55 protein-coding genes (1 of these 55 running past the window's edge) are annotated in these 57,671 nt (G+C 45.8%); 14 read left to right on the top strand and 41 right to left on the bottom strand.

Translation table 11 applies throughout. From position 1 onward, the window contains the following. Nucleotides 1–663 precede the first annotated feature (663 nt). On the top strand, nt 664–1,233 hold the full coding sequence (locus OU793_RS12885; protein ID WP_031841443.1) for a competence protein CoiA family protein: 570 nt from the start codon (nt 664–666) through the stop codon (nt 1,231–1,233). Between the two features lie 1,201 nt (nt 1,234–2,434). Here OU793_RS12885 and OU793_RS12890 read toward each other — a convergent pair. Next, nucleotides 2,435–2,662, bottom strand: coding sequence for a pyocin activator PrtN family protein (locus tag OU793_RS12890; protein ID WP_170826434.1), 228 nt, complete (start codon nt 2,660–2,662; stop codon nt 2,435–2,437). 678 nt (nt 2,663–3,340) lie between these two features. Continuing rightward, complete coding sequence (repA, locus tag OU793_RS12895; protein ID WP_243197063.1) at nt 3,341–4,309, bottom strand: plasmid replication initiator RepA; 969 nt, start codon at nt 4,307–4,309, stop codon at nt 3,341–3,343. 610 nt (nt 4,310–4,919) lie between these two features. On the opposite strand from repA, the gene zur reads away from it, so the two are divergent. Both zur and OU793_RS12905 read left to right on the top strand, forming a co-directional pair. Further along, nucleotides 4,920–5,384, top strand: a complete 465-nt coding sequence (gene zur / locus OU793_RS12900) for a zinc uptake transcriptional repressor Zur (RefSeq protein ID WP_005381268.1) — start codon at nt 4,920–4,922, stop codon at nt 5,382–5,384. A gap of 9 nt (nt 5,385–5,393) precedes the next feature. Further along, nucleotides 5,394–5,855: a chemotaxis protein CheX gene (locus OU793_RS12905; RefSeq protein WP_005381269.1), complete on the top strand. Its 462-nt coding sequence runs from the start codon at nt 5,394–5,396 to the stop codon at nt 5,853–5,855. A gap of 103 nt (nt 5,856–5,958) precedes the next feature. On the opposite strand, the gene pgi is transcribed toward OU793_RS12905, so the two are convergent. Beyond that, the gene (pgi, locus tag OU793_RS12910) at nt 5,959–7,611 is read right to left on the bottom strand and encodes a glucose-6-phosphate isomerase (RefSeq protein ID WP_005455828.1); all 1,653 of its coding nucleotides are present in this window, start codon (nt 7,609–7,611) and stop codon (nt 5,959–5,961) included. Nucleotides 7,612–7,917: 306 nt separating this feature from the next. Here pgi and OU793_RS12915 point away from each other — a divergent pair, with 306 nt between their 5' ends. Beyond that, entirely contained in the window at nt 7,918–8,337 is a 420-nt protein-coding gene (locus OU793_RS12915) for a secondary thiamine-phosphate synthase enzyme YjbQ (protein ID WP_005496585.1), read from the top strand. A 53-nt stretch (nt 8,338–8,390) separates the two neighbouring features. On the opposite strand, the gene OU793_RS12920 is transcribed toward OU793_RS12915, so the two are convergent. Genes OU793_RS12920 through OU793_RS12930 form a run of 3 tightly spaced genes read right to left on the bottom strand, consistent with a single transcriptional unit; the run spans nt 8,391 to nt 12,081 of the window. After that, a complete protein-coding gene (locus OU793_RS12920; protein ID WP_024702331.1) occupies nt 8,391–9,587 on the bottom strand; it encodes a BamA/TamA family outer membrane protein in 1,197 nt (398 codons plus the stop codon). A 3-nt stretch (nt 9,588–9,590) separates the two neighbouring features. Then, entirely contained in the window at nt 9,591–10,667 is a 1,077-nt protein-coding gene (gene alr / locus OU793_RS12925) for an alanine racemase (RefSeq protein WP_005496583.1), read from the bottom strand. A 13-nt stretch (nt 10,668–10,680) separates the two neighbouring features. Continuing rightward, nucleotides 10,681–12,081, bottom strand: coding sequence for a replicative DNA helicase (locus tag OU793_RS12930; protein WP_005455859.1), 1,401 nt, complete (start codon nt 12,079–12,081; stop codon nt 10,681–10,683). A 311-nt stretch (nt 12,082–12,392) separates the two neighbouring features. Between OU793_RS12930 and OU793_RS12935 the strand changes: the two genes are divergently transcribed. Next, on the top strand, nt 12,393–13,157 hold the full coding sequence (locus OU793_RS12935) for a DUF481 domain-containing protein (RefSeq protein WP_005455861.1): 765 nt from the start codon (nt 12,393–12,395) through the stop codon (nt 13,155–13,157). Between the two features lie 81 nt (nt 13,158–13,238). Here the strand turns inward: OU793_RS12935 and rplI are convergent, their stop codons facing one another. From rplI to pilM, 14 genes are all read right to left on the bottom strand, one after another. After that, on the bottom strand, nt 13,239–13,691 hold the full coding sequence (gene rplI / locus OU793_RS12940; protein WP_005480442.1) for a 50S ribosomal protein L9: 453 nt from the start codon (nt 13,689–13,691) through the stop codon (nt 13,239–13,241). 33 nt (nt 13,692–13,724) lie between these two features. Then, complete coding sequence (gene rpsR / locus OU793_RS12945) at nt 13,725–13,952, bottom strand: 30S ribosomal protein S18 (RefSeq protein ID WP_000090472.1); 228 nt, start codon at nt 13,950–13,952, stop codon at nt 13,725–13,727. A gap of 16 nt (nt 13,953–13,968) precedes the next feature. Then, nucleotides 13,969–14,271 (bottom strand): primosomal replication protein N, encoded by a 303-nt coding sequence (priB, locus tag OU793_RS12950; RefSeq protein WP_159404024.1) that lies wholly within the window; start codon nt 14,269–14,271, stop codon nt 13,969–13,971. Between the two features lie 8 nt (nt 14,272–14,279). Then, nucleotides 14,280–14,669, bottom strand: coding sequence for a 30S ribosomal protein S6 (rpsF, locus tag OU793_RS12955; RefSeq protein ID WP_005381299.1), 390 nt, complete (start codon nt 14,667–14,669; stop codon nt 14,280–14,282). A gap of 243 nt (nt 14,670–14,912) precedes the next feature. Then, on the bottom strand, nt 14,913–15,584 hold the full coding sequence (gene rpe, locus OU793_RS12960; RefSeq protein ID WP_005496581.1) for a ribulose-phosphate 3-epimerase: 672 nt from the start codon (nt 15,582–15,584) through the stop codon (nt 14,913–14,915). Nucleotides 15,585–15,685: 101 nt separating this feature from the next. Then, complete coding sequence (locus tag OU793_RS12965; RefSeq protein ID WP_005486862.1) at nt 15,686–16,525, bottom strand: Dam family site-specific DNA-(adenine-N6)-methyltransferase; 840 nt, start codon at nt 16,523–16,525, stop codon at nt 15,686–15,688. Nucleotides 16,526–16,594: 69 nt separating this feature from the next. After that, a complete protein-coding gene (locus tag OU793_RS12970) occupies nt 16,595–18,112 on the bottom strand; it encodes an SPOR domain-containing protein (protein ID WP_140103405.1) in 1,518 nt (505 codons plus the stop codon). A 52-nt stretch (nt 18,113–18,164) separates the two neighbouring features. Further along, nucleotides 18,165–19,265, bottom strand: a complete 1,101-nt coding sequence (gene aroB, locus OU793_RS12975; protein ID WP_005480443.1) for a 3-dehydroquinate synthase — start codon at nt 19,263–19,265, stop codon at nt 18,165–18,167. A gap of 31 nt (nt 19,266–19,296) precedes the next feature. Next, entirely contained in the window at nt 19,297–19,815 is a 519-nt protein-coding gene (gene aroK, locus OU793_RS12980) for a shikimate kinase AroK (RefSeq protein ID WP_005381319.1), read from the bottom strand. 188 nt (nt 19,816–20,003) lie between these two features. Beyond that, nucleotides 20,004–21,752: a type IV pilus secretin PilQ gene (locus OU793_RS12985; RefSeq protein WP_005488227.1), complete on the bottom strand. Its 1,749-nt coding sequence runs from the start codon at nt 21,750–21,752 to the stop codon at nt 20,004–20,006. 31 nt (nt 21,753–21,783) lie between these two features. Then, nucleotides 21,784–22,299, bottom strand: a complete 516-nt coding sequence (locus OU793_RS12990; protein ID WP_159404023.1) for a pilus assembly protein PilP — start codon at nt 22,297–22,299, stop codon at nt 21,784–21,786. Then, nucleotides 22,289–22,882 (bottom strand): type 4a pilus biogenesis protein PilO, encoded by a 594-nt coding sequence (locus tag OU793_RS12995; RefSeq protein WP_005480482.1) that lies wholly within the window; start codon nt 22,880–22,882, stop codon nt 22,289–22,291. Before OU793_RS12995 ends, OU793_RS12990 begins: the two co-directional genes overlap by 11 nt. Then, the gene (locus OU793_RS13000) at nt 22,875–23,453 is read right to left on the bottom strand and encodes a PilN domain-containing protein (RefSeq protein WP_005480484.1); all 579 of its coding nucleotides are present in this window, start codon (nt 23,451–23,453) and stop codon (nt 22,875–22,877) included. The genes OU793_RS12995 and OU793_RS13000 overlap by 8 nt, the downstream gene beginning before the upstream one ends. Next, on the bottom strand, nt 23,437–24,453 hold the full coding sequence (pilM, locus tag OU793_RS13005) for a type IV pilus biogenesis protein PilM (RefSeq protein ID WP_017449463.1): 1,017 nt from the start codon (nt 24,451–24,453) through the stop codon (nt 23,437–23,439). Before pilM ends, OU793_RS13000 begins: the two co-directional genes overlap by 17 nt. A 142-nt stretch (nt 24,454–24,595) precedes the next feature. On the opposite strand from pilM, the gene OU793_RS13010 reads away from it, so the two are divergent. Continuing rightward, nucleotides 24,596–27,166 (top strand): penicillin-binding protein 1A, encoded by a 2,571-nt coding sequence (locus tag OU793_RS13010; RefSeq protein WP_005480476.1) that lies wholly within the window; start codon nt 24,596–24,598, stop codon nt 27,164–27,166. Between the two features lie 55 nt (nt 27,167–27,221). Here the strand turns inward: OU793_RS13010 and oxyR are convergent, their stop codons facing one another. Beyond that, nucleotides 27,222–28,130 (bottom strand): DNA-binding transcriptional regulator OxyR, encoded by a 909-nt coding sequence (gene oxyR / locus OU793_RS13015; protein WP_159404022.1) that lies wholly within the window; start codon nt 28,128–28,130, stop codon nt 27,222–27,224. Nucleotides 28,131–28,300: 170 nt separating this feature from the next. Here oxyR and OU793_RS13020 point away from each other — a divergent pair, with 170 nt between their 5' ends. Both OU793_RS13020 and OU793_RS13025 read left to right on the top strand, forming a co-directional pair. After that, nucleotides 28,301–29,029, top strand: coding sequence for a redoxin family protein (locus OU793_RS13020; RefSeq protein WP_015297397.1), 729 nt, complete (start codon nt 28,301–28,303; stop codon nt 29,027–29,029). Between the two features lie 493 nt (nt 29,030–29,522). Further along, nucleotides 29,523–29,795 (top strand): DUF3624 domain-containing protein, encoded by a 273-nt coding sequence (locus OU793_RS13025; RefSeq protein WP_017449461.1) that lies wholly within the window; start codon nt 29,523–29,525, stop codon nt 29,793–29,795. 192 nt (nt 29,796–29,987) lie between these two features. Here OU793_RS13025 and argH read toward each other — a convergent pair whose 3' ends face one another. The 4 genes from argH to argC all read right to left on the bottom strand — a co-directional run bounded on the left by argH (nt 29,988) and on the right by argC (nt 35,223). After that, nucleotides 29,988–31,862 (bottom strand): argininosuccinate lyase, encoded by a 1,875-nt coding sequence (gene argH / locus OU793_RS13030; protein WP_140103408.1) that lies wholly within the window; start codon nt 31,860–31,862, stop codon nt 29,988–29,990. A gap of 239 nt (nt 31,863–32,101) precedes the next feature. Further along, nucleotides 32,102–33,316, bottom strand: coding sequence for an argininosuccinate synthase (locus OU793_RS13035; protein WP_159404021.1), 1,215 nt, complete (start codon nt 33,314–33,316; stop codon nt 32,102–32,104). Nucleotides 33,317–33,405: 89 nt separating this feature from the next. Further along, a complete protein-coding gene (argB, locus tag OU793_RS13040) occupies nt 33,406–34,197 on the bottom strand; it encodes an acetylglutamate kinase (RefSeq protein WP_005496562.1) in 792 nt (263 codons plus the stop codon). 21 nt (nt 34,198–34,218) lie between these two features. Next, entirely contained in the window at nt 34,219–35,223 is a 1,005-nt protein-coding gene (gene argC / locus OU793_RS13045) for an N-acetyl-gamma-glutamyl-phosphate reductase (RefSeq protein ID WP_159404020.1), read from the bottom strand. 144 nt (nt 35,224–35,367) lie between these two features. Between argC and argE the strand changes: the two genes are divergently transcribed. The 3 genes from argE to OU793_RS13060 all read left to right on the top strand — a co-directional run bounded on the left by argE (nt 35,368) and on the right by OU793_RS13060 (nt 40,392). Next, on the top strand, nt 35,368–36,504 hold the full coding sequence (gene argE / locus OU793_RS13050; RefSeq protein ID WP_140103411.1) for an acetylornithine deacetylase: 1,137 nt from the start codon (nt 35,368–35,370) through the stop codon (nt 36,502–36,504). 277 nt (nt 36,505–36,781) lie between these two features. Continuing rightward, nucleotides 36,782–39,415 (top strand): phosphoenolpyruvate carboxylase, encoded by a 2,634-nt coding sequence (ppc, locus tag OU793_RS13055; RefSeq protein WP_005465143.1) that lies wholly within the window; start codon nt 36,782–36,784, stop codon nt 39,413–39,415. A 437-nt stretch (nt 39,416–39,852) separates the two neighbouring features. Then, nucleotides 39,853–40,392 (top strand): PadR family transcriptional regulator, encoded by a 540-nt coding sequence (locus OU793_RS13060; RefSeq protein ID WP_005395734.1) that lies wholly within the window; start codon nt 39,853–39,855, stop codon nt 40,390–40,392. A 70-nt stretch (nt 40,393–40,462) separates the two neighbouring features. Here OU793_RS13060 and metF read toward each other — a convergent pair whose 3' ends face one another. From metF to OU793_RS13075, 3 genes are all read right to left on the bottom strand, one after another. Further along, complete coding sequence (metF, locus tag OU793_RS13065) at nt 40,463–41,365, bottom strand: methylenetetrahydrofolate reductase (protein ID WP_005465139.1); 903 nt, start codon at nt 41,363–41,365, stop codon at nt 40,463–40,465. A 275-nt stretch (nt 41,366–41,640) separates the two neighbouring features. Then, nucleotides 41,641–44,049 (bottom strand): bifunctional aspartate kinase/homoserine dehydrogenase II, encoded by a 2,409-nt coding sequence (locus OU793_RS13070; protein ID WP_025506749.1) that lies wholly within the window; start codon nt 44,047–44,049, stop codon nt 41,641–41,643. Nucleotides 44,050–44,064: 15 nt separating this feature from the next. After that, entirely contained in the window at nt 44,065–45,225 is a 1,161-nt protein-coding gene (locus tag OU793_RS13075) for an O-succinylhomoserine (thiol)-lyase (RefSeq protein ID WP_025506751.1), read from the bottom strand. Nucleotides 45,226–45,452: 227 nt separating this feature from the next. Here OU793_RS13075 and metJ point away from each other — a divergent pair, with 227 nt between their 5' ends. After that, nucleotides 45,453–45,773 (top strand): met regulon transcriptional regulator MetJ, encoded by a 321-nt coding sequence (gene metJ, locus OU793_RS13080; RefSeq protein ID WP_005432736.1) that lies wholly within the window; start codon nt 45,453–45,455, stop codon nt 45,771–45,773. A 109-nt stretch (nt 45,774–45,882) separates the two neighbouring features. Here the strand turns inward: metJ and OU793_RS13085 are convergent, their stop codons facing one another. The 12 genes from OU793_RS13085 to fkpA all read right to left on the bottom strand — a co-directional run bounded on the left by OU793_RS13085 (nt 45,883) and on the right by fkpA (nt 55,834). Continuing rightward, on the bottom strand, nt 45,883–47,160 hold the full coding sequence (locus OU793_RS13085; RefSeq protein ID WP_005465132.1) for a malic enzyme-like NAD(P)-binding protein: 1,278 nt from the start codon (nt 47,158–47,160) through the stop codon (nt 45,883–45,885). A 208-nt stretch (nt 47,161–47,368) separates the two neighbouring features. Further along, the gene (gene bfr, locus OU793_RS13090) at nt 47,369–47,845 is read right to left on the bottom strand and encodes a bacterioferritin (protein WP_140103412.1); all 477 of its coding nucleotides are present in this window, start codon (nt 47,843–47,845) and stop codon (nt 47,369–47,371) included. A gap of 92 nt (nt 47,846–47,937) precedes the next feature. Next, on the bottom strand, nt 47,938–48,126 hold the full coding sequence (locus OU793_RS13095; protein ID WP_005496545.1) for a (2Fe-2S)-binding protein: 189 nt from the start codon (nt 48,124–48,126) through the stop codon (nt 47,938–47,940). Between the two features lie 330 nt (nt 48,127–48,456). Beyond that, the gene (gene tuf, locus OU793_RS13100; protein ID WP_005480487.1) at nt 48,457–49,641 is read right to left on the bottom strand and encodes an elongation factor Tu; all 1,185 of its coding nucleotides are present in this window, start codon (nt 49,639–49,641) and stop codon (nt 48,457–48,459) included. A gap of 153 nt (nt 49,642–49,794) precedes the next feature. Continuing rightward, nucleotides 49,795–51,894, bottom strand: a complete 2,100-nt coding sequence (gene fusA, locus OU793_RS13105; RefSeq protein WP_005496543.1) for an elongation factor G — start codon at nt 51,892–51,894, stop codon at nt 49,795–49,797. Between the two features lie 138 nt (nt 51,895–52,032). Further along, a complete protein-coding gene (gene rpsG / locus OU793_RS13110) occupies nt 52,033–52,503 on the bottom strand; it encodes a 30S ribosomal protein S7 (RefSeq protein ID WP_005488949.1) in 471 nt (156 codons plus the stop codon). Between the two features lie 101 nt (nt 52,504–52,604). Then, complete coding sequence (gene rpsL / locus OU793_RS13115) at nt 52,605–52,979, bottom strand: 30S ribosomal protein S12 (RefSeq protein WP_004399892.1); 375 nt, start codon at nt 52,977–52,979, stop codon at nt 52,605–52,607. A 178-nt stretch (nt 52,980–53,157) separates the two neighbouring features. Further along, nucleotides 53,158–53,433 (bottom strand): sulfurtransferase complex subunit TusB, encoded by a 276-nt coding sequence (tusB, locus tag OU793_RS13120; RefSeq protein ID WP_005481146.1) that lies wholly within the window; start codon nt 53,431–53,433, stop codon nt 53,158–53,160. Between the two features lie 7 nt (nt 53,434–53,440). Beyond that, nucleotides 53,441–53,797, bottom strand: coding sequence for a sulfurtransferase complex subunit TusC (gene tusC, locus OU793_RS13125; protein WP_140103420.1), 357 nt, complete (start codon nt 53,795–53,797; stop codon nt 53,441–53,443). Next, nucleotides 53,794–54,189: a sulfurtransferase complex subunit TusD gene (gene tusD / locus OU793_RS13130; RefSeq protein ID WP_140103419.1), complete on the bottom strand. Its 396-nt coding sequence runs from the start codon at nt 54,187–54,189 to the stop codon at nt 53,794–53,796. The genes tusC and tusD overlap by 4 nt, the downstream gene beginning before the upstream one ends. A gap of 2 nt (nt 54,190–54,191) precedes the next feature. Beyond that, nucleotides 54,192–54,908 (bottom strand): transcriptional regulator, encoded by a 717-nt coding sequence (locus OU793_RS13135; RefSeq protein ID WP_005438378.1) that lies wholly within the window; start codon nt 54,906–54,908, stop codon nt 54,192–54,194. A gap of 143 nt (nt 54,909–55,051) precedes the next feature. Next, entirely contained in the window at nt 55,052–55,834 is a 783-nt protein-coding gene (gene fkpA / locus OU793_RS13140; RefSeq protein WP_005458290.1) for an FKBP-type peptidyl-prolyl cis-trans isomerase, read from the bottom strand. 128 nt (nt 55,835–55,962) lie between these two features. Between fkpA and OU793_RS13145 the strand changes: the two genes are divergently transcribed. Both OU793_RS13145 and OU793_RS13150 read left to right on the top strand, forming a co-directional pair. After that, nucleotides 55,963–56,949, top strand: a complete 987-nt coding sequence (locus OU793_RS13145) for a WD40 repeat domain-containing protein (RefSeq protein ID WP_017449506.1) — start codon at nt 55,963–55,965, stop codon at nt 56,947–56,949. Next, the gene (locus OU793_RS13150) at nt 56,946–57,173 is read left to right on the top strand and encodes a SlyX family protein (RefSeq protein WP_005458294.1); all 228 of its coding nucleotides are present in this window, start codon (nt 56,946–56,948) and stop codon (nt 57,171–57,173) included. Before OU793_RS13145 ends, OU793_RS13150 begins: the two co-directional genes overlap by 4 nt. A gap of 87 nt (nt 57,174–57,260) precedes the next feature. Here the strand turns inward: OU793_RS13150 and OU793_RS13155 are convergent, their stop codons facing one another. Beyond that, nucleotides 57,261–57,671, bottom strand: the end of a protein-coding gene (locus tag OU793_RS13155) for an isoaspartyl peptidase/L-asparaginase family protein (RefSeq protein WP_029784730.1). The gene runs 531 nt beyond the window's last position; the window shows 411 of its 942 coding nt (coding positions 532–942); its start codon lies off the right edge, out of view; it ends in the stop codon at nt 57,261–57,263.

Consider the following 57,671-nt stretch of genomic DNA (forward strand, 5'->3'; position numbering starts at 1 on the left):
GGCTTTCGTCGGGTGGCTCGCCCCCCGTCTCTGTTCCCTGACGGTAGACAGAGACGGGGGCGAAGCATCAGCTCCACAGCAATAGCAACATCAGTTACAGGTTGTTGCTCAGGAGGAGATCGAGCATTTTTGACTGACTCAGGAGGGAGCCTAGAAGCTGAGACCTTTGGCTGCTCACAGGTAAGAAGCATTGTGCAGCGCAAAACGCATACAGCAATGCAGCAGCACAACGCTGCAAACAATAAGAATAGAAACATGATGTTTCCTCCGTTCTGTTAGATTTCAGGCGGAGGAGTGCCCTATCAGGGGTCACATCCCCCAGATGGGTTAACTATGTAGAGCCATTCGGCTGTAAGTATTTTGAAGTGGTTTATGCTATTTCTTGGTAACGATGACTAGCTATCAACGACCGACTTTGAGCGGTATTCCATCTTTTATGATAGTTTCGTTAGTCTGTGTGTCAACTGCTATCAAAAGAGGCTTTTTAGGTTGCTTTTCGACGTAATTTTCAGTCCTATCGTCACAACTGTTAATCCAAAAGCAACTTTTCGAGGGCTCTCAAACATACACATACAAACATACCTGTTGCCGTAATCAAAATACTATCTTGAGATAGTATTTTGACATGAGAAACATGAAGCTACGCTGCGAAGGAAAATACATATGCCGTTTATTGGACATGACACGGTTAATGACAAACGTGTCAACATCCTTAACTACGAAGACCCGAGAGCAATATTTAAACGAGGTCAAATAGTATGTCGATACTGTAAAGAGGAATTGGTGATCAGAGGAAACTCTAGAATAAGCGTACCCAAAATACACTTCATGCACCTATCAAATGAGTGCAAAGGAGAATACAAACATCATCCAGAAAGTCCCGAACACTTATTCTTTAAAGAGCTCCTTTCAAGAGACTTAGCCAAAGATCTTGATGAGTATAGCAATGCACGTGTAGAGCTCGAATGTCCTGTTGAATCCATAAAGCGAATCATTGATGTTGCTTTTATCTTCCCTAATGGATGGGTTGTTGCCCATGAAGTTCAGTTAAGTGCGATCACACCCAATGAGTTAGAGGAGAGAACGAATGATTACAGAAAAGCAGGAATTGACGTTACTTGGTGGCTTGGGAAGCAGGCAAATACCCAAAAAAATCGCCAATGGTGCTACGAAAAACTGGGTGAGTGCCACACCATTGATTACGAAAAGCTGGTCGAACATTCAGCCAAGTGAAAAAGCTGTGAGATATGGAAGCTCTGAACCTAAATTTTTCACCTCCTTTTGGTGGTCGCTATCGATTGAAAATTCTAGCGAATTTAATTACCCAATGCTCCCTGCGGATAGACAAAGAATGCCGAATCAAACAATGCTCTCTTATACACTCATTCACCGCTTACTATTTGCTACACTTCAATGCTGGGCTACAACATCGTCAATAGAAAAATCGCGATTAATGAATGGGATAGGAACCCCTAAAAGCCAAGCGCAAGTAGCAGCCCTATTAGGAGCTTGGGAAGGTGTTGGATTTTTAACGAAAGAAGGAAAAGGAAAAACAGCATCGTACAAGATAGTTGATGGCTATAAGGCAGGAAATTGGCCAGGAGCCACAAATGAGCAACGAAAACAGTGCTACCAAAGAATACTAAGAAACATACCATTGGGCATAAATCTGAATGCAGTCAAAATAAGGGCTGTATGCTTAAAGAAAATAACTTATGAAGCCGCAGACTTTACTCTTTAACGGTAAAGCTTGGGCTAGAGAGCAAATCAAGTAGCTCAATTATGAGCTATATTATAAAAATTTAGGTCATTGAAACCTTGAAGCCATTTGTTATTTATTACACAGGCTATGATTGATAGAGGTGATAGCTTGAAATACAACGCAACTCGACAGTCTTTTCCCCCTAATCTTGATATGTGGCCCGTAGGTTCGGCAGAACGCTTAATACATGGATGCTGGCTGTTGAGCATTATGAGGCTCCATACGTTCACCAATGAGTGTGGCGAAACGCTCCAGGAAACGTACAATGAAATTAATCATAGAATAGGTGTAAATACGGTTTACATTGACCTTCTTACCTTAGGGGTGAATTATAGAAATTCGTCACAAATCTTAAATATCATCAGGAACAATGAACAACCGACTTGGGTTTGGTTTACCAACTGCGACGCTCTATTAGATACTTCGCTTGCTGGTTGGCTACGATCGATTCTAACTACCTGTGATGTGGAGCATCTAAGAGTGGCTTTTCTTCTCGATAACAAAATGCAATACAGGAGCATCTTTCAACATTATTCAGCACCACTTTACAAAAGTACTACATATCTAGTTCTTAAAGTGAACTAAAGCTTGTTGAAAAATACTGTTTATTTGGAGTCTCTGTAATAGCCTCATCCCTCGTAATCAAAGAAAATTTCAATCTAGTTTTCGTATTCACATGTTTACCTCTTTCCGTTTTTCATCGATGTAATTAGCTAAGTCAATTAAGCTAACTAAATACTCCGCCTTTTGCGACTCACGCCAAGCTGGGATAGGTAATCGATTTGCCGTGGCGCGATCTTTCGCAGTACGTGGCGCTAAGCCAAAATATTTCTCACATATTTGTCCTAAAGGTACAACTGGTGTATTAAATTCCGCCATCAGTAAAAAAAGTGTATTCATAGAAAGACCAATATCCATTCCTCAACTAAACGCCATCATTTTCGTTTATTTCAACATGCGAGACATACCGCGGATCTGCCCTTTCTAGGCACTTAGAGACGTTTTTTAAGTGGAAAGCCTGTCAAGGGTTCCAGTGGCCGTTCTCCGGGCTTTAAAGCGCCAGCCTTGCCCTGCTATGGAAAAATGAACTAAACGCGCTCTATGAGCTAAAGCGGCCACCCCTTGACTGGATTGGAACGTAATAGCCTTGACTTAGGAGGTTGGCTTTAGGCCGAAGGCCGCGCCATCCTCCTGAGTCCCCGGCGGCGAGGGGTTCCCCCTTGGGGGCGGAGGGGGTATTACTGGCCCCTAGCTTTAGCTAGGAAATGGCCAGGCATTATTTTCTTTTCCTCATAACTCACAGAAAGTGAGATATAGAAATATATATGTATTTATTAGAAAGATATGAAAGAGCGGGTTTTGCGCATAACTTCGTTATGGTCGCAGATAAACTAATCTACCCGCTTGCAGATAAGAGTGGATAACAAAAATAATCCACAAGGAAGGCCGCAGAATGCCCCTGAACGCATCAATAATAATAGGGGGTAAAGTTAAAAGGTGGGGAGATCTTGCCGGATCTTCGCTTACAGGAACGACAAACACCGGGCATGTGCCCGGTTAGGTTTAATCCGATTGAATTTATTGAATGGTATCAGGTGGCCGGTGACTAATGCCTATATCCATGCTGTTCAGGCGTTCCCAAACTAGCTTATTGAACTGCTCACTGCTTAGCTGGGCAAGCTCATGGGCAGGCATAGACTTGGTAAGTGCCGTAGCCACTTCATGCTTGCGTTCGTCCAAGCTCTTGGATGCCAGCTTGTTGCGGCGGCGTTGAGCGCCAGCGTTCTGTTTGCGGGCATCCCATGCACGTTTGAAAATTTGTTTACGCTTACGGTTACGCGCTTCTCTTAGGGTGATAACCTCGCCCGCCTCAGTGTGTCCACTATTACGCAAAGCCAGTTGCTCATCAGCCTGAGTGTAAAGTTTATCTAAATCAGCCCCCGCAAGGCGGTAAAACTCGCTAGTAAGCACCAGAACTTTAGGGAACCAAAAGCCATTAGCCTGATCCCATACCATGCCGCTTTTCGGGTTGGCTTCATCACCATCAGCGTGAACGTAACAGAGGCCAAACGGGATCATGACTTCATCAATGAAGCGGCTGATCCGACTTACGGTTACTTTGCTTTCAGTGATGTATTGCTCACCTGTTTCCGGGTCTGTTACCCACATTTTGGATAGTTCGGCGGCCATATCTTCCAGATCGAGTTCCACGATACCTGTAGCCAGATCATGGCGTGAAAGCAGCATTTGAAACATCGGGTTGATGAGATTGCGACGCACGTCTTTGAAGTCTCGCTGACGGCCTGCGGCCTGACGCAAGTGGACAAAGTGAGGATCACGGGAAATGTCGCGCTTACGACAGAAGTTGAACGTTTTACCCAGCTCACCCGGTAAATTCTTCCAAGATGCAGGACGGACGTAAACGGGCTTTGGGTTTAAGCAACAGGTGCTGTGAGTTCCTCTCTTGCGTTTGGTACTTTTACAACACAAGCCATTGGAGTGAGAGCTCGCTCCCCTTCCTGCTAATTTTACGTTATTAGAATACACCTTGGCACTTCTCCGCTCTGGAGAAGTAGTGCAATCTCAACAAATTTGACTTGTTAAAAATCCACATTTTGCTACACTAATCCTCGAATGAAAGACTAAACCCGCGAGGAGCGCCAACTCCGTTATCAGCGGGTTTTGTTTTATCTGTCATCAAGTCTTTGATTAGCGTAGCTATCTGTCCCACTTTCACATGTGAAAGTGAACGTGCCCCCTTACGTGTCCCTCAAAAAGAAAAAACACAATTATTTCAGAGCCTTAAGCAAACAATCACTCCCATCGAGCATTGGTGCTACGGAGAGCCTGCAAGAATGAGTCATGATTTAAACACCCGTTTTTATGTTGCTAAGGTCGAGCGCAGCAGTACGCTCAAAAAATAAGTCGGGTATTGTATACCCAGTGTCCAGCGGATGCGAGCCTTGTCCATCAATCAAAGAAAAGTGAACAAGGGACGATTCCGGCACGGTTATCTCGTTCTGTGATGGCTATTCCGGCTTCAGACCCTGTGCGACTTGCTTTAATTCATGATTTTCGTTCTGATAGTGGGTAAAATGAAGCATTTCTAAACGAACTTCGTATAGAAATGATTTATCATAGAGCACGTCCGATAGTTATGGTGAAAGGTTTGAACCCAACAATCATTGAACAAATTGAAAGTATCTGCGCAGAGCGTGGAGTAAGATTGACTCCGCAACGCCGACGCGTGTTTGAACTCATTTGTTCTAATCGCCGCGCCTCAAGTGCGTATGAGCTATTGGAGCAACTAAAAGAGAGTGAGCCTCAGGCCAAGCCTCCAACTGTTTATCGAGCGTTAGATTTTCTCTTAGAGCAAGGTTTTATCCACCGAGTGGAATCGACAAATAGCTTTATTACTTGTTGTTCTTTCAATACTCAACAGCACTTTTTCCAATTACTAATTTGCGATAAATGTGGTGATGTCGTTGAACTCGAAGATGAGACACTGATATCCTTGTTAGCTGAAAACGCCGAGAAGCATGGATTCAAACTGACCAACCAAGTTATTGAAACTCATGGTGAATGCCAGGCCTGTTCCTCCGAGACGAAAGAAAAAGTATAGAAGAACGTTATGCGCGCTGAATTTGTAAACCCGTTTTTAGCTTCTTTAATGAACGTGCTAAAAACCATGGCTTCTCTTGAGCTGAAGCCACAAAAACCGCGAATCAAGAAGGATGAGATCGCACGAGGTGACGTTTCTGGTTTGATTGGCATGGTTGGCCCACAAACACGTGGTTCAATGTCAATTACCTTTGATGAAGCGTTAGCGCTAGAAATCATGCAGAACATGCTTGGTGAGCGTCCAAACGGACTCAACGAAGAAGTGACCGATATGGTAGGTGAGATCACCAACATGGTTACTGGTGGTGCGAAGCGCATTTTGGCTGAAAGCGGTTTTGATTTTGATATGGCGACACCCGTTGTGGTATCTGGCCGAGGCCATACGATTCGCCACAAGTGTGAAGGCTCAATCATCATCATGCCTTTCTCTTCCCAGTGGGGAAATGCCTTTATCGAAATCTGCTTCGAATAAAAGAGAAAAAATAGGTTGGCCAGTGCCAACCTATTTTGTTTCTGCCTCAGGCAATAAAAAGGTCAGCATTTGCTGACCTTTTCTTTTTCTATTCAAACATTCACTAAGCTTTGAACGCTTTAAATGCGTTGATTAGACCGTTTGTTGAGCTGTCGTGCGAGTTGATTTGAGACGCATCTGCAAGCTCAGGTAGGATTTGGTTAGCCAGTTGTTTGCCTAGCTCTACGCCCCATTGGTCAAAGCTGAAGATGTTCCAGATAACACCTTGTACGAAGATTTTGTGTTCGTACATCGCAATCAAGTTGCCTAGCGTACGAGGCGTGATTTGCTTCACTAGGATAGAGTTTGTTGGACGGTTACCTTCAAACACTTTGAATGGTGCGATCGCTGCCACTTCTTCAGCGTTCTTACCTGCTTTCACCAACTCTTCTTTCACCGTTTCTTCACTCTTACCAAACGCTAGTGCTTCAGTTTGCGCAAAGAAATTCGACATCAGTTTTTGGTGGTGGTCACCCGCAGGGTTGTGGCTGATTGCAGGTGCAATGAAGTCACATGGGATCAGCTTCGTGCCTTGGTGAATAAGCTGGTAGAATGCGTGCTGACCGTTGGTACCTGGTTCACCCCAAATGATTGGGCCTGTTTGGTAAGTCACAGCATTGCCTTCACGGTCAACGTATTTACCGTTTGACTCCATGTTACCTTGCTGGAAGTACGCCGCGAAACGGTGCATGTACTGATCGTAAGGCAGAATAGCTTCTGATTCCGCACCGTGGAAGTTGTTGTACCAAATACCGATAAGCGCAAGGATCACTGGGATGTTGCTTTCTAGATCTGTTGATACAAAGTGCTTGTCCATCTCGTGAGCGCCATCAAGCAGCTCAACGAAGTTGTCGTAGCCTACCGCCAATGCGATAGACAGACCGATCGCAGACCATAGTGAGTAACGACCACCAACCCAGTCCCAGAATTCGAACATGTTCGCTGTATCGATACCAAATTCAGACACGGCTGTCGCATTCGTTGAAAGCGCAGCAAAGTGCTTAGCCACGTGAGCTTGATCGCCTGCTGACTCTAAGAACCAATCACGTGCTGTGTGCGCGTTAGTCATGGTTTCTTGCGTTGTGAACGTCTTAGACGCGATCAAGAATAACGTCGTTTCTGGGTTAACTTTCTTCAACGTTTCAACGATGTGAGTACCATCAACGTTAGATACGAAGTGAAGATTTAGATGATTTTTGTACGGTGCTAGTGCTTCCGTCACCATGTAAGGGCCAAGGTCAGAACCACCGATACCGATGTTCACGATATCTGTAATTGCTTTACCAGTGTAACCTTTCCACTCACCGCCGATAACGCGGTCAGTGAATGATTTCATTTTTTCTAGAACCGCGTTCACTGCTGGCATTACGTCTTCGCCGTCTACCATTACTGGAGTGTTCGTGCGGTTACGTAGTGCAGTGTGAAGAACAGCGCGACCTTCTGTTTGGTTGATCGCTTCGCCACTGAACATCGCTTCAATTGCAGATTTCAGCTCAGTCTCGTTCGCAAGAGCGAACAGGTGCTTCAGAGTTTCCTCATTGATGAGGTTCTTTGAGTAATCGACTAGGATGTCTGAGCCGAAACGTGCAGAGTATTTGTCGAAACGCGCGGCGTCTTGAGCAAATAACTCTTTAAGATCCATATCTTGTGCAGATTCGAAATGCGCCGTTAGCGCTTTCCAAGCTTGTGTTTGCGTTGGATTGATATTTTTCAACATGGTCTTTATCCCGATGTTACAGTAGGTTCCATTCCTTACAGTCTAGCGAAAACTGTGGAATCCCCGATTTAGCAAATAGAATATTAATTAGATGTTTGGGCGAATTGCCACAAAACAAGTCTTTGTAATTTTTTTTCAGGCGCCAATTATGACCGAGTGCTTTTACACTCACATTGAGTTAGGTCACGTTCCCTGCCCTGAATTTGAACAATTCATTTATGGTGGCAAGAATCATATCATTTACTTATGACGGGCTCTAATTGGAATAGGATAGACGCCAATTTATAAATTTCCAAAGGAACACGTATGTGGGCACAAAAAACACTGCAATTAAAAGCGAGAAGTCGCGGTTTTCATCTAATTACTGATGAAATTGAACAACAATTACCGCAAATACACGAGCTTTCAGTAGGTTTGTTACATCTATTTATTCAGCATACCTCCGCCAGTCTGACCTTAAATGAGAATGCAGACCCAACTGTGCGCATGGACATGGAAGCGCATTTCAACAAGTTCGTGCCGGAGAGAGCTCCTTATTATCAGCACACCTATGAAGGTGATGACGACATGCCAGCACACATTAAAGCATCGCTGCTTGGCAGTAGTGTGACGATACCAATCCAAAATGGTCGATTAGCATTAGGAACATGGCAAGGTATTTACTTGGGAGAGCACCGAGACTTTGGCGGCAGCCGACGCATCATTGCAACCATCAATGGCGAGTAAGAGAGGTAAAAAAAGGCTAACCGTAAGATTAGCCTTTGTTTTTGTCATCTTGCTTAGAATGGTTGATTAATCATCACTCGGAACGTCCCTTCGTCTGCGCCCTTGGCAACTTCAGCGCGAACCACAACACCTTCAACTTGGAAACGAACCGCGCCACCGACGCTCCATTTCATGTCTTCATGGAGTGTTTTTAAATCGTATTCGTCGGCAACTCGCCCCACCTCAACAAACGCTACCCATTGCCACCAAGGCATATCGTAGTAATTGATAATGGGAATATCGTCCAGAGGCTGCCAGTCTGGTAATACTCGATATTCGGCAGAATAGTGAATTGCAGAGCGTCCATGGTAACGACCTGCGGTATAGCCTCTCAAACGGTACAACCCACCCAAGCGAACTTGTTCTTGTTCTGTCGGACGACTACAAACAACACCATCACATTGATTCCAAGTTGGTGTGTCGGCTGTATAAAAATCCAAGGCCAGCACTTGTTGATCAAACCAATCACCAAGAGGCCCCAGCGAGTAATATTGGCTATTTTGGAATTCCCACTTGAGCCACAGATCCTCTGATTGCCAACTTTCTGCGCCCGTCGTCAAATTCAAAGAGGTATGCGAGCCTCGGGTCGTGTTACGTGCGCTATCGCGGTTGTCCCAATCAAAACCCAATGTAAAACCGTAAGCTTGCTCTTTCTTATCATTGTATACATCCAACGCTCGTGAAGAATAAAAAGGCGTCAGCAGGATAGAGCTAACGCCCGACGCCAAAGGCGATGCATTGCGAACGTCGCGGCTGGGTAGAAACGCGCCTTTCAAACCATGATCTTTCACCGCGCCCCACGGCAACAGGTATTTGAATTCGAACTTATACTTTTGCTCATCACTGTTTGTGATCGTCTGAGATTCAAACGACGAGTTGTTATCGCCTTGCTCACCTAAGTAATAGGGACTGTCATTAAAACGAGCTTGGTACATCTGAGTACTGAACAGCACATTGGGAGAGAGCGCATAATTAAATGCAGAGAGGAAACCAATATAGCTGTCTTTCTCCGAATACAGCCCCATACCAAATAGTGCAGCTTGAGGCTGACCAACCCCTTTAGCAACCCCCGCAACTCCAACGGTACTGCCCAACGTATCGGTACTGAAATAGAACGGGACAAAGGCTGAGTCTTTCTCTGAACTTAGCGCCGGAGAAGACAAAAAAATGCTGGCAGAAAGTGCCAGCATTGAGGTGATTCGTTTATTCATGGATTACTTGGTATATTCCATTTCGACGCGAGGCGTCAATTTGGTCACCAACTCATAAGCTATCGTACCAATGTGATTCGCAACCTCTTCGACAGGTAATTCTTTACCCCAAAGAATCGCTTCGTCACTGACCTTATCTGTGGCATCAGGACCTAAATCTACCGTCAGCATATCCATTGATACTCGACCCGCAATCGGTACTGTACGCCCATTCACCCACACCGGTGTACCATTGGGTGCACTTCTTGGGTAGCCGTCGCCATAGCCCACTGCAATAACGCCGACTTTTGTGTCGCGTTCACTTGTCCAGATACCACCGTACCCCACGCTTTCACCTTTCTTGACTTCACGAACCGCAATAAGATGAGACTTCAACGTCATCACTGGTTGGTAACCCAAATCTTGAGCCGTTTTGTCGCTAAATGGTGATACGCCGTACATAATAATGCCCGGACGAACCCACTCTAATTGGCTTTGAGGCCATGCTAATAAACCCGCAGATGCCGCTAGCGAGCGCTCGCCCTGACAGCCCGAGGTTAATGACATAAACAGCTCAATTTGTTGCGGCGTGATACTACTATCAAGCTCATCCGCACAACCAAAATGACTCATGTATCGCAATGGCTTCGCCACATTCGGGCACGTTTTTAAGCGAGAAATGAACTCATCATACTGCTCCGGGCGAACGCCCAAACGATGCATACCACTGTCGATCTTCAACCAAACGACCACTGGCGTTTCTAAATCCGCCTGTTCCAACGCGATAAGTTGCTCTTCACAGTGCACCACGGTTTGGATGTTGTTCGTCACTAACACAGGCAGATCGCCCGGCGAATAAAAACCTTCGAGTAAGAGAATTGGCTTTACCACGCCACAAGCGCGCAGTTGCAACGCTTCTTCAATGCGAGCCACACCAAAGGCGTCGGCATGGTTAGCATGTTTCGCCACATGACGTAGACCATGGCCATAACCGTTGGCTTTCACTACCGCCATCACTTTACTTTCTGGTGCTTGCGCTTTCACACGCTGCAAGTTGTGCTGCAACGCAGACAAGTCAATGCATGCTTTTGCGGCTTTCATGTAGCTCATAGCATTACTCATCATCAATATCGAATGCTGGACCCGCGTAATTATCAAAGCGCGAGTGTTGTCCTTGGAATGTTAAACGCACCGAGCCAATAGGACCGTTACGTTGTTTACCGATAATTATTTCCGCCGTGCCTTTGTATGGGCTATCTGGGTGATAGACCTCATCACGGTAGATGAACATGATCAAGTCGGCATCCTGCTCGATGGAACCCGATTCACGCAAGTCCGAGTTAACAGGTCGTTTATCCGCACGTTGCTCTAGGGAACGGTTTAGCTGCGATAGTGCAACGACAGGCACGTTCAACTCTTTCGCCAGTGCTTTAAGCGAGCGAGAAATCTCGGCAATCTCAAGAGTACGGTTATCGGTTAGCGAAGGTACGCGCATCAACTGAAGGTAGTCGACCATGATCATTGACAGACCTCCGTGCTCACGAGCAACACGACGGGCACGTGAACGCACTTCGGTTGGCGTTAAGCCTGAACTGTCATCGATATACATATTTTTCTTCTGCATCAGGATACCCATGGTAGAAGAAATACGTGCCCAGTCTTCATCATCCAACTGACCCGTACGGATCTTGGTTTGGTCCACGCGAGACAAGGATGCCAACATACGCATCATCAATTGTTCCGCCGGCATCTCTAACGAGAAAATCAAGACTGGCTTGTCTTGCTGCATTGCCGCGTTTTCACACAAGTTCATCGCAAAGGTGGTTTTACCCATCGATGGACGCGCTGCCACGATAACTAAGTCAGAACCTTGGAGACCCGCGGTCTTTTTGTTGAGGTCAGTAAAACCAGTATCGACACCGGTCACACCATCTTGCGGCGTTTTGTACAGCAGTTCGATACGTTCTAGCGTCTTTTCTAGGATGTTGTCGACGTTTTGTGGACCTTCGTTTTCACTGGTGCGAGACTCGGCGATAGCAAAAACTTTACTCTCCGCCATGTCTATCAAATCTTCAGAACTGCGACCTTGAGGATCGTAACCCGCGTCCGCAATTTCGTTCGCAACACCAATCAAACCACGGACGATCGCACGTTCAGCCACAATATCTGCGTAGGCATTAATGTTGGCAGCACTGGGCGTATTTTTCGCTAAGTCAGCAAGGTAAGCAAAACCACCCACATCTTCTAGTTGCTCGTGTCGCTCTAGGTGCTCAGACAGAGTGATAAGGTCAAGCGGTTTGCCCGACTCAAGAATGGTTTTCACACCTTCAAAAATAAGACGGTGCGGACGGCTATAGAAATCACTGGCGACAACTCGCTCAGCAACGGTATCCCAACGTTCATTGTCCAGTAAGAGACCACCAATCACTGATTGCTCTGCTTCTAGTGAGTGAGGTGGCACTTTGATTGCGTCGACCTGACTATCTGAAGGTTTGCGATTTCTGTTTTCCGCCATGACTTTGCTCGATAACTACTAATGACCCACGATTATAACCTTAAAGTTAACTAAGATGCTTCCCCGAAGCGACAATTACTTGTTAAGAAATCAACATGCCGATAGCTAGCCTAAACGTTTTAAATTCACCCCTCTCATCAAAACATATAACCCTTAGATAAAACGATTGAAGCGGAAGATTTGATGCAGGTGTCGCCTTAGCAATAAGTGGGAATTCCATTCAGCTCTAATAAAATTTAACCTACCATTGACCCAACAAAATATCTGTATCAGTATCATGCCCCTCCTTTTTAATTACGTTCGAGGTTGATGTGTCCCGATACTGGTTACTTGGCTTGAGCTTACTGTGCACGACTGCATCGTACGCTGAAGAATCAGTACAGCCAGAGCAAAATATTGATGTGCCCAACCCTCTACAAACTGAGGTAGAGTTTGGCTATCAAGCTCACACAGGTAACACGGACTCTCGTTCCCTGAATGCTCGTTTGAGTGCTGAATATACGTCTGGCAGGCACCGTTCAAACGGTGAATGGAAGTACTACAACCTGTACAAAGACGGCGAAGAAGACAAACGTTCATCGACATATTCTGTTCAAAGTGACTACAAGTTAGGACCAAAAACCTACTTGTATGGTAGCTTTAAAGGCGTTGATTCGCGCTATAGCGCCTATTTCAAAGATTACACCTTATCAGGCGGTCTGGGTTATCAGTTTTCCTACACCGAAAACTTTATCTTAGAAGCTGAGATTGGCCCTGGTTTTCGTTATCAGGAACCGAATTTGGATGAGATTGATGATGACGATATCGTCTTTCCTAACATCGTTCGTGAAGGCATTTTCCGTGGCAACCTCAATACCACGTGGCATGCTCTGGATAACTTGAGCTTTGCCGCTGATATCACGCTTGTTACGGGTAAAAGTAATACGCGAGTGGATAGCGAACTCAGTGTCACTAATGACATTACCGAAGACATTGCCCTGAAACTGGCTCACTCGCGTCAATACCACGATAAAGTGCCAGAGGGATTAAGCAAAGCCGACAGTGTGTTCTCCGTCAATCTGCTTTTCGCGTTTTAATCTCCAATTTTTATCACTCAATTTCAGATAAAAAAAGCACCTCCGAAGAGGTGCTTTTTAGTATTTCGTCTTGATACTGAATTACTCAGCAGCAACAACCTGTACTTTCGCAGTAGCGAAAACTTCAGAATGAAGTTGAACGCTGATCTCGAACTCACCAGTTGTACGTAGAGCACCTTCAGGAAGGCGAACTTCGCTCTTAGCAACTTCAACGCCTGCAGCTGTGATAGCTTCAGCGATGTCACGAGTACCGATTGAACCGAATAGTTTGCCTTCGTCACCAGCTTTAGAAGCGATAACAACTGCTTCTAGAGCGTTAACTTTCTCAGCGCGAGCTTCTGCAGCAGCTAGTTGCTCAGCAACTTTAGCTTCTAGTTCAGCACGACGTGCTTCGAACATTTCAACGTTGCCTTTAGTAGCCATAACTGCTTTACCCTGAGGGATAAGGAAGTTACGAGCGTAGCCAGATTTAACGTTTACTGTATCGCCAAGACCACCTAGGTTACCGATTTTATCAAGTAGAATAACTTGCATTGCTTAATCCTCTTTCTTAATAAACGGAACCGATTACTGATGCTTGTCAGTGTACGGTAGTAGAGCTAGGTAGCGTGAACGCTTGATAGCACGTGCTAGTTGACGCTGGTACTTAGCGCTTGTACCAGTGATACGGCTAGGTACGATTTTACCAGCTTCAGTGATGTAGTTTTTAAGAGTTGCTACGTCTTTGTAATCAATCTCTTGTACGCCTTCTGCAGTGAAACGGCAGAATTTACGACGACGGAAGAAACGAGCCATGGGCTATCTCCTGATCTTAAATTTGAGTAATATTGTCGGCATGTAACACTAATTTCCCAACGCCATTTCGGCCGGTCTGATAAGCGACAAAACCACTTACCTTAATGTTAATGCCTTGTACTAAATTCTGAGTAATTGCTTGTGACCTAAGCCCGCTGACGACTACCGGCATACGACAATAAACTTGTCTCGGTAAATCAGCTTCGATAACAGTAGAGCGATGCTCTAACCAAAACCGACAGTGTTCAATGCCACCAGGGCTTTTACTACGAATGGGCGGTTTGGCAATGGTGCCGCTCAGCTCCATTCGGTTGGTCATAACAAAACTTACTCAGCAGCTTCTGATTTAGCTTCAGGCTTAGCTTCAGAACGCTCTTCACGACGTGGAGCACGCTCTTCTTTTTGCTTAAGCATGATAGATTGCTCAGTGATCGCTGCTTTAGTACGCATGATCATGTTACGTAGAACTGCATCGTTGAAACGGAAAGCAGTTTCTAGCTCATCGATTACAGCTTGGTCAGCTTCAACGTTCATTAGAACGTAGTGAGCTTTGTGAAGCTTGTTGATTGGGTAAGCCAGTTGACGGCGGCCCCAGTCTTCTAGACGGTGGATTTTACCGCCAGCTTCAGTGATAGAACCAGTGTAACGCTCGATCATGCCAGCAACTTGCTCGCTTTGATCTGGGTGCACCATGAATACGATTTCGTAATGACGCATGGGTTGCTCCTTACGGATTATTCAGCTTCCACAAATGGCTCAGTCGTCCAGAGGAAGCAAGGAACTAAAGAAAATTGACTGAGTTTAAGGAGCACGAATAGTACAGAAAGGCCGCAAAATAGGCAAGTGATTATTTGCGCAGCGCGCGGGATATTTTTGTTTGGCTCGTGCCAGAAACGACAAAGGCTGCCAGCAAAGTGGCAGCCTTTAAAATCAGAGCGTTATAACGCTTATTTTTAGCACTTATTCTACTTGAGCAAGCTCAGTGCGCATTTGGTCGATCACTTGTTTGTAATCTGGCTGACTAAAAATCGCAGAACCCGCCACAAACATGTCCGCACCTGCTTCAGCAATTTCACGAATGTTGTCGACTTTCACACCACCATCAATTTCCAGACGGATATCGCGACCAGACTCATCGATCATCTTACGAACAGCGCGAAGTTTATCTAGCGTGTGAGGAATGAATGACTGGCCACCAAAGCCTGGGTTTACCGACATCAGTAGAATCAGGTCAACTTTGTCCATGATGAACTCAAGATGCGCAAGCGGTGTTGCTGGGTTTAATACCACACCCGCTTTACAGCCGTGTTCTTTGATAAGCTGAAGAGTACGGTCTACGTGATCAGAGGCCTCAACGTGGAAAGTGATCATTGATGCGCCAGCTTTCGCAAAATCAGGGATGATGCGATCTACCGGTTTCACCATTAGATGAACGTCGATTGGCGCAGTGATGCCGTAATCGCGTAGCGCTTTACACACAGGAGCACCAAAAGTCAGGTTTGGTACATAGTGGTTATCCATAACATCGAAATGCACCACATCCGCACCCGCTGCGAGTACTTTTTCTACGTCTTCACCTAGACGTGCAAAATCAGCCGATAAAATGGATGGAGCAATAAGAAAATCTTTCATACCTGACCTCAGTAGTGACGAGCAAAACAGCAAACCAATTTGCGCGCAATTCTACCGAAGCCAGTGGGGAGATCCACTATTTAGAGAAAATAGTGTCAGAACTATGAAGCAGCGCTATCTGATTCCGGCGCTTTGAACAAGGCGAGCAGTTCGTCAACTTTGTTACGACCACTACCGTTTCGGCTAATGGTGCGTTTCACTTTCACCACACTTAAATCCGCACCGTGGTAAAGGCGGCGCGTTAGTGTTGTGTCGTGATTTGAAATCAACACCGGAATCCCACGCTCAGTAGCCGTTCTTTCTGCCATGTCGGCTAATGCCGCTTGGTCGTCCAACGTGAAACCATTACCTGCGTATGAAGTGAAGTTTGCCGTGTTTGAAAGTGGCGCATAAGGTGGATCGCAATACACAACGCTGCCCTTGCGCGCACGACGAAATGTTTCAGGATAACCTTCGCACACAAACGTGGCTTTTTTGGCTTTCTCAGCAAAAAACTCCAATTCCGCCTCTGGGAAATAAGGTTTTTTGTAAGAGCCAAACGGCACGTTGAAGCCACCTTTTTTGTTGTAGCGGCATAAACCATTAAAACCAAAGCGGTTCATGTAAAGGAACGCAAGTGAGCGATACATTACGTCATCGGTTTTATTAAACTCAGCACGAATACTTAAGTACGCTTCTTTGCGATTGTTTTCGGCGACAAACCAGCGCTTCGCTTCTGAGATATATTCCTCAGGACGCTCTTTCAGCAGGTTGTAGAGATTAATCAGGTCGGGATTGATGTCTGCCAACAGATAGTGGTCATAGTCGGTATTAAGAAAAACCGAGCCAGCACCAACAAAAGGTTCAACCAGCTTTCGAGCCGGTGGCAAATGACGTTGGATGTCTTCAACCAGTCCGTATTTTCCTCCTGCCCATTTAAGAAAGGCTCGTTGCTTTTTCATCTACTGCTCTATCTATCGACCAAAAATTAAGGCTGCGGAATGTAACATATTTTTCAGCGAAGCTCAGGATTATTTCACGCGATCAATTTCTCGATGAACTTGGCCTAGCGATTTTGCCCATGGGCTCACCGACTTAAGTGAATCTGGCAGCTTCTCTACCGCGTCTCGAGCCATTTGAATTGTCGGATAATCTTGGTAAGTCACGATGTACCATTCCGTTCCACTGCGAACCGTCGGATAAATGCGTACCTTGTTATTCAGCTGATGCTCATCAAGAAAAGCTTGCACATCTTCCAGTGATGTCATGGCTGCTAACTGCAAGGTGTACGCTCTTGGGGATAACGCTTTTAGCTCTTCACGTGCAAACGAGAATTTGACGATAGGTTTACTTGATGTCGTCTCTGTTTTCGCAACCTCTTCTGATGCAGCATCGCTTGGCTTCACCACTTTAATCAAAGAAGAGTTTGTCTCTGACTGGGTTTTCGCTTGAGGTTCAGCCCCTTCAACTAACGCTTTAATATTGTCTGTATTCGCTTGCTCAGGCTTACCTTCTAACAGAGCATCAACCACGTCAGATTCAATCACAACACGCTGCTGGGTATCATCATTCCCGACGCTTGCTACTTCTTCTGTCACCGTTGGTGGCAATGAGTTGGAATCGTCAGTCGCATCTGATAAATCGCCATCATTTGGCAAGCCGTCAGTCACTGAGGTTAAATTAGATTCTGATGGCGAAAGAGTCGGCTCAGTGAGTGTCGGAATGGCAGTTTGCTCGATGCTTCCCGTGATCTGCTGCGCTTTGTCATCGGGGCTTGGCTGATTAAACATCCACCAATAACCACCAGCGGCCAGCAACAGTAGCACCAAAACCACTAATGCGATGTTGAGTGGCGATCCGACAATTGAACGGATAATGATCCTTTTTTCCACTTTCATCTCTCCTAATGCCATGATGTCACCCGGAATCGGGTCGACTTTCTTAAATGCATCTCGAACACGTTTCTCCGCTTCGTCATCGACATACCTAACCACTAGTGATTCGAAGAAACGACGCGCTTCCACTTCGGATAGCATATCGATATCAAGTTCAACTGGCTTAAGTTCTTGCCCATAACTCAACCGAGACAAGACCGACTCCAAACGCCCAGACTGAGTAAAAAGCAACACGTTGATCGTCCAGTTCGGCTTTTCATGCGCCTCTAAGACTAACGTCCATAACTCCGAAATGAGCGTTTCACTAAGTAAATGAGCATCATCAATAACAATCGCAATATCGCAAGGCTCACCTTCGAGAATACGCTCTAGACTGTCGAGTAAAGGCTCTTGTTGATTAAACAATGCATCGGAAACCAGCTGACTCAAGATGAGGACGCGACGCTGCACGTCATCTTGGGTCGCATGGCAAAGTAACAAACATTGATTTTTGTTACTCGCACCCAGCTCAAGGTATCGTTGCGCCAGCCAAGATTTTCCATACCCATCAGGGCCATTGATCGCAATAAGGTTGGATCCAAAGTTGGTCAACAACTCCAATCTATCCAATAACTCGGTTTGAGAATCTAATTCCAGAACGTGAGCAAAACTCATCTAATAACCTTCTTAAACAACAAGAATGACGCCAGATGGCGTCATTACAAGGTTAAATATTGCGACCGAAATCAATAGCCTGCTGAATCACTTCTTGTGAAGTATCGGCTATCACTTCCGCACTGCCAATTCCGGTTGGTAGAACTAAGCGCAATTGACCTGACAGCACTTTTTTATCACGCATCATATGCTTGATAAAGTCATCAAAACTCATGCTGTCGGGTGTATGGACTGGCAATTTCGCTCTGCGCAACAATGCCACAATACGCTCAAACTGCTCTTCAGAAATCAGTCCACGCAGAAGTGACGTTTTGGCCGCCATCACCGTACCAGAAGACACCGCCTCACCATGTAACCAATTGCCGTAGCCTAATTCAGCTTCTATCGCATGACCGAAAGTGTGACCCAAATTGAGCAACGCACGAATTCCAGACTCTTTTTCGTCTTGTGCAACCACTTCAGCTTTAATTTGGCAGCAACGTGCAATGGCATAGGTAAGCGCATCTTCATCCAACGTGTATAAACGGTCTAAATTTTCTTCCAGCCAATCAAAGAATGCACCATCATAAATAATGCCGTATTTGATCACTTCAGCTATACCAGCAGCAAATTCACGCTCAGGTAGCGTCGATAAACAGTTGGTATCGATGATCACCGCTTTCGGTTGGTAAAATGCGCCAATCATGTTTTTACCTAGCGGATGATTGACTGCTGTTTTGCCGCCAACGGAAGAATCCACTTGGGACAACAACGTCGTTGGAATTTGGATAAAGTCCACACCTCGCTGATAACAGGCTGAAGCAAAACCGACGAGATCTCCGATTACACCACCACCGAGGGCGATAATGACCACATCACGAGCATAACTTCCCTCTAGCAGGAAATTCATGACTTGGTTAAACACATCCAGGTTTTTGTACTGCTCGCCATCAGGCAACTCAAGTAACGAAGCATCACAACCAAGTTGTTTTAGTTGATGAAGGATTTTATCGGCATACAAAGGTGCCACTGTGACATTACTGATCACAACGACTTTTTGATTGGTATTTTTGTTTGAGAGAACTTGAGAAAGGTACGCCGGGTCCTCAAACAACCCGGCGCCTATAGAGATTGGGTAGCTACGCTCTGCTAGATTGACCGTAATCCGTTCCATCGGTGTGCTCCAATTAAAAGAAGATAAATACTTATCTCTCTTCTAGCATTTTTACGATCTGGTTGGCTACCACTTTTGCACTTTGATCGTCAGTGCGAACAGTGTAATCCGCTACTTCTTCGTATAACGGGTTACGTTCTTCAGCTAATTGCTCCAATACTTCACGAGGGTTGTCCGTTTGAAGTAGAGGACGCTTCTTGTCACGGTTAGTACGTGCAAGTTGCTTTTCAATTGTCGTTTCTAGGTAAACAACTACACCGCGAGCAGAAAGACGGTTACGGTTCTCTTTGCTTTTCACAGAGCCGCCGCCAGTTGCCAGCACGATGCCTTGTTCTTGAGTCAGATCTTCAAGTACCGCTTCTTCACGCTTACGGAAGCCTTCTTCACCTTCTACATCAAAAACCCAAGAGATGTCTGCACCAGTGCGTTCTTCAATCACTGTATCGGAGTCAACAAACTCCATATGCAGTTGCTGTGCTAGATGTCTACCAATTGTACTTTTGCCGGCGCCCATTGGGCCAACAAGGAAAATATTACGTTTCTCAGCCATGTTTAGCAGTAATTTACAACATTGATTCAATAAGATCGCCACAAGAAAACACAGCTAAACCGCTGTTCTACAAGGCTTGTGGCACCAGTTCCTCACAGATAATTCGTGATAAGACCCGAAATTATCCAAGCATGGTGCCACTAATGCAACTTTATTTTTGATCTAATCGCCTATTTACTTGATAGCCACTACTGAATAACGACCTTAGGCGTAACGAAAATTAGCAACTCACTTTTACCAACGTTTTCGTAACTTCGGCGGAAAAGTGCGCCTAATAGCGGAAGATCGCCCAACAATGGCACTTTATCCACTGAGTTAGTAATGCTGTGCTGGAAAATACCACCGAGCACAACCGTCTCACCATTATTCACCAGAACTTGGGTGCCAATGCGCTGCGTATCAATTGCCATTGCCTCTCCTGTACCCGTTTTCACTACCTTACCAGGTCGGTCTTGGGTCACACTCAGATCCAACACTAAACGATTGTCAGGTGTGATCTGCGGTGTCACCTTCAAGCTCAACACCGCTTTTTTAAAGGTCACTGACGTTGCACCACTCGATGAAGATTCTAGATAAGGAATTTCGGTACCTTGTTCAATGTACGCGGGCTTCTTATTGGTTGTGATCAATCGTGGGCTCGAAATGATTTCTGCTTTTGATTCTTGCTGCAATGCAGACAGCTCTAAGTCCAATAATGTATCAGAACCTAACTTTGCCACTTGGAACGCAATGCTCGCCGCATTCGGGTTGGTCGCGGCTAAATTCACATTAAGAAAATCATCGATACCAACACCATCACCACCCTCTTCACCTTCGCCATCACCACCACCTTCGTACAAACCGATTGTCGCTAGGTTGTTCTCAATAGAGCCACCAACTGTGTTGTTACCATTAATAGAAGTGAAGCCCCAACGAATACCTAACTCGTCCATGTTACCTTCACTGATGGTCACAATTCGGGCTTCAATTTGTACTTGTTTGACTGGGATATCGAGCGATTCAATGATTTCGCGAATAACGGCGATGTTCTCTGGCAATTCTCTGATTAATAGCGAATTGGTTCGCTCATCAATGGTCATACTGCCACGCTCTGACAACATGCTAATGTTGCCTTCACCATTGATCATCTCTGCAATATCCGAAGCTTTAGCAAAATTGACTTTGATGATTTCTGATGAAAGCTCACCCATTTCTTCCGTCAGTTTTTGTTTTTCTAACTGCTGCTTCTCGCGCAAATCCAGCTCATCGGTTGGAGCGACCAAAATCACGTTGCCATCAACACGCTTATCTAACCCTTTCACTTGCAAGATGATGTCGAGCACTTGCTGCCACGGCACACCATCAAGACGCAGTGTAAGGTTGCCTTCGACAGAGTCCGAAACCACCAAGTTAAACTGGTTGTAATCTGCAATCAGCTGCAAAACGTTACGCACAGGAATGTCTTGGAAGTTAATCGAGATCAGCTTGCCTTCTTTTTCTAAGATGCTCTTGTCTGGCACTTTTTCATTTGGTTTAAGCTTGCTGACAGTGATTTCAAGATAACGCCCCGTCAAACGATAGTCATGCGTGTATTCTTCATCGATATACGCAACTAATCTTGTGGTGGAGGTATCGCGGAACACTTCAACACTTTCCACCACCGTCGCGAAATCTTTCACGTCGAGAAGGTAAAGCTGCTCGTCTTTTACCGACGTGTTCATTAAATCAATGCTTAATCCTTCTTGAACACGTTTAACATCAACAATAGCCGCCGGGGATGCAAGCTCCACCACAATCACGGCATCTTTGCTTTTGTTAGTGCGAAAGTCGATGCTCTTGAGCGCATTAGACTGTACATCTTCTGCTGCTGCTAAAGGGGCTAGAAGTAAAAACAACCATAAGGAGAAGAGCCCAGTAAGCATCCTTGGTGTACGTGTTAATCCTTGTCTCATTTTCATTACTCAATATCAAAAATAAATGCAGCTATATCTATCTCAAAGCCAACTTAACTTTACGTTTTTGCCAGCACCCCAAACCATCGGGCAAGGTTTCATTAATCAACAAATAGGAGTGGGTAACATGGGTGACCTTACCGTTATTACGCCCGAGGTATTGACCTAGTTTCACTTTGTAAACCGTGCCATTCGGGGCTTGTACTAAACCAGAAACGGTGTTCCCCATCCCCATCACTCCTTTTAAACGAAGTTGGCTGAGTGGGAATTTTTCTAACTTGCCAGATCTCGCTCGGTTCGGCGGTTGCCAACAATCTTTTCTCGCCACAGGTTGAGTTGCGATGGTCGCCTCTTTGGGCAATTCGAAAGGAGCACGCATCACTTCTGGGGCATACGCCACTGCGATGTATTTGTCAGCAGGTTTGAGCTTCTCCACATCTCGCCGAGCCTGGCTCTCAACACCACGAATAAAATCCGTTAATGATTCATCATTCGCCTGGCACCCGGCCAATAGAGCGCTTACCAACACCGTCAGCAAAGATTTATTTCTCATCTTTCTTTTCCTCAGGCTTGAACTGATAAGTGTTTGCTCTCACTCGGAAGTGCAAAGTTTCACTCTCTTGGCTGACACGCTGCCAAGTCACATCTTTAAAGGTGATGATTCGTGGCAGTGTGGCAATGGCCTGTGAAAAACGACCGATATCGTGGAAATCACCTGTTAGCTCGATATTTAGTGGCAATCGATACAGGAAGTTTTCAGATTGCTTTTCTCCCCAATCGATTCGAGTAAACGTTAACTTGTTGTCGATACCGAGTTCGTTTACCGACGCCAACATTGTGGCCAACTCTTTTTGTGCCGGTAGTTGTTGCAACAGCAACTCATAACGCGTAGTGAGCTCGTCCAGTTGAGATTGCAATTGAGGCAATGCAGCCACCTTGTTGGCTTTTATGCGCAATGCCACTTTTAATGTTTGCTCCTCTTGAATCAAATTGTTCAAGCGAGCCTCTTCTGGCTTTAAGTAAAACCAATAACCAAACCCTTGGATAAGAAGAACAAGCAGGCAAATCACTACAAGCTGAGGCAGTAATGGCCATTCAGCAATCTCATCCATTTCTAGATCTTGCCAATTAACCATGTTGTTTTCCCTCTTTTTGCTCTTCTACCGTGTTAAACATGAAGGACACTTTAAAGGTCTGAAACTCTTTACCAAAACGGGCTTTTCCGTGCACGATAGAGTGCATTTCAACGTCCAGTAGCTTGGCAGAACGTTCCATGTTATCGAGCATAGTTGCTAGCCGTGGTGTACTGTCTGAAATACCTGAGATTTCAATTTCTAGATCGTTCATTTTGATCTTGTCGACATATACGCCTTCTGGAATAACAGCAGGCATGAGGTTCATAAAATCAGTGGTTTTATTCCGACCATTTTGCAACGCTTCCACAACTTTCAAGCGTTCCAAGATTTTGCTGTGTTCAAGCTCCGCGATCTTCATCGCTTCTATCCGCTTATCTAGATCGGAAATGTACGTTGTTAGATAGTCGAGTCGCTCTTGTTGAAGATCTTGTTGATACTCATAATATTTGCCAACGCCCCACTGAATCCCCAACGCCACCATGACGCCCAATACCACTAAACCGACAAATCGACGACGATGCTCTTCCCTTTGATTTTCGCGCCAAGGCAATAAGTTAATGCGATACAGCACGCACACCTCCTAACCAATGAATGCCACGGACCGCCAGCCCTGCAGCTGTCGAAAAATGTTGCCAATCGGCCGCTCGGCGCTTGCGTTTCGACACTTTCATTTCAAACAATCCGAGTGGGTTTAGCAACTCGCACTCCAATGCCAACTGATGCGACAGCTCTTCTGCCAACATTGGCGTCGATGCCCCCTCGCCCGATAACCAAATGCCTTTGATGTTTTGCGAACCGTTGATCGACGTATAGAGCTGCATTTGACGTTTTACGCGCTCAACCACTTGACGATTGAACTGTTCCGTTTTGGCTTGAGCATCATCAGAAAGTAAGTCTTCTTGTGACGTCCCCATTGAAATACGAGTACCGCACGCAAACTCCTTATGAAACAGTTCGCCTTGCTCGGTAAACATGGTGAATGAACTCGCTAACGAGCCGATGTCTAACAAACAGTATTTGTTTTTTTCAGGAAAACGCTCTGCGGCAAGCTTCCAGATATGACCTAGACTTTGAGAGTGCACGTCAACCAACACAGGCTTTAAACCAGACTGTTGTAACGCCTCAACTCGGCTTTCAACCACATCTTTGCGCGTAGCGAATACTTGATAACTGTCCGTTCCACGCATCCCTTCTTCCGCACGAAGGCGTACGAAATCCAAACTCAGTTCTTCCACAGGAAAAGGAGATTGATGAGAAAAAGCTTGTACCACCGCAAACTCGATTTCGCTCTCATCAAGGCTTTGTTCGATTTGCAGTTTCTTGCTAATAACTGAGTTGTCTGGAACAGAAATTGCCACTCGCTTGGCCCCAAAAGGCAGATCTTTTTTCATCTGCTTTAGGGTCTTTACAATTTCTTGATGATTTATAGTGTTATTTTCAGCGACAATACCTTCCTTAAGTAATATTTCTTTGTAACCCAGTAAGGCGTATTGATCGCCAATGGGTTTAAGTACTACGGCTTTGAGGCTGTTATGGCCAATATCTATGCCGGTAACGATTAGCTTATCCATCTCTACTCTCGCTCCGAAATTTCTTCGCGCAAAGGTTGTTATTAGCACCCAAATAAGAGTTAATATCTCTATGTGCTAAATTTTTGACCTAAGAGTACAAGGGTTTGCCGTTACACAGCCTCAACCAATCAGGGATTCTCCGGTGAAGTTCATAAAGCGTTTATTATTTTTAACATTGATTTGCATAATTCTTGGAGTCACCACAATTTTTGGCTTCTATCAGTACGTGAAGCCTGAATTGCCAGACGTTGCAACTCTAAAAGACGTTGAATTACAAACACCTATGCAGGTATTTAGTCAAGACGGGAAGCTGATCGCACAGTTTGGTGAAAAGCGTCGTATTCCTGTTACTTACGATGAAATTCCTCAAGATCTAATTCACGCACTGATCGCCACCGAAGACAGCCGTTTTTACGAGCACCCTGGTATCGATCCAATCGGTATTACTCGTGCAGCTGTCGTGGTTGCTCTTTCCGGCTCAGCAAAGCAAGGCGCGAGTACCATCACTCAGCAGCTAGCGCGTAACTTCTTCTTATCCAACGAGAAGAAACTAATGCGTAAGATCAAAGAGATCTTCATTGCCATTCACATTGAGCAACTGCTGAGCAAACAAGAGATCATGGAACTTTACGTTAACAAGATCTTCCTTGGCTATCGCTCATACGGTTTTGGTGCAGCAGCTCAGGTGTATTTTGGTAAGAGCCTAAATGAGCTCTCGCTTAGTGAAATTGCTACACTGGCGGGAATGCCAAAAGCACCTTCAACCATGAACCCAATTTACTCGCTAGAACGTGCAACAAAACGTCGTAACGTTGTGCTAATGCGTATGCTCGATGAAAAGTACATTACGCAAGAACAATTCGATGAAGCACGTAACGAACCAATCATTGCTCGTTACCACAGCGCAGAAATTGAAGTGTCTGCGCCTTACGTTGCCGAACTTGCACGTGCATGGGCAGTAAAAGAGTACGGTGAAGAGAAAGCCTATACGTCGGGTTTGAATATCTACATGACGGTTGACTCTAAACTGCAAGACGCTGCCAATAAGGCTGCGGTAAACAACCTAATGGCTTATGACGAGCGTCATGGCTACCGCGGCGCAGAAAAAGTGTTGTGGAAAGAAGGGGAAGCCGCTTGGGATGCAGAACAAATTGAGAAGCATCTAAAAGGCCAGCCAACTTACGGCGATCTTTACCCTGCTGTCGTGACAAAAGTGGAAGGCAAAACGGCGCAAGTTGTTGTGAAAAATAACGACGCACAAACCATCCCTTGGACTGGCATAAACTGGGCACGCAAATTCCTCACCGATAACCGTCAAGGTTCAACACCAAAATCTGCACAAGAGGTTTTAGCTGCAGGTGAACAAATTTGGGTTCGCGAGCTAACGACGACCGATGAAGATGGCAACACTCAAAGCAGCTGGAAGCTAAGCCAAGTGCCTAGCGCGAACACCGCATTTGTCGCGATGAATCCTGAAAATGGCGGCATTTTGTCACTGGTAGGTGGTTTTAACTTTGTTCACAGCAAGTTTAACCGCGCAACCATGTCCGTGCGTCAGGTTGGTTCTAGTATCAAACCATTTATTTACTCAGCCGCTATCGATAAAGGCCTAACGTTAGCAACTCTGATCAACGACGCGCCAATCAACAAATGGGACGCAGGTTCAGGCTCAGCATGGCGACCAAAGAACTCACCTCCAACTTACGGTGGTCCAACTCGCCTTCGCATTGGCTTAGCGCAATCGAAAAACGTAATGGCGGTTCGTACCTTACGTGAAGTGGGTCTGGATGAAACTCGTCAGTACCTAACTCGCTTTGGATTCGATATCAACGAAGTACCTCGCTCAGAAACTATCGCCTTGGGTGCGGGTAGCTTAACGCCAATGAAAGTGGCGCAAGGTTACTCGGTTTTTGCAAACGGCGGTTACTATGTTGAGCCGTTCTATGTCGAACGCGTTGAAGATGCATTTGGCGAAGTTTTGTTTAAAGCCAACCCTAAGAGCGTTTGTCATCAAGATTGCCCACAAATGAGCCCACAACCAGAAATGGATCGCTTTGCAAGTGAGTTCGGTGAGCAAGACGTTGCCGTTGATGGCCAAGCTCCAGAGAACGCACTAGAAAATGATGAACCAAAATACGCACCACAAGTGATCTCTGAACAAAACGCATTCTTGATGCGTGAAATGATGTACAGCAACATCTGGGGTGGCGGCAACTGGCGTGAAGGAACTGGCTGGAACGGTACCGGCTGGCGTGCACAAAAACTTGAGCGTCGTGATATTGGTGGTAAAACTGGTACGACTAACGATTCAAAAGACGCATGGTACAACGGTTATGGTCCGGGCGTGGTTGCTATTGCATGGGTGGGCTTCGATGATCACTCACGCGCGTTAGGCCGCACGACAGTGAACAGCAATTTGGGTCAAGGCCAAGTATCTGGTGCTGAATCAGGAGCGAAAACAGCAGAGCCAGCATGGATTGACTTTATGCAAGTAGCATTGGAAGGCAAGCCAGAACAAGGCAAGAATATTCCAGATGACATCGTGCGCGTTCGCATCGATCGCAACAGCGGTCTGCTGACTCATAAAGTGGATAGCACGTCCATGTTTGAATACTTTGAGAAAGGCACGGAGCCAACCGAATACGTTGGTAACAGCCTCGAAGACAGCATTTATTCAAGCGGTTCTGGTGGCACAACGGAAGAGTTGTTCTAAACCAAACGAAAGAAAAGATAAGGGGAGAGCGTTGGCTCTCCCCTTTTTTATAACGTTAAGCGGCCATAGAAGATGGCTGCGACTCTAGAATTGCTTTGATTTTCGCTGCTAATGCTTCAAAACGAGCACGCAACGGAGAGCCAGGGCGGTACGCCAAAACAATGCTGCGTGAAGGCGTAGGGTTGACGGCAGGAATGTAGCAAACGCCATCTTTTTGTTTTTCGGCTGGAATAGAAAGCTGAGGTAACAAAGTAATACCCGCTCCCGCAGCAACCATATTACGCAAAGTTTCTAAACTGGTGGCTTTAAAGCGCTCATCATCTTTTGCTCCTGCCGCAAAGCAGAAACCTAACGCTTGGTCGCGTAAGCAATGTCCATCACCTAAAGCCAGCACGGTCTTCCCATTGAGCTCCAACATATCAACCTGGTCGAGCTGTGCCCATTCATGACCACATGGTACGGCAACACTAAGCGGTTCGTTGTACACTTCAATCTCTTTAAATGGGGCAGTTTCCGCCACAGAAGCCAATACCAAACAGTCCAGCTTCCCTTCCTCTAGCTGACGAACCAACTGATGAGTTTGAGCTTCATGCAGGAACAGCTCAAGCTCAGGGAACTTTTCTTTCAGCTGTGGAAGAATTTTAGGCAATAAGTACGGGCCAACCGTCGGAATAAAACCGATGTGCATTGGACCGGTCATCGCCCCACTCTGTCCGCTGGCCATATCTTTAAAGGTTTTCACCTCACTCAGAATGCGTTTAGCTTGATCCACCAGCTGTAAGCCAGAGTCGGTGAACAACACTCGGCGACTGCTTCTTTCTAACAATGCCGTGCCGAGTTCGTCTTCCAGCTTACGTATTTGACCACTAAGCGTTGGCTGACTGACAAAACATGCCTCTGCCGCTTTGCGAAAATGCTTGTGCTCCGCCAGTGCGACTAAGTACTCAAAATCCCGAATATTCATAACACACGATTCGCTTCTATTTGATGATAGTCAATGTCTATCAAAACCATAGCATCAAACGATTAGAGCTATCAAAGGATTTTTACAATAATGGGCTCAACAAAACGAAACAGAGCCAAACGACAAGTCACGCTCTAAACGCTTCACTCGAATATTTTAAAGGAATCAATATGTTTGTATCTAAAGAAGGTCAAAACGTACCACAGGTTACTTTCCCGACTCGCCAAGGTGATACTTGGGTGAACGTTACCTCGGATGATCTATTCAAAGGCAAAACCGTGATCGTATTCAGTTTGCCTGGAGCGTTTACACCGACTTGTTCTTCTAGCCACTTACCTCGTTACAACGAGCTATTCCCTGTGTTCAAAGAACACGGTGTTGATGAAATTTTGTGTATTTCTGTAAACGACACATTCGTTATGAACGCTTGGAAACACGACCAAGAAGCCGAGCACATCACCTTTATTCCAGATGGTAATGGAGAGTTCACTGATGGCATGGGCATGCTCGTGGACAAAAATGACATCGGCTTTGGTAAACGTTCTTGGCGTTACAGCATGCTGGTAAAAGATGGTGTGATTGAGAAGATGTTTATCGAACCAAATGAACCAGGAGACCCGTTCAAAGTATCGGATGCCGACACTATGCTGAACTACATCGCACCAGAGTACAGAACTCAGGAATCGATCACTGTATTTACCAAGCCTGGTTGTCCTTTCTGTATGAAAGCCAAACAAAACTTGATTGATCACGGTCTTCAATATGAAGAAGTCATTTTGGGGAAAGATGCAACTTCCGTCAGTCTTCGTGCTATTACAGGCCGTACGACCGTCCCGCAAGTATTCATCGGCGGTAAACACATCGGTGGTAGCGAAGAGCTAGAAACTTACCTAGGCTAACCTGTCCATAGCCTACACCCCCGGTCTCCGACGTCTTTGACTCGGAGGCCACCCTGTCTCTTCCCGCTCAAATCTAAGTCCTTAGTTCTTAAATCGTTCTACTACCTGAATCAACGTTTTTAAATACAACACTTTTTGTTCATCATAACGTCTTGTTTCTATTCCCAAGCCAAATACAAAAAAACCTCGCAGATACGAGGCTTTTTTCTGGACTAGAGTTTCATGGATTACATCATCGCATAACGACTCACTAGCACAATCGCGGTGAACCCAATGGTGAAAAATCCCCCGGCAAGTCCTAGTGCTACTCTCAGTTCTGTCGACATTATCTTTTCCTATTTTCGGCTGACGCGGCACCATACACCAGTTACGTTCTACAGAATTTCATCCAAGCTAATTTTCCATTTTTGGGTCCGTACCACCTAACAAGCGCACATGGTAAAGCCTATTCATCTTCTGCTAATCTTGGGCAAGTTGAATTGAGGTAAACATCATGGCTTGTCGTAGCTGCCAAGAACATTGGTTTTGGAAAAAGATCGGTCGTTGTCAACGATGCATGGATCAATTGACCGTACTTTCAGTTGTGTGTTGGATCATTTGGTGGTTTGCTTTTCGCGATCACCCACAAAGCATTGAATCGATCGCCCTGATCTTTGCGGGCTTTGCATTTAACATTTTATTGTTTCTGCACTTATGGATGCGTTTTGTCATCTTGCCGTGGCAGCGTCGTCGCGGGAAACAGAATGGAGAGGATCATAACAAATGACAGATAGAAAAAAGCCCCAAAATCAATCTCGATTCTGGGGCTCTCTTAGATTCTTCTAAGAAAAAGCAGTGGTACTTTAATAGACCGAGCTTCCTCTCAAAGGTTCAAAGTTTTTTCGATTTTTTTAGCAAAAACTTATGTAAATGATCGCTATCTAACGATATCTATTTAAATGCTAACAAAATCAATACGCTATGCGACATGGCTGCGTTGGATGATCTGTTCAACTAAATTGATCTCTAACGCGACTTCATCACAGGCATGTTGACGCGGGCATTGGTCGCAATCTTTCAACACTTTTTCTGGCAACAGAGACTTAGATGTTGGCAAGAAACTCTGCTTCATAAAGAACTCTGGCGTACGTGTTAGTACGAAGACTTTCTTAATCGCCATTTGACGTGCTTTATCCACCAAATAGTTCACAATCGCGCTGCCTTGCCCTTGTCCTTGCCAACCCGCCTCAATACCGAGCGAGCGAATTTCCGCAAGTCCAGAGTCATACACATACAGAGATGCGCAACCAGTCACTTCACCATGATGTTCAGCAACGGCAAATGAGCCAATGTCGCGAACGAGTTCATTACGAGAACGAGGTAAGTTTTCGCCCATATTCGCCCAGTACGCAACCATGCCCTCAAGCGTTTCGATATCCGTTAAACGTGCAGGACGTACTTTAACGGCCGAACTATCACGCTGCGCCAAACGCTTGTCCGCTTGATCAACGGCATAAGCGACTTGTTTTGGTGACACGCCACCAAGCGCGCTACGTTTTTCTAGACAAGACTCAATCGTTAGGATGTCGTACACATCGTTGTCGATGACGTCAGAGAACTCTTGTAACTCTTGCAGTGACAGCTCTTCCAGTGCACAACCTTTGGCAATCGCGCCAACGACAGCCACACCGACAATATGATGCGCTTCTCGGAAAGGAATGCCTTTCGCGACCAAGTAGTCCGCTAATTCTGTGGCATTGGCGTAGCCTTGTTTCGCGGCTTCTAACGTACGTTCGCCATTAACCTTAATCCCATCGAAACACAACGCTGCCATTTCCATACAGTCGTTCCATGTATCAAGCGCATCGAACAAACCTTCTTTGTCTTCTTGCATGTCTTTGTTGTACGCCAGTGGCAGGGCTTTGACTGTCATCATCATGCCAGCAAGTGCGCCGTACACGCGACCAGTCTTACCACGAATGAGCTCTAGCGCATCTGGATTTTTCTTCTGTGGCATCAATGACGAGCCAGATGTCACTGTATCTGCCAACTCAATGAAGTTCGACTCGCCTGAGTTGTAGAAAATCATATCTTCCGCGAGACGTGACAAGTGCAGCATAGAAATAGAAGCGACAGACATCAGTTCCATCACATGGTCACGATCCGATACCGAATCGAGTGAGTTACGCGTAGCACGATGAAAACCAAGATTATGCGCCAATTGTTCACGATCAATTGGGTAAGCAGTACCAGCTAATGCGCCAGAACCTAGCGGACAGGCATCTAAACGTTGCAGCGCATCACTCAGACGTGAGTAATCACGCTCAAACATTTCAACATACGCCAAACACCAATGAGCAAACGTCACAGGCTGAGCACGTTGTAAGTGAGTATAACCAGGCAAAACCGTACCTTGATGCTGTTTCGCCACTTGCACCATTTGCGATTGCAGACGATCAAGTGCAATAAGAAGTTGCTGCCCTTGCTGACGACACCAAAGCTTTAAGTCGGTCGCCACTTGGTCGTTACGAGAACGACCAGTGTGCAGCTTTTTACCTAAGTCGCCGACTTTGCTGATCAACTGCTGTTCCACCCACGAGTGAATGTCTTCAGCATCAGAGCGTAAAATCTGGTGCGGATCTTCCATCACTTCGAGTTTCAACTCATTTAAAGCGAGCTCGAGCTTTTGCTGCTCTTCTGCTGATAATACACCAACCGAAAGCAATGCTTTAGACCACGCAATTGAGCCTACGATATCTTGCTCAGCCAATCGGTAGTCGAAACGCAACGAATCGTTGAACTCTTTGAATCTGGTATCTGCCGCTTGGGTAAATCTTCCGCCCCATAATGCCATTGCGTCTCTCCTGATGACTATTGCTTACTCTAACGTGTCTAATGAGTGATGACGAAATCGGTGGTCATTTGCTCACTTTTTCTTATACGCCAACGTTACGGCAATTCAATATAAAAATAAAGTATAAATTCAATATTTTTACATATATATTCACCCCGCTTAATTTGCGACTCTTTGGGTAATAAAAAAAGACCCGCCATATGTTGGCAGGCCTTTATTCAATCCGAGATGGGGAGTGATTATTTTTTCTGGCTATTCAATGCACGAATACGGCTTGATAGCGAGTAAAGACGGATGAAGCCACCAGCATGACTTTGATCGTAAACCTCATCTTCACCAAAAGTAGCGAACTCTTCTGAGTACAAGCTGTTGTCAGAACGTTTTTGCGTTACCGTTGCTTGACCTTTGTATAGCTTAACAACCACTTCGCCATTGACGTCTTGTGCTAGCTCTTCTGAGGCAGCAAGAATCGACTTACATAGCGGTGTAAACCAACGACCGTCGTACACAAGGTGAGAGGCTTTTAGACCAAGTTCTTCACGGAACTCGAATGACGATTTGTCTAGCACCAATTGTTCAACTGCGCGCAGAGCTTCCATCATGATGGTACCTCCCGGAGTTTCGTAACAGCCACGAGACTTCATTCCCACCAAACGGTTCTCTACAATATCAATACGACCCACACCGTGTTTTGCGCCTTTTTCGTTTAAGTAAACTAGCGCGTTGTATGGTGTCATCGCTTCACCATCCACTGCCACAACTTCACCTTTTTCGACTTTCAACGTAACGTATTCAGCTTCATTTGGCGCATGTTCAGGGTCAACGGTCCAGACCCAGCAATCTTCGTTTGGTGCATTCCATGTATTTTCTAGCACACCACCTTCAGTAGAAATGTGCCATGCGTTCGCATCACGTGAGTAAATCTTCGTTAGAGACGCTGAGCAAGGAATGTTACGCTCTGCAAGGTAATCCAGACATTGTTCGCGGCTCACTAAATCCCACTCACGCCATGGAGCGATAACGTGTAGATCTGGTGCTAACGCAGCAAATGCACCCTCGAAACGCACTTGGTCGTTACCTTTACCAGTACAGCCGTGACACAATGCGTCCGCGCCCACTTTACGTGCCACTTCAACTTGCGCTTTGGCAATGATTGGACGCGCCATTGATGTACCCAACAGGTATTTGCCTTCGTAGTAAGCACCGGTTTTTAGTGTTGGGTAGATGTAGTCTGCTACCATTTCTTCTTTTAGGTCAGCGATGTAGCACTCTGATGCGCCAGATGCTTTTGCTTTCGCTTCGATGCCTTCAAGCTCTTCAGCACCTTGACCTACATCGGCCACGAAAGCGACGACTTCACAGTCATAATTCTCTTTTAGCCACGGGATGATTACTGAAGTATCTAGACCGCCTGAGTATGCGACTACCACTTTATTTACGTTCACTTTGCTCATGTTTTTTCTCCAAACTTAACTGGCGCTGCGCTCGGCGGTCAGTGCCAACCACTTCCTAATGTTGAATTCTTTAACTGTTTTGCTTCCGCTTATTGAGGCAAAAACTGTGTTCCAATACTTTCACCAGCAAATAACTGCGTGAGTTTTTCTGGGTAGCGCCACGTCGCCACTTCTATCGGACGACCAAGATCGTTTGCAGCTTCGAGAGCAGCTTTCACTTTGACGATCATCCCATCAGTGATCACTTGGCCTTCGATCAGCGCATTGGCTTCTTTCTCAGATAAGCTTTTAAGCAGATGACCTTTGCCATCTAACACACCGCTTACATCTGACAACAGCACCAACTCCGCGTCCAAAGCACCCGCAACGGCAACCGCTGCTTGATCCGCATTCACGTTCATCATTTGACCTTCAGCCGTGAGACCAATAGAGCTGATGATAGGCAGTGCGCCCGTATTTAAAATCGCTTGAAGTAGGCTTGAGTCACCCGGTGTCGCTTTGCCCACCGCACCTAATTCAGGGTCTAACTCTTCGACGTGACAAAGACCACCATCCGCTAGGCTCAAGCCCACCGCATTCAAACCATCGGCAATCGCTTGACCTTGCAGTAACTTATTTGCCGTTCCTGCCAGCGCACCGGCAATGACTGGAATTTGATCGTATGGCGTCACACGTAGACCATGTTTCTTTACGGTCTTAAGTTGAAGTTTCGCCATCAACTCATCCACCAAGTAGCCACCGCCATGAACGATGGCGATTTGTCGCTGTGCCGATTTTTGGTAAGCCGCAATGGCACCAAAAAGTTGGCTTAAGGTTTGAGTGCAAGATAGAGCTGCACCGCCTAGCTTAATGACTAAAGGAGCTTGATTGGTTTGCGTCATCGCATTTCCCTCTTTCAACGACTACAGCAACGCTGTCAGTTCTGGGTAACCATAATGAATATTGAGACATTGCATCGCTTGACTTGATGCACCTTTGAGTAGGTTGTCGATGGCTGAAATCACAATGATGTGTTCGCCTTGTACCTTCCAGCCGATATCGCAGAAAGGGGTATTTTCGACATCCTGAATACGTGGAATGCCATCGCCTTTTAAACGCACGGCAGGCTTTCCTAGATAAGCTTGTTCAAATGCTTGAGCGACTTGTTGCTCTGTAACGCCTGATGCTAGCTTCATAGTGATCGTGGCAAGAATGCCGCGTTTAAAGTTGCCTAGGTGCGGAGTAAAAATCACATCGCAACCTAAGTGCTGAGCAATTTCTGGTTGGTGACGATGGTTAAAGACACCATAAGGTTGCAAGCTCACTTCACAGAAGCTGTTAACCATGGAGGCTTTACGCCCTGCACCTGATACACCGCTGGTTGCGTTAATCACTGGCCATTGGTTGTTATCCAGTAATGCGTGTTCTAATAAAGGTTTGATTGCAAGCTGTGAAGCGGTTGGGTAGCAACCTGCTACTGCAATCAAAGGAGTGGTTTTTATTGATTCTTGGTTCCACTCTGCTAAGCCGTATGCTGCTTTATCTAGCCAGTTGTTGAATTGATGCTCAAAGCCGTAAAAGGTGTCGTAAAAGCCATCGCATTTGACACGAAACGCGCCGGACAAATCAAAGACCTGACATCCAGCGTCGAGAAAGATAGGAGCAAGATCATGGCTGACCTCATGAGCCGTAGCTAAAAAAACCACATCAGAGTCTTGCGCGACTTGCTTTGGATCGGTCAACGCATTCACCACCATATCGACCACGTTCGCCAATTTACCGTGTAACTGTGCAATGGTTTTTCCTGCATCGACACTGTTGGCGGAAACGTATAAACCTGATAGCGTGAGTTGTGGGTGTTTATTAACCATGAACGCTAACTCTGCGCCGGTGTAACCGCTGGCTCCGATAATTGTGGTTTTTAGCATTGTGTGACATCCATATACTTAAAGCTCAAAATGATTATTCATATTTAAAATTAGCTTTATTTTGATTTTTTATTCATTAAATATGAGTTAATATGTGTTTTACATTTTTGTGCTCGGTCTGTCAATAGGAGAATTGAAGAATCCATGCAATTACCAACTTTTCTAGAGGTCTATGAAGGACTCATTAGTACCTCTTCGATCAGCTCGACTGATCCAAGCTGGGATCAAGGCAATGCCAAAGTGATCGAGAAACTCGCCACTTGGTTTAAAGATCTTGGCTTTCATGTTGAGGTGATCGAAGTCGAACCAGGCAAACACAATATGATTGCACGCATGGGCGAAGGCGAAGGCGGTCTGCTGCTTGCTGGGCACAGCGATACCGTGCCATTTGATGAAGGACGCTGGAGCTTTGATCCCCATAAGCTCACTGAGAAAGACAACCGCTTCTACGGTCTGGGTACGGCAGACATGAAAGGCTTTTTTGCTTTCATTTATGAAGCAGTAAAAAAGGTGGATTGGAGCAAGCAAAACAAGCCGCTTTACGTATTGGCCACCTGTGATGAAGAAACTACCATGCTCGGTGCAAGACACTTCACCACAAACGCGCCGTTCAAGCCGGATTACTGCATCATTGGAGAACCCACTAGCTTAGTTCCTATTCGTGGCCACAAAGGGCATGTCGCCAATGCGATTCGGGTTACCGGTAAATCCGGCCACTCCTCTGACCCAGCTTTGGGCGTCAACGCGATTGAAATCATGCATGAAGTGTTGTTTGCGATGATGCAACTGCGCGACAAACTCATTAAAGAGTATCACCACCCAGGATTTGCCATCCCTAGTCCAACGTTGAACTTAGGCCATATCCTTGGCGGTGATAGTGCCAACCGTATTTGTGGTTGTTGCGAGTTGCACTATGACGTTCGCCCATTGCCGGGCATCAGTTTGGACGGTTTAGAAAACATGCTGCGCAGCGCACTACAAGAAGTAGAAGCTAAATGGCCAGGACGAATCGACATCGTACCATTGCATGAGCCAATTCCAGGATATGAATGCCAGCACGATCATCCATTTATCGGTGGTGTTGAAGAGATCTGTCAAACCAGTTCGCAAACCGTCAACTACTGCACGGAAGCGCCTTTCTTGCAGCAACTGTGTCCGACTCTGGTACTTGGCCCTGGTTCTATCGAACAAGCGCACCAACCAGATGAGTTTCTCTCCTTTGATTTTATCGACCCAACCATTGATGTGCTCTCAAAGGCGATGGTTAAGTATTGTTGTTGATTGAGTTTAAAAAAAGCCTTTATGCAGCTCCGATGAGCTGCATATTTTGGCTCTCAAAGCACAAGGTTTTATGCACCGTTAACACGAATTTAACTTGTTATTTTGTAATTAATTTTCACTTTTAATTCTATGCCCGTCGAAACTTTGCTCTAAATCAGGAGAGACGCCGAATAATTGCAAACTTAGTCTGCTTTATTTGACTAGAACTGGTGCTTTTCGCTAGATTGGTGTCTTAACAAGGACAATGGATGTAGTTTTTTTACGAGGCAGGACGACAATGAACGAGAAATACGCCGCACTTAAAAGCAATGTGCGCATGTTAGGCCACTTACTGGGTAACACGATTCGCGATGCCCACGGCGAAGAAATCTTCGAGAAAGTGGAGACCATTCGTAAATTATCCAAATCGGCTCAAGCAGGTAATCAAGCAGACAGGGAAAGCTTGATAGAAGAAATCAAACACCTACCCGATGAGCAACTAACGCCAGTCACCCGTGCGTTTAACCAATTTCTAAACCTCACCAATATTGCCGAGCAATACCACACCATTTCACGTCACTGTGAAGAACACATCTGTGAACCAGACGCGATCAACTCGCTGTTTTCAAAACTGGTACAAAACGATGTTAGCAAACTCGATACGGCTCAAGCGGTACGTGATTTGAATATTGAACTGGTATTAACCGCGCACCCAACGGAAATCACTCGCCGCACCATGATCAATAAACTGGTCAAGATCAACGAGTGTTTATCCAAACTAGAACTCAGCGACCTGTCTTCTAAAGAACGCAAAAAAACAGAGCGTCGCTTAGAGCAACTTATCGCACAAAGCTGGCATTCTGACGTGATTCGTCAACAACGCCCTACTCCATTAGATGAAGCGAAATGGGGCTTTGCCGTAGTAGAAAACTCACTGTGGGAAGCTGTGCCAGATTTCCTACGTGAAATGAATGATCGTCTGAAGTCTTACCTAGGTGAAGGTTTACCAATTGATGCTCGTCCAGTGCATTTCTCTTCTTGGATGGGGGGTGACCGTGATGGCAACCCGTTCGTTACTCATAGCGTAACACGTGAAGTATTGCTTCTGTCTCGTTGGAAAGCCGCTGACCTTTATCTCAATGACATCAATGAATTGATCAGCGAACTCTCGATGACCGTTTCTAACGATCAAGTTCGTGAACTTGCTGGTGAAGATCAACATGAACCATACCGCGCAATCCTGAAACAACTACGTGCTCTGCTCAATGAAACCAAAGATATTCTTGATGCGAAGATCCACGGTCAAAAACTGGCAGTCAAAGCACCGCTACAAAAAGTTGAACAGCTTTGGGATCCTCTGTACGCGTGTTACCAATCACTGCATGAGTGCGGCATGGGCGTCATCGCTGACGGCTCGTTGCTAGATACGCTGCGTCGTGTGAAAGCATTTGGCGTTCACCTAGTTCGTCTTGATATCCGCCAGGAAAGTACGCGCCACGCAGATGTACTCTCTGAGCTGACTCGATACCTCGGCATTGGTGATTACGAACAGTGGAGCGAGCAAGATAAAATTGCTTTCCTCACCAATGAACTTGCGTCTAAACGTCCGCTACTGCCACGCGATTGGGAACCATCAGAGCCTGTCAAAGAGGTTTTAGACACCTGTAAGATCATCGCTCTGCAACCGCGCGAAGCGTTCGGTGCTTACGTCATCTCAATGGCTCGTACCGCCTCAGACGTACTCGCTGTGCACCTATTACTGCAAGAAGCGGGCTGCCCTTACCGTATGGATGTTTGTCCTCTGTTCGAAACTCTAGACGACTTGAATAATGCGGAATCGGTCATTAAGCAGCTAATGAGTATCGACCTTTACCGTGGCTTTATTCAAAACCACCAAATGGTCATGATCGGCTACTCTGATTCAGCAAAAGATGCGGGTGTCATGTCGGCAGGCTGGGCTCAGTACCATGCTATGGAATCTCTAGTTAAAGTGGCAGAAGACGAAGGTGTTGAGCTGACTCTGTTCCATGGTCGTGGCGGCACCGTTGGTCGCGGCGGCGCACCTGCACACGCAGCTCTGCTGTCTCAACCACCAAAGAGCTTGAAAGGCGGGTTACGCGTAACAGAACAAGGCGAAATGATCCGCTTTAAACTGGGTCTACCAGATGTTGCGGTAAACAGCTTCAACTTGTATGCAAGCGCCATTTTGGAAGCAAATCTACTGCCACCACCAGAGCCAAAACAAGAATGGCGCGACTTGATGGAAGTCCTGTCGGAAGTGAGCTGTGAAGCTTACCGTGGCGTCGTCCGTGGCGAACCAGATTTTGTTCCATACTTCCGTCAAGCGACGCCTGAACTAGAGCTAGGCAAACTGCCGCTTGGTTCACGCCCAGCGAAACGTAATCCAAATGGCGGTGTAGAAAGCTTACGTGCAATTCCTTGGATCTTCTCGTGGAGCCAAAACCGTTTGGTGCTTCCGGCTTGGTTAGGCGCAGGTGAAGCTATTCAGTACTCAGTAGACAAAGGTCATCAGGCGCTGCTAGAAGAAATGTGTCGCGAATGGCCGTTCTTCTCAACTCGCCTAGGTATGCTTGAGATGGTGTACACCAAGTGCAACATGGAAATCTCTCGCTACTATGACCAACGCCTAGTTGAACCTCAACTTCAACCATTGGGTGACCGACTGCGTGAACAACTTCAACGTGATATTAAGTCCGTACTGAACGTAGAGAACAACGAGAACCTAATGCAAAGCGACCCATGGGGCCAAGAATCAATTCGCCTACGTAACATCTACGTAGAGCCATTGAACATGCTTCAAGCTGAATTGCTATACCGTACTCGTCAAACAGAAGAGGCGTCTGCAAACCTTGAAGAGGCTCTGATGGTGACCATCGCGGGTATTGCAGCAGGTATGCGTAACACGGGTTAAAAATAACCATTCGTAATACAAAAGGCTGAGTTCATACTCAGCCTTTCTTATATTCATAACTTCCAACCACATAATTGCTCAGCAAATAACCAGACATTTACACCGCAAAAAACCCATAAAATACCAACAAATTAGAATTATTAACTACAAAATAACTCTATTGAGTATTATGTTAGTTTTTCAGGGTAATTTTGTCCTAGTATTCCACTTCATGCTTATTATTTATATACTACTTGCCTGCTGAGAGCTCATAAATCCAATCATACCTGCTCCAGCCCTGATGGGGATCCCCATCTCTAGGTGATAAACGGCTTTAAGGTGACAGGACCAACTTTGTTGGTGCTACTTATACATTAAAAAACTCAAGCGCCAGTAAGAGCGCAGCTGAAAGTATAAGTAGCTTGTTTACAAGTTTATTGACCATTTGGATTGAAGACATGTCATTACCACACGTAATCTTAACTGTTCTTAGCACTCGCGACGCAACCGGTTACGATATCACTAAAGAATTCTCTGCTAGCATCGGTTACTTCTGGAAAGCAAGCCACCAACAAGTTTACCGTGAGCTAAATAAAATGGCCGAGAAAGAGCTGGTTACTTGCGTACTAGAACCTCAAGAAGGCAAACCAGACCGTAAGGTTTACTCCATCACAGATGCAGGCCGTAGCGCTCTTGGAGAATGGTTTGATCAACCAACTGCACACCCAACCGTTCGTGATGAATTTTCAGCGAAACTTATGGCTTGTGCTGTTCAACCATCAACACCTTTCCGTGATCAACTAGCAGAACTTGTTGAAGAGTCTCGTAAACTGGTTTCTCACTACAAAGAAATTGAAGCGGCTTACTACGCAACGCCTTCAACTTTGGACAAACAAGCTCGTTTAGAGCGCCTAACGCTTCGTCGTAACCTACTGTTACGTGAAACGTGGATCACTTGGGCAGAAGAAGTCCTAACAGAACTTGAAGTGATTGGTTAATTTCCTTTTACTTAGAGACAACGAAAAAGGCTTGCCACTTGGCAAGCCTTTTGTCTTTTTGAAACCGGATTTACGCTTCTACGGCTACACGAGGGCGAACACCCAAAGTATGGCATAGCGCATAAGTCATCTCCGCACGATTCAGCGTATAGAAGTGGAAATCTTTTACACCTTCGCGACTTAGTACACGAACCATATCAATAGCTTGGCTTGCACCTACAAGTTGGCGAGTCACAGGATCATCATCCAAACCTTCAAACTGTTTGCTCATCCATCCTGGCACTTTAACGTTATTCTGCGCCGCAAAGCGTGAGGCTTGCTTAAAGTTCGAAACTGGCAAAATACCCGGTACGATTTCTACATCGATTCCCGCCGCAACACAGCGGTCACGAAAACGCAGATAAGATTCCACATCAAAGAAGAACTGAGTAATGGCACGGTTTGCACCAGCATCCACTTTACGTTTTAGGTTTAGCAGATCCGATTGAGCACTTTTTGCCTCTGGATGCACTTCTGGAAAAGCCGCCACAGAAATATCAAAATCGTGACGAGATTTTAGTAGCTCAACCAAGTCCGAAGCATACATATCTGGAGCACCGCCACCAGGTGGGATGTCACCACGCAGCGCAACGATATTTTCGATGCCGTTATTCCAGTAATCATCAGCAATCTCAATCAACTCTGAACGTGTTGCATCGATACAAGTGAGGTGAGGCGCAGCAACTAAGCCGGTCTCTGCTTTGATTTCCTTGATAATGGAGTGAGTTCTATCACGCTCACCAGAGTTTGCTCCGTATGTTACCGAAACAAATTTAGGCTTGAGCGTTTTGAGACGATGCACAGAGTTCCACAGCGTTTCTTCCATCTTTTCGCTGCTTGGCGGAAAAAACTCAAACGAGACATTAATGTTATCTGACAACTCAGCGATATTCTGGTTTAAGGCGTCGATATGGCCTGCGTGCGTGTATCCCATCTTACTCTCCCTGTGGCACTCCGCCACGAAATCAAAATCCTTGAATCGACGTTTAGACGTCTATATGTCTACAGAATGTATTGAATGTGATTTAATGTCAACCTTGTGATTATGAATTTTTCTCACGTTAACAATGAGGATAGTTCAAGTTAATTCGCATCTGCTATTTACTCATAACAACGTTTGAAAATGGCGAATCTTATTTTAAGTATGGCACTGAGGAAGGAATAAAAAACCCCGGATGAATTCCAGGGTTTTTAGGTATCTCGCAAAGTTTAGAATAATCCAGCTAAGCGGTTGAGATCCGATTGGATTGCACCAGCGGTCACCTCGCGTCCTGCACCTGGGCCACGAATCACCAAAGGGTTGTCCTTGTACCATTTACTTTCAATCGCAAAAATGTTGTCGCATGGCAGCAAGTTAGCCAGCGCATGTTCGCGCGGTAATGCTTCTACGCCCACCGTCGCTTTGCCATTTTTCTCTAAGCGCGCCACATATCGAAGCACCTGCTCATCTCTTTGTGCTTTGGTTAGACGCTCTTGAAGAATCTCACTGAGCAGTGCGCCATTATCAAAGAACTCATCCAAACTCAGAGAGCGCAGCTCTTCAGGCACCAGTGATTCCACTTTTACGCTATCCGGTTCAATATCCAGACCAGACTCACGCGCTAAGATAACCAGTTTACGCATGACATCCGAACCATCTAAATCAGCACGCGGATCCGGTTCTGTTAATCCTTGTTGCCACGCTAAATCGACCAACTCATTAAACGGCACCGAGCCATCAAACTGCTGGAACAGCCAAGAAAGTGTTCCCGAGAAGATTCCGGATAGCGCCACAATCTCGTCACCACTTTCACGCAGATCTCGCACGGTATGGTTAATAGGTAACCCTGCCCCAACCGTCGCGTTGTAGAGCCAGTAACGACCGATTTTTGCGAATGCATCTTGCACTTGATGGTAGTACTGACTGTCGGCAGAGCCTGCAACTTTGTTAGCAGAAATTAAATGAATGCCTTGCTGAGCGATATCAACATAACGTTGCGCCAACTCTTTGCTCGCGGTCACGTCCAATACCACGGCTTCATCATAACCTTGTAAATCGCCTAACCGACTCAGCCACGCCCCATCGTTCTCAATACTTTCTTCATCAAACCTGTCAGCAACCGCCGCCGCATCGATACCCTTTTCATCAAACCAATATGTCTGGCTATCGACAACGGCGACTAAGTCAAAGCTCATACCGTGGCGTTTTTCGAGTTCTGTTTTCTGAGTCGCAAATAGATTTAACCAGCTAGAACCGATATTGCCTTTGCCACATAACGCTACCGCTACGCGCTTTTGCGCTTGGAATAACTGGCTGTGAATCAACTGCACTAATGCTTCGGTATCGGTGCGACGCAGTACCGCAACTAGGCTTAAACCTGATTCAGTTTCAGAAACAAATTCAACTGGTGCGTGCTTCAATTTTTGGTAAAAACCAAAACAATGGTTGGCATTTTTCGTTACGCCCGCTCCGACAGCGGCCACAAGTGAATAGCCTTCCTTGAGTTTGATTTCAGCTTCAACCGCAAGATCTTGTAGATACTTCAGCGCACCTGTCGCAATCTCTGCGGTGTACGCTAAGCGTAATTTTTGCTGATCGGCTTGGGCTTCGTAAGAGAGTGGCTCGAGTTGCGCACGTTGAAGAGACTTTAAAACATCACTTTGGGTTTTGTTGAAGTCATGACCATGTCTAAAGGACAATTGAATCAACAATACCTCATCCAAAGAAGTGATGATTTTCGCTCCACGCCCAGAAGCAAGTACACGCTCAATACGCGTTGAACCCGATTCAGGTTGATAGCTGCACTTGAGGCTTAAGTCCATCGTGCTTTGCGCGACAGGTTGTAACGTACGGCTATGCAAGACCGGCGCTGCAAGGCGGGCCAGTTCACTCGCTTCGTCTAAGCGCAGTAAAGGCAACAGACATGCGTCCGACACTAAACGAGGATCCGCACTGTAAACACCAGCAACATCACTCCAAATGGTTACGGTTGTCACTTCCGCCAAAGCACCGATTACGGTTGCGGAATAATCCGAGCCATTCCGCCCCAACAGCACGGTTTCTCCTGCCTCATTTTGCGCCATAAATCCGGTGATGATGACGCGTTTGTGGCTGTGTTGCGCCAACGCCTCCTTAATCAGGGGATAAGAACGCGCACGGTCAACTTCCGGTTGAGTACCGGCTTCTGCACGTAAAAATGCACGTGCATCTTGTGCGACCGAAGGAACATTTTGTTGTGAAAGCAAGGCAGCCAATAAACGTGAAGACCACACTTCACCGTGACCCAACACTGCCGCTTTTTGCGCATCCGTCAGTGGTGCAGCCAACTCGGCTAAGGTACTGAACTCATCGTGCAAAGAAGCGAGCAATTGCGTCTGCACCCCGCCTTCTAATAAAGATTCAATTAGCTCCGACTGGAATTGTCTTAAGCCTTGCAGTGCTTCATGCGCAATACGGCCATCTTTGTCTAAACCTTCCAGAAACTCGATCAAGCGATTAGTGGTCTTCCCCGCGGCGGATACCACCACCAGATCATTCTCGGCAGAGTATTCTTTGAGAATATCGGCCACACGTAAGTAACATTCAGGGTTTGCTAAGCTGCTGCCACCAAATTTATGTAACTGACGTTGTACACTCATTTTTTAGTTCTCCTATTACTGAGCAGCTTTTACAAAGGCTTGATCGAGATCGGCAATCAGGTCTTGTGCATCCTCTAAACCCACAGACAGACGAAGCAGCTGATGCGACACGCCTGCTTCCGCTAACGCTTCTTCCCCCATGGCTCGATGCGTCATAGATGCTGGGTGACAAATCAAACTCTCCACGCCACCAAGCGACTCTGCAAGAGAAAACAGTTCGAGCTCTTTAACAAACACTTTAAGTTGCTCAAATGAGCCTGCAAATTCAAAGCTCAACATAGAACCAAAACCCGACTGCTGCTTTTTCGCGATTTCGTGACCTGGGTGATCTGGCAAACTCGGATGGTAAATCTTCGCGACCAAAGCTTGCTGTTGCAGGTAGTTGAGTACGTGTTGAGAGCTTTCCTCGTGCACTCGCATACGGGCGCCTAAAGTGCGGATCCCGCGCAACGTCATGTAACTATCGAAAGGCGTACCCGTGGCGCCAATACAGTTGCCCCACCATGCAAGTTCTTCTGCGTACGCTTCTGTTTTGGTGATCACCACACCACCAATCACGTCCGAGTGGCCATTAATGTATTTTGTGGTTGAGTGGATAACAAAGTCAGCACCGAGATCCAAAGGCTTTTGGTACACCGGTGTCAAAAAGGTATTGTCTACCGCCACCAAAGCGCCCACTTGTTTGGCTTTTTCGCATACCGCTGCAATATCAACCACACGAACCAAAGGATTCGATGGAGTTTCTAACAAAATAAGCTTTGGCTTTTTCGCTAGTGCAGCCTCTAGAGCTTGCTCATCCGATTGATCAACGAACTGCACTTTGAAGTCGCCTTTGTTAGCTCGTGTATTGAACAAACGGTATGTGCCACCATAGCAATCATGCGGTGCAACAATCAGATCATCTGGCCCAAGAAAAGCCGATACCCACAAGTTAAGTGCGGAAGTACCGCAGTTAGTCACTACTGCGCCTTTGCCAGACTCTAACTCTGATAACGCACTCTCTAGCAAACCACGGTTTGGGTTACCTGAACGCGTGTAATCGTATTTAGGGACTTCACCAAAAGCAGGGAAACCATAGTTGGTTGAAAGGTAGATTGGTGGAACAACAGCGTGGTATTGGCTGTCTGATTCGATACCAGTGCGTACAGCAATGGTCGCAGGCTTGCGGGTGCTCATGGGTGTATCCTTTCACAGGTGATGACTTCTAAATAGGAATGCGCTATATCTAATTTGTCAGATCTATCTGAACAACACTCTTCCTTAACTGTTCTGTTCACTTTACTTGTCAAAAAATGAGACGTCAACACTTCTAGACGTCTATATGTCTTTGCTTGTGGCAGTAAATGCAGCTAAAATCAGCACCTATATTAATTTTCAACTTATTACATAAATGAAGGTGCGCAATGGCTGACTGGAATGGCGAATACATTAGCCCATATGCTGAGCACGGTAAAAAAAGCGAACAAGTAAAAAAAATTACCGTTTCTATCCCGCTAAAAGTTTTAAAAGTGCTGACTGATGAGCGTACTCGTCGTCAGATCAATAACTTACGCCATGCAACCAACAGCGAACTACTATGTGAAGCATTCCTGCACGCATATACAGGTCAGCCATTACCAACGGATGAAGACCTTCGTAAAGACAGACCGGATGACATTCCAACTGAAGCAAAAGCGTTAATGACGGCGATGGGTATCGAATTCGAAGCATTTGACGAAGAATAATTGCTTACAAATTCATCCGCTTTAGAAGCTGCGCCGGGGGCAGTTTTTGGAGATATAAAAAATGGGACGTCAATGCGTCCCATTTTTGTGTTCAATGTGGCTGAGTAAATTACTCTGCCATGTAGTTTTCTGGCATCTCAATACGAGCAACACCGGAATCTACTGCCGCTTGAGCTACCGCTTTTGCTACGCGAGGTAGCAGACGTGGATCCATTGGCTTAGGAATGATGTAGTCGCTGCCAAATTCTAGCTTCTCAACACCTGCAGCTTTTAGTACCGATTCAGGCACAGGCTCTTTTGCCAATGCACGAATTGCGTCAACTGCTGCCAACTTCATGTCGTCATTGATTTCACTCGCACGTACATCTAATGCACCACGGAAAATGAAAGGGAAACACAACACGTTGTTCACTTGGTTTGGATAATCACTGCGACCAGTACCCATAATTAAGTCATCACGCACTGCGTGTGCTAGCTCAGGTTTAATTTCAGGATCTGGGTTCGAACAAGCAAACACAACTGGCTTGTCAGCCATAAGTTTCAACGCTTCTGGTGGCAACAGATTTGGACCAGATACACCTAAGAATAGGTCTGCACCTTCGATCACATCTTCTAGTGTGCGCTTATCTGTATTGTTTGCGAACAGTTGCTTGTACTCATTCAGATCATCACGACGAGTATGGATCACCCCTTTGCGATCCAGCATGTAGATCTTCTCGCGCATTGCGCCACACTTGATAAGCAGCTCCATACACGCAACGGCTGCAGCACCAGCACCAAGACAAACAATCGTTGAATCTTCAAGCTTCTTACCCTGCAGCTCGATAGCATTGAGCATACCTGCGGCTGTCACGATAGCCGTACCATGTTGATCATCGTGGAATACTGGTACGTCACAACGCTCAATCAAACGCTTTTCAATTTCAAAACAGTCTGGTGCTTTGATGTCTTCAAGGTTGATACCACCGAAAGTGTCAGCAATGTTCGCAACCGTATCAACGAACTCGTCGATCGTGCGATGCTTCACTTCAATATCAATTGAATCAAGGCCAGCAAAACGCTTAAACAGTAACGCTTTACCTTCCATTACAGGCTTAGAGGCAAGTGGGCCAAGGTTACCTAGACCAAGAATAGCGGTACCGTTTGAAATAACCGCAACCATGTTGCCTTTCGCTGTGTACTTGTACACGTTGTCAGGGTTTTGTGCGATTTCACGTACAGGCTCAGCCACGCCAGGACTGTATGCAAGAGCAAGGTCACCAGCAGTTTCGGCTGGTTTAGTTAATTCGACAGCGATTTTACCCGGGGTTGGGTAAGCATGGTAATCCAGAGCTTTTTGGCGATGTTCTTCTTCTGGAGTGGCTGCTTGGCGATTGTCTTCAGACATGGATCGTTTCTCTTTGTTATTTTTAGGTAAGGGGGCATAAATTCTAAAGGATAGAAATCAATCTTCATAGGTAAGATTGCGAGCAATATCCTTAAAAAGCCGATAATAAAAGAGATTAGACCAGATAAGTGTGTTAAGCACCTGATTTTCTGGTCAGGTGCTCTTTTTATGATATGAATTCTTTTTGAACAATGCTTCAGTATGTTCGTTACTCTTCATCGACATACTGAGCTTGAAGGTAGTTTTCAATACCTGACATTTCAATCAAGCCAAGTTGGGTCTCAAGCCAGTCCACATGCTCTTCTTCATCTTCGAGAATATCTTGAAATAAATCACGCGAAACATAGTCGCGAATATCTTCGGCATAGGCAATCGCATCTTTTAGATCCGGAATGGCCGCCATCTCCAGTTTAAGGTCGCATTCGAGCATTTCCTTAGTATCTTCACCAATCATTAGCTTTCCAAGATCTTGAAGGTTCGGTAATCCCTCCAAGAACAAGATCCGCTCGATAAGGTGGTCAGCATGCTTCATTTCATCAATCGACTCGTGGTATTCATTATCGGCAAGGTGCTTTAACCCCCAGTCTTTATACATACGAGCATGAAGAAAATATTGATTGATAGCGATGAGCTCGTTACCGAGCACTTTATTGAGATGTTGGATGATGATTGGATCGCCTTTCATGACAAAGCCCTCCTATTTGGCTTCTATTAACTTTAGAAGCAAATGAGAAGGTGTCAAAGAGACCAAGTAATCCTCAAGAAGCAATGAGGTAGTTAACTGGCTTGTCTTAATTCTGTGTAATGTGTTTCTGCTAGGATTTCTTTCGCCTGCTTAATGCACTTACCACACTGGCTCCCCAAAGCAGTGCATCTCTTAATACCTCGAATATCAGTGACACCTTCATCTATCGCCAACTTCCTAATTTTTTTGTCGGAGACGCCATGGCAAAGACAAACGTACATATAAAAACCTTTCTAATAAAAACCGAAGACAAAAATATAAACGGGAATGGTTCTTGTTACCACTCGTATTGATAAAGTATTGAGAACATTTCGTTATATAGGTTTTTGTTGGGAAAGAGAGGATCAATCACTTATGAGGGAACTGCGAATCAGAAAAAACATACTTCAAGTAAGAGGTTGTTTTTTAAAAACAAGAAGGGAGCACCTTCAGTTTGTGCTTATAACTAAATAAAAAACAAATACGAAAAAGGGAAGCCGAAGCCTCCCTTTTCTTGATGCGCTTTCTTCAAAAAGAAGAAGAGTGCAAGATTTCGTTTAATTCGTTAAGAATTATTCGAAGATCTTAGCAACAACACCAGCACCTACTGTACGGCCACCTTCACGGATAGCGAAACGTAGACCTTCGTCCATTGCGATTGGTGCGATTAGCTCAACAACCATTTGGATGTTGTCGCCTGGCATTACCATTTCTACGCCTTCTGGTAGAGAGATATCGCCAGTTACGTCAGTTGTACGGAAGTAGAACTGTGGACGGTAACCTTTGAAGAAAGGAGTGTGACGACCGCCTTCTTCTTTAGATAGTACGTATACTTCTGATTCGAACTTAGTGTGTGGAGTGATTGAACCAGGCTTAGCTAGTACTTGACCACGTTCAACTTCGTCACGCTTAGTACCACGTAGAAGCGCACCAACGTTCTCACCTGCACGGCCTTCGTCTAGAAGCTTACGGAACATCTCTACACCAGTACATGTTGTAGTAGTTGTATCCTTGATACCTACGATAGCAACTTCGTCACCAACTGTTAGGATACCACGCTCGATACGGCCAGTTACTACTGTACCACGACCTTGGATTGAGAATACGTCTTCGATAGGCATTAGGAATGGCTGATCTACCGCACGCTCTGGCTCAGGGATGTAAGTATCTAGAGCTTCAGCTAGTTCAACGATTTTCGCTTCCCACTGCTCTTCGCCGTTTAGTGCGCCTAGTGCAGAACCTTGGATAACTGGTAGGTCATCACCTGGGAAATCGTATTCAGATAGAAGTTCACGAACTTCCATTTCTACTAGTTCTAGTAGCTCTTCATCGTCAACCATGTCACATTTGTTCATGAATACGATGATGTATGGGATACCAACCTGACGGCCTAGTAGGATGTGCTCACGAGTTTGTGGCATTGGGCCATCTGTCGCAGCAACAACTAGGATACCACCGTCCATCTGTGCAGCACCAGTGATCATGTTTTTAACGTAGTCAGCGTGTCCTGGACAGTCAACGTGCGCGTAGTGACGGCTTGGAGTGTCGTACTCTACGTGAGAAGTTGCGATTGTGATACCGCGCTCACGCTCTTCTGGAGCGTTATCGATAGATGCGAAGTCTTTCGCTTCACCGCCGTACACTTTAGCTAGAGTAGTACAGATAGCAGCAGTTAGAGTTGTTTTACCGTGGTCAACGTGGCCGATTGTACCAACGTTAACGTGCGGTTTCGTACGTTCAAATTTTTCTTTAGACACGATCGTGTTCCTTCCTAGTTATGATTCGCCGTGATCATTATTGATCTACGACGCGCCAGAAATTGTTATTTTATGCGCCAACGCCCGTTAGCGCAATATTTGGACGGCTTGATCTCGCAAAAAGTCGTAAACTTTTTGTAGTTCAATCGTCAATTAGTAACCACGCTCTGCAATAATTTTATCTGCGAAGTTTTTCGGCACTTCAGCGTACTCGTTAAACTCCATAGAGTAAGACGCACGGCCTTGAGTTGCAGAACGTAGGTCAGTTGCGTAACCAAACATCTCAGATAGTGGAACTTGAGCACGGATGATCTTAAGACCAGCCACACCTTCATCCATACCTTCGATCATACCGCGACGACGGTTTAGGTCACCAACAACGTCACCCATCCAATCTTCCGGAGTGGTTACTTCGACATTCATCATTGGTTCTAGAATCACAGGTTGTGCTTCTAGTGCACCTTTCTTGAATGCCATCGAGCCAGCGATCTTAAACGCCATCTCGCTTGAGTCTACATCGTGGTAAGAGCCATCAAATAGTGTAGCTTTAATATCTAGGACAGGGTAACCCGCTAGAACACCACTATTCATTTGCTCTTCGATACCTTTCGCTACCGAACTAATGTATTCCTTAGGAATCACACCGCCCACGATTTCGTCTACGAATACGAAACCTTCACCAGGTTCTGAAGGCTCAAGTTTGACCCATACGTGACCGTATTGACCGCGACCGCCAGATTGACGAACGAACTTACCTTCCACTTCCGCTTTACCACGAATGGTTTCACGGTAAGCAACCTGAGGTTTACCAACGTTACAATCAACGCTGAATTCACGCTTCATACGATCAACGATGATATCTAGGTGAAGTTCACCCATACCAGAGATCAGAGTCTGACCTGTTTCGTCGTCCGTTTCTACGCGGAATGATGGATCTTCCGCAGCCAGTTTACCTAGCGCGATACCCATTTTCTCTTGGTCTGCTTTAGAACGAGGTTCTACAGCGATCTGAATAACTGGTTCAGGGAATTCCATGCGCTCCAGAATCACTTTGTGGTTCTGGTCACACAGTGTGTCACCTGTCGTTACATCTTTCAGACCGATAGCAGCAGCAATATCACCAGCGCGAACTTCTTTGATTTCTTCACGCTTGTTTGCATGCATCTGAACGATACGACCAAAACGCTCTTTCTTCTCTTTTACAGAGTTGTAAACCGCGTCACCTGAGTTAACAACACCAGAATAAACACGCATGAAAGTAAGCGTACCCACGAATGGGTCTGTCGCGATCTTGAACGCCAGTGCTGAGAACGGTTCATTGTCGTCTGCGTGACGCTCAATTTCGTTATCTTTCTCGTCAACACCTTTAATTGCAGGTACGTCAGATGGCGATGGCAAAAATTCGATTACTGCATCCAGTACCGCTTGAACACCTTTGTTTTTGAACGCACTACCACAAGTAGCCAGTACGATTTCGTTGTTTAGTGTGCGAGTACGTAGAGCTTGTTTGATCTCAGCTTCGGTCAATTCACCTTCTTCAAGGTACTTGTCCATTAGCTCTTCACTTGCTTCTGCTGCTGACTCAATCATGTGATTGCGCCACTCTTCAGCAAGCTCGATCATGTCTGCTGGAATGTCTTCGTAAGTGAACGACATGCCTTGGTCGGCATCATTCCAGTTGATCATCTTCATCTTGATAAGGTCGATAACACCACGGAAGTCCTCTTCAGCACCAACGTTTAGTTGGATTGGAACAGGGTTCGCACCAAGACGGTTTTTAATTTGATCCACAACGCGTAGGAAGTCTGCACCTGCACGGTCCATCTTGTTTACAAACACCATGCGAGGAACGTGGTATTTGTCAGCTTGACGCCATACTGTTTCAGACTGAGGTTCAACACCAGACGAGCCACAGAACACAACCACTGCACCATCAAGTACACGAAGAGAACGCTCTACTTCGATCGTAAAGTCAACGTGTCCTGGAGTATCAATGATGTTTACGCGATGCTCAGGGAACTGTGCTTCCATACCACGCCAGAAAGTAGTCGTCGCAGCTGAAGTGATAGTGATACCACGTTCCTGCTCCTGCTCCATCCAGTCCATGGTTGCTGCACCATCGTGAACTTCACCGATTTTATGAGACAGACCAGTGTAGAACAGAATACGTTCAGTAGTGGTTGTTTTACCTGCATCTACGTGAGCACAGATACCGATATTACGGTAGTGCTCAATAGGAGTTTTGCGAGCCACGATTGAATCCTCTTAACTTAGAGATAGGGACTATTGCTATAGCTAAAAAATGCTATCCCCTAGATATAGCAATAGTTCCTAGCATAGGCATAGGAACTAAAGAAGTGCTGCAAGGAACCTTGCAGCACTGAAAAGGTATTACCAACGGTAATGTGCAAACGCTTTGTTCGCTTCTGCCATACGGTGAACGTCTTCACGTTTCTTAACAGCAGTACCTTTGTTCTCAGACGCGTCTAGCATTTCAGCAGCTAGGCGTTGAGCCATAGATTTTTCACCACGCTTACGCGCAGCTTCAACCAACCAACGCATAGCAAGTGCGTTACGGCGAACCGGACGTACTTCTACAGGAACTTGGTAAGTTGAACCACCAACACGGCGAGATTTAACCTCTACCGCTGGGCGAACGTTTTCAAGAGCTTCTTCAAAAATAGCTAAGTGGTCTTTACCAGACTTTTCAGCCATAGAATCTAGTGCAGTGTAAACGATTTTCTCTGCAGTAGATTTTTTACCGTCAACCATTAGGATGTTAACGAATTTTGCCAGCAATTCAGATTTGAATTTTGGATCTGGAAGGATCTTACGCTGACCAATGACGCGACGACGTGGCATGGATTTATCTCCGTTGTCTTCTTCAGGTTTTATCCAAAACTTTTCAGTTTTTTCAAAAAATTAAAAATAATTTAGTGTTTGGCCTTACTTAACGGAATCCATTAAGACTTAGGACGCTTCACACCGTACTTAGAACGACCTTGTTTACGGTCATTTACGCCAGCACAGTCTAGTGCGCCGCGAACAGTGTGGTAACGCACACCTGGAAGGTCTTTAACACGACCACCACGGATTAGAACAACTGAGTGCTCTTGAAGGTTGTGACCTTCACCGCCGATGTACGAAGTAACTTCGAAGCCGTTTGTCAGACGTACACGACAAACTTTACGAAGTGCTGAGTTAGGTTTTTTAGGTGTAGTAGTGTAAACACGAGTACATACACCACGTTTTTGTGGGCACGCTTCTAGTGCAGGCACGTTGCTTTTAACAACTTGCTTTGCACGTGGCTTACGTACCAACTGGTTAATAGTTGCCATTAACTAGCTCCTGATTTACTTGAAAGTAAGCTTTGTGAAAAATCTATCCCTAGCCACCATTGGCAGTTAGGGACGCAAAATTCTATGCAGCAGTGAGAGGTGTGTCAAGAAATATACGGATCTTTTTTGTTCAATTAGAGCAATTCATCCGTAAAGCTTTATCGACAGGAAAGGTGTATTAATCCCAGGTGAGAGATTTATCGTGTTTTGCCGTCAATTCGACAAAGCCAACGTAGTCTACGACAGTCACTGATGGACTGATACGATTTGCCATTCCACGCGCTTGAATATCGCTTTCTAATGCGAACACAGTGGCGTGTTTTACATGGCTAAACGCCTTGTGCTGTGGATTTGCGGCGTAGACAGCATCTTCAATCAGCAAGGCAGCATCTTGTTCGCTATACAATGCGAATGCATCTTCTAAGGCTGAAACAGTTTTGATGATGTGTAACATAGCGTCCTCAGAATGACAGTAACTTGCCAGCTTGCTGCAGTTTTTCTTTTACTTGCTCAAGGCTGAGTGCTTGAGCATCTATAATGAGATCAGCTTGAGCCAATCCTCTCTGCGCTAATGATTCTGAACACACAAACACCTGTTCGATGTCGTATAGGTCGAATAACTTGAGCATCGGCGCGTAATCTTTGCTTAAGATACCACTAGGTTCTTGCCCTAACAGAAGTTGATACACGCCATCTCCGATAAAGATCACGGTGATATCTTCGCAATACGCGGAAGCCGCTAAAAGCGCATCAACGCCTTCGCGACCAGCTGCGCTGCCATGCGGTGCGCTTCGAAATAGATAAGTTAACTGACTCAAAACTGTACCACTCTGTCTTGGGTTAACATCGCTTCGGCTAGACTGCCCAAACCCGCTTGTACAAAACTTTCTGCAAGATTATTTTGTGTTAAACCATGTTGAGTGGCTTCATCCTCACTAATGATGCCACGACGCAGCGCTGCAGCGACACACGTTTCCAAACGCACATCATGTTCTTTAGCGAGACCTTGCCATGCTTTAGTCAAATCAAACTCATCATTAGCTGGCACACTTAACGCTGTACCGTTGGTCACACCATCTTGATAAAAGAACACACTCACCAGAGTATGCCCTTGTTCAATGACTGCTTGTGCGAATTGATATGCGCTGCGTGCCGATTGGCTGCCGTAAACAGAGCCATTTACCACCAGCGTGTAAGTTAATCCACCCACGCTTATTCGTCCTCGGTTTTACGTTGACGAATGTATAAGTACACGGTGTGTTTTGAAATGTTAAGACGATCGGCAACACGGTTGATGGCGTCTTTGATGTCGAAGATGCCTTTGTCGTACAACTCCATCACGATCTGACGATTCTTGGTGTTGTTCGATACCGATTTATCTGCATTGATTTCTTCAATCGTACGTTCAACGGTTTGGTCCACCAGCTCTTCTACGTCACTCGCGAAGTTCACCGAAGAAGCGGCTTCTTTCGCTTCTTGCGTTGGCATGAAAGATTGCAACACTTGCGAGAATGGCGCATCAAGGTTGACGTTGATACACAGCAAACCAATGACACGATTTTCACCGTTGCGGATCGCAACAGTGATTGACTTCATTAGTACGCCGCCTTTGGCACGTGTGAAGTAAGAACGTGAGAAATTACGCTCAGAGCCTTCAATGTCTTTCAGCATTTTTAGCGCTAAGTCAGTAATAGGCGAACCTACTTGGCGGCCGGTGTTTTCGCCATTGGCGATTTTGATTGCAGAGGTATTTAAGTCTTCCAGAGAGTGAAGAACGATTTCACAAAACGGACCGATCAGGCTCGCGATACCGTCCACGACCGCTTCGTAAGATCTCAAGATGATTTTGTCGTGCTCAGTAAATGGCATCACGTTAACCGATTCCATTTCGAGCAACATCTCCGCATTTATTGTTTCTGTAGTTGTCATAAGCCTTCGAGCGAAAAATCAACAAATTGGTGTAAGTTTATCAGAAAATTTGAAACGCAACCTAGCAAACTCACCAACTAGTGACCTAGAACAAAAAAGGCCCGTTAAACGGACCTTTTTCAATAACTTAGCTCAGCTCGTTCTTATTGCTCAGCTTTGTCATTCTCAACTTTTAGTAGCTCAACTTCAAATACAAGTGTTGAGTTTGCTGGAATGCTTGGCGTGTCTTGGTCACCGTATGCAAGCTCTGGCGGGATAACAAATTTGAATTTAGAACCCACTGGCATTAGCTGAACACCTTCTGTCCAACCTGGGATAACACGGTTTAGAGGGAACGTTGCTGGCTCACCACGATCGTAAGAGCTATCGAACTGAGTACCGTCAATCAACGTACCTTTGTAGTGTACTTGTACAGTGTCAGTGTCTTTTGGCTTCTCGCCTTCAGCAGGTGTGATTACTTGGTATAGAAGACCGGTGTCTGTTTTCACTACGCCTTCTTGCTTTTCGAATTCTGCACGGAAATCATCGCCAGCTTTTTTCGCTGCCGCTGCTTTTTCTGCTGCTTGTGCTTGCATCTTCTCAGCAACACGCTTGTCTAGAGACTCTAGAGCAGCACGTGTTTCTTCTTCGTTTAGCTCTGCGTTGCCTTTAAAGACATCTTCGATACCTTTAAGAACAAGGTCTTTGTTTAGGTTGATACCGATTTCGCTTGGTTTTTCGATGCTAGTGCTTAGGTAGTTAGCAAATGAAACACCGATTGCGTATGCCGCTTTGTCGTCGTCGGTTTTAAAGTGAACCGCTTTACCTGTTTCTGCTTGAACTTGTTCTGCTTGAGGTGCTGCTTCTGGTTTTGTTTCTTCTTTCTGACAACCTACCGCTAGCATTACTGTTGCAGCAAGTAGCGACACTTTTAAAACTGATTTCATTAAATTCTCCCAATAATGGCTTCGCCATTGGTTATTGTGCACAAATCTTATATGAGACTGGTGAAGACAATCGTTATACCAATATACTAGCTATATGTCTTAAGACACAAACCGGATTATTAGATGTGATGCAAAGAATTTCTCATTTATTCCTATATTTAATTGTCATCACCACGTTAAATGGTTGCTTTTTTACCGAGCATGAAGTTCAACGTTGGCCACTCGAACCACAGGGCTCAACGAGCTTTGGACTCAGCCGAGATGGTCGATTTGCCCTGCTCTACTCTGAAGAACACCACTTGGTTTTGTGGGACCTAGAGCAAAACAAAAAACTCGCAACGCTCGGAGAGCTTGATGCCGATGGCAACGCGGTATCTCATATTCGTATTTCAGACAACGGCCGTTTTGCTGTAACCGCAGGTCAAATGAACTTTGCCGTTTGGGACCTTGGCTGGACGCAAGCACAAGGGCTGTGGTCCATTTCTGACGCATTAATTCGCGACATCGACATCACCAGCAACGGTGAACAAGTGCTACTTGGGCTCTCAAACGGTAAAGCCATTTACGTCAACTTAGTCACCGGTCGTCGCTTGGAGTTCCTCGCTCACCGAGAAAAAGTCAACTCTGTCGCCATCTCTCCTAATGGTCGATTCGCATTAACAGGCGGTAACGACTACAAAGCTTACCTCTGGGATACTGAATCTGGTCAGGTATTACGAACTTTTGAGCATGAACAACGTGTTGTACGCGTGGCACTGCAACGAGATGGCAAACTCGCCATGACGTCAGACGGTGGCAATCAAGCGATCATTTGGAATTTAGAAACGGGGCAAAAGGTTTCACAACTCAGCAGTTGGTCACGCCAGTTGATTTTCTCTACCGCGCGTTTTTCTGATGATGGCTCTCGACTGGTAACGGGAACACCTTCAGGCCGCGTCTCGATTTGGGATACGCAGAGCGGAAAGCGCATTGACGGATTTGAAGTCGAGCCGAAAAAAGATACTCGCCCTCCTCGCGCGGTCGTGTATGATGCTGCCTTTGATTCTAAGCAACGTGTAATTACTGCCACATCGGCGGGCATCGCCCAAGCTTGGCAACTAGAGAACGGGTCATGACAGAAAAACTCATTGAGCAATTGGAAGCACGCATCAACGACTTAGAGTGTCAGGTGGCGTTCCAAGAGCAAACAATCGAAGATCTGAACAGTGCATTGTCACAACAACAATTGCAGATCACGAAGATGCAAGATCAAATGAAGTACGTAGTAGGCAAAGTGAAAAATATGGATTCTTCGAATATGGAAGATCCAGCCAACGAGCCACCGCCGCCGCATTACTGATCAATACGCGAAAGACAAAACAAAGCCCAGACTTATGCTGGGCTTTGTTATAATTGCACGGTTGCTCGTCGTGAAATAATCGAACGGTTAGTCGTTAGCGTAGATTTTCACACTCAACTCACCGAGAGTATTGATACCCGCACGATACATCCCCGAACTGTTCATAGCGAAATGCAACGCCCCATTCGCATCAATGGCAATCAGGCCACCTTCTCCGCCCATGGTTTTGAGATCTCCCTGAATAATGGCTTCACACGCGGTATGTACGTCCTCTTGCAAATAACGCATACGTGCTGCTACATCTTCCGCAACACGTTTACGAATAAAGAACTCACCAACACCCGTAGTTGAAACTGCCACCACGCCATTCTCAGCCACCGTGCCACAGCCTATCAGTGCAGAATCTCCAACACGACCATATTGCTTATTGGTTACCCCACCCGTACTGGTCGCCGCAGCTAAGTTGCCTTGCTGGTCTAGCGCCACTGCGCCTACGGT

Origin of the sequence: Vibrio sp. VP6, from assembly GCF_028823755.1 — a bacterium.
Classification (GTDB): domain Bacteria; phylum Pseudomonadota; class Gammaproteobacteria; order Enterobacterales; family Vibrionaceae; genus Vibrio; species Vibrio parahaemolyticus.

Bases quoted from the DNA above. Each gene is read 5' to 3' on its own strand.
- OU793_RS12885 (WP_031841443.1), top strand. From the start codon at position 664: ATGCCGTTTATTGGACATGACACGGTTAATGACAAACGTGTCAACATC.
- OU793_RS12890 (WP_170826434.1), bottom strand. From the start codon at position 2,662: ATGAATACACTTTTTTTACTGATGGCGGAATTTAATACACCAGTTGTA.
- zur (WP_005381268.1), top strand. From the start codon at position 4,920: ATGGTGAAAGGTTTGAACCCAACAATCATTGAACAAATTGAAAGTATC.
- OU793_RS12905 (WP_005381269.1), top strand. From the start codon at position 5,394: ATGCGCGCTGAATTTGTAAACCCGTTTTTAGCTTCTTTAATGAACGTG.
- pgi (WP_005455828.1), bottom strand. From the start codon at position 7,611: ATGTTGAAAAATATCAATCCAACGCAAACACAAGCTTGGAAAGCGCTA.
- OU793_RS12915 (WP_005496585.1), top strand. From the start codon at position 7,918: ATGTGGGCACAAAAAACACTGCAATTAAAAGCGAGAAGTCGCGGTTTT.
- OU793_RS12920 (WP_024702331.1), bottom strand. From the start codon at position 9,587: ATGAATAAACGAATCACCTCAATGCTGGCACTTTCTGCCAGCATTTTT.
- alr (WP_005496583.1), bottom strand. From the start codon at position 10,667: ATGAAAGCCGCAAAAGCATGCATTGACTTGTCTGCGTTGCAGCACAAC.
- OU793_RS12930 (WP_005455859.1), bottom strand. From the start codon at position 12,081: ATGGCGGAAAACAGAAATCGCAAACCTTCAGATAGTCAGGTCGACGCA.
- rplI (WP_005480442.1), bottom strand. From the start codon at position 13,691: ATGCAAGTTATTCTACTTGATAAAATCGGTAACCTAGGTGGTCTTGGC.
- rpsR (WP_000090472.1), bottom strand. From the start codon at position 13,952: ATGGCTCGTTTCTTCCGTCGTCGTAAATTCTGCCGTTTCACTGCAGAA.
- priB (WP_159404024.1), bottom strand. From the start codon at position 14,271: ATGACCAACCGAATGGAGCTGAGCGGCACCATTGCCAAACCGCCCATT.
- rpsF (WP_005381299.1), bottom strand. From the start codon at position 14,669: ATGCGTCATTACGAAATCGTATTCATGGTGCACCCAGATCAAAGCGAG.
- rpe (WP_005496581.1), bottom strand. From the start codon at position 15,584: ATGAAAGATTTTCTTATTGCTCCATCCATTTTATCGGCTGATTTTGCA.
- OU793_RS12965 (WP_005486862.1), bottom strand. From the start codon at position 16,525: ATGAAAAAGCAACGAGCCTTTCTTAAATGGGCAGGAGGAAAATACGGA.
- OU793_RS12970 (WP_140103405.1), bottom strand. From the start codon at position 18,112: ATGAGTTTTGCTCACGTTCTGGAATTAGATTCTCAAACCGAGTTATTG.
- aroB (WP_005480443.1), bottom strand. From the start codon at position 19,265: ATGGAACGGATTACGGTCAATCTAGCAGAGCGTAGCTACCCAATCTCT.
- aroK (WP_005381319.1), bottom strand. From the start codon at position 19,815: ATGGCTGAGAAACGTAATATTTTCCTTGTTGGCCCAATGGGCGCCGGC.
- OU793_RS12985 (WP_005488227.1), bottom strand. From the start codon at position 21,752: ATGAAAATGAGACAAGGATTAACACGTACACCAAGGATGCTTACTGGG.
- OU793_RS12990 (WP_159404023.1), bottom strand. From the start codon at position 22,299: ATGAGAAATAAATCTTTGCTGACGGTGTTGGTAAGCGCTCTATTGGCC.
- OU793_RS12995 (WP_005480482.1), bottom strand. From the start codon at position 22,882: ATGGTTAATTGGCAAGATCTAGAAATGGATGAGATTGCTGAATGGCCA.
- pilM (WP_017449463.1), bottom strand. From the start codon at position 24,453: ATGGATAAGCTAATCGTTACCGGCATAGATATTGGCCATAACAGCCTC.
- oxyR (WP_159404022.1), bottom strand. From the start codon at position 28,130: ATGAATATTCGGGATTTTGAGTACTTAGTCGCACTGGCGGAGCACAAG.
- OU793_RS13020 (WP_015297397.1), top strand. From the start codon at position 28,301: ATGTTTGTATCTAAAGAAGGTCAAAACGTACCACAGGTTACTTTCCCG.
- OU793_RS13025 (WP_017449461.1), top strand. From the start codon at position 29,523: ATGGCTTGTCGTAGCTGCCAAGAACATTGGTTTTGGAAAAAGATCGGT.
- argH (WP_140103408.1), bottom strand. From the start codon at position 31,862: ATGGCATTATGGGGCGGAAGATTTACCCAAGCGGCAGATACCAGATTC.
- OU793_RS13035 (WP_159404021.1), bottom strand. From the start codon at position 33,316: ATGAGCAAAGTGAACGTAAATAAAGTGGTAGTCGCATACTCAGGCGGT.
- argB (WP_005496562.1), bottom strand. From the start codon at position 34,197: ATGACGCAAACCAATCAAGCTCCTTTAGTCATTAAGCTAGGCGGTGCA.
- argC (WP_159404020.1), bottom strand. From the start codon at position 35,223: ATGCTAAAAACCACAATTATCGGAGCCAGCGGTTACACCGGCGCAGAG.
- argE (WP_140103411.1), top strand. From the start codon at position 35,368: ATGCAATTACCAACTTTTCTAGAGGTCTATGAAGGACTCATTAGTACC.
- ppc (WP_005465143.1), top strand. From the start codon at position 36,782: ATGAACGAGAAATACGCCGCACTTAAAAGCAATGTGCGCATGTTAGGC.
- OU793_RS13060 (WP_005395734.1), top strand. From the start codon at position 39,853: ATGTCATTACCACACGTAATCTTAACTGTTCTTAGCACTCGCGACGCA.
- metF (WP_005465139.1), bottom strand. From the start codon at position 41,365: ATGGGATACACGCACGCAGGCCATATCGACGCCTTAAACCAGAATATC.
- OU793_RS13070 (WP_025506749.1), bottom strand. From the start codon at position 44,049: ATGAGTGTACAACGTCAGTTACATAAATTTGGTGGCAGCAGCTTAGCA.
- OU793_RS13075 (WP_025506751.1), bottom strand. From the start codon at position 45,225: ATGAGCACCCGCAAGCCTGCGACCATTGCTGTACGCACTGGTATCGAA.
- metJ (WP_005432736.1), top strand. From the start codon at position 45,453: ATGGCTGACTGGAATGGCGAATACATTAGCCCATATGCTGAGCACGGT.
- OU793_RS13085 (WP_005465132.1), bottom strand. From the start codon at position 47,160: ATGTCTGAAGACAATCGCCAAGCAGCCACTCCAGAAGAAGAACATCGC.
- bfr (WP_140103412.1), bottom strand. From the start codon at position 47,845: ATGAAAGGCGATCCAATCATCATCCAACATCTCAATAAAGTGCTCGGT.
- OU793_RS13095 (WP_005496545.1), bottom strand. From the start codon at position 48,126: ATGTACGTTTGTCTTTGCCATGGCGTCTCCGACAAAAAAATTAGGAAG.
- rpsG (WP_005488949.1), bottom strand. From the start codon at position 52,503: ATGCCACGTCGTCGCGTCATTGGTCAGCGTAAGATCCTTCCAGATCCA.
- rpsL (WP_004399892.1), bottom strand. From the start codon at position 52,979: ATGGCAACTATTAACCAGTTGGTACGTAAGCCACGTGCAAAGCAAGTT.
- tusB (WP_005481146.1), bottom strand. From the start codon at position 53,433: ATGTTACACATCATCAAAACTGTTTCAGCCTTAGAAGATGCATTCGCA.
- OU793_RS13135 (WP_005438378.1), bottom strand. From the start codon at position 54,908: ATGACAACTACAGAAACAATAAATGCGGAGATGTTGCTCGAAATGGAA.
- fkpA (WP_005458290.1), bottom strand. From the start codon at position 55,834: ATGAAATCAGTTTTAAAAGTGTCGCTACTTGCTGCAACAGTAATGCTA.
- OU793_RS13145 (WP_017449506.1), top strand. From the start codon at position 55,963: ATGCAAAGAATTTCTCATTTATTCCTATATTTAATTGTCATCACCACG.
- OU793_RS13150 (WP_005458294.1), top strand. From the start codon at position 56,946: ATGACAGAAAAACTCATTGAGCAATTGGAAGCACGCATCAACGACTTA.